This is a genomic window from Algoriphagus persicinus, from assembly GCF_035156415.1.
Lineage (GTDB): Bacteria > Bacteroidota > Bacteroidia > Cytophagales > Cyclobacteriaceae > Algoriphagus > Algoriphagus persicinus.
In genome coordinates this window covers 1-57,671 of sequence record NZ_JAYEEY010000027.1, presented here as the reverse complement: position 1 = coordinate 57,671, position 57,671 = coordinate 1, and the positions used below count along the sequence as shown (strand labels likewise).

Sequence of the window (57,671 nt, the reverse complement as noted above, 5' to 3'; positions counted from 1 at the left end):
TGTACTGGCACTTTAGCATTTTGAACCAGGCGAATCAGTTTGTATTCTTCTTTGAAATTCACAAAATCCTGGGTAATCTCCATATTAGGCCAACGTAGCTGAACCGTTCCCTTTGCAGGATGATAAACGGCTGTGTATAGTGTTCCAAAGCCTTCTTTAAACATCTTATTATAGAGTGGGGGTTGAAGGAAAGCATCTGCCATGGCATGGGCATCTTCTTCTCTTTCTTTCAGCATATTTCCTATAAACTCAGATCTTTCTAGAGTTTTGTTGAAAGCTGCATTTTCCGGCCAGTCGATCTTACCCTGATGATTGGTGGCATAAGTGGCATCTGTAACCAAAGGAGCTTTGTCCGGTGCTACCTGAACGGTTTTGTGTGCCCCGCTTCTGTCTATCGCCGTTACGTTATAAGACATGTGGGAAGGAATACGCTTCAAAGCGCTTACAGCCTCTTCTACATTACTACAAAACTCCAAGATGTAGCGCATTATAAAGGGAATTCCAAAACCCACTCCTACTTCTTTTCTTCCTCCAAAAGTTAAGGAAATGGCAAGTCCATCTTCATTCATTCCATCCAAAACTCCGATTAAGCAATCACTGGTGGCGATTACTTTTTTGCCATTCCATGATGTGAATAACTGTACTCCTTCCGTTAAGTCAGGATGAAAGTCGTAATTACGAACAAGCTTCAGTCCATCTCCAGGTAAAATAGCCTGAGAACATGCGCCTATGTAAGCAGGAGGTTGAAAGCCAGTGAGAAAACGAGCAGCAACATCATCTACTTTTGCCAGCTTGCAAAGACGCTTATAGGTAGGCCACATTTCGGGCATGTATTTTTTAAGCGCTGCTTGGGATGTTTTGAGGTCTGCAGCATTGCTTGTCCCTTTAGAAATAAACCAGGTGCGATAAGCCGCCCAATGTGTATTGAATAATTTTTGCCATTTGAGCCCGGGTGTTGAAGGCTCGGCGATTGTATTGAAGTGTAATTTCATTAATGATTTATAATTGAAAGTTTATACCAGCTTAAGAAAGCCAAAATGTAGGCCTTATTATGCTGGTATAATTTTGAAATTTTTTTTTATTTCGTGAGTGAGCCGCTGAGTTTTGGCTTTCTTTTATCCTCCACTAATTCGGACTTGTATTGAGATCTGATCGCCTTGATCCAATGCTTGGCGCGATGGTTTAGCTGAAAGTCATCCGTCATCATACGACCCCTCGTCACTAGGATTCCCATATCAGCGCCTTCATATAAATAGTCGCCTTTTCGGGTAATTCTCAGGAAAAATGCCTCTTTTTCATTTTCTACAGCTCTCCTGTGAGTATCCATTCGGTCAAATTGAATGTGACCTGTATCGTACATTTTCCAGATTCCAGATTTTGGAGCTTCTGTGACATATTCTACAGTATCTTCTGTATGCTTTACAATCAACTGACTCCAACCGTCAATATTATCCTGATGAGCCCATCTATTGTTTAATGCTTCTACATCCAGATCATATTCAATATCCATCCATTCCAGAATGTGAAAAACAAACAGAGGGGCATCTGCCAAAGCAAATACCGCATGATTGGTAATGGAACTTGCACCGGTTACCCTAGGATTCAATTCTCCCAGATAGATCTCGCCGTTATCCAGATCGATCAGAAAATCAAGTTCAAAATAACCTTTGTAGCCTTCTTTTCTTAGCTGATTACCAAATTTCTGAGTGTTTTCTATCGCCTTATTTCGAAGTTCAGGAGTAAATGCATCTGGATAGATTTCGTTTCCACACCATCCACCTTTGTAAGGGGTAAGCTCTTCAAACCCCACCAACTCTGTCATCAGTGGGGCAACAATAGTTCCGTGCCTGGTGACGCAAGCTTCAATAGCTGACCCTTTGCAGCGGATTCGCTTCATGATTTTCACCTCGTCTTCTTTGATTATTTCTTCTTCATGCTTTTGAAACTCTTCTTCATTTGAAATAAAGAAGGTGGTATGTCCTGAATCGCCGAAAGGAGTTTGGATTACTAGGTCGTTCCCCAGGTGTTTGGAAACTTTTCTAAGCTGCTCCCAATCCGTAACCTTTTTCAATACATAAGGAACACATGCTACTCCGGCTTTTTCAGCTATACGGTTGGTATTGACTTTGTTATCTAGGAAAGTTCGCATTTCTGCTTTGGGAAACATGATCTCGAGACCCAGCTTTTCCGCAAGCTTTTCTGTTTTCTCATCAAACATCAGGAACATGGCCTTCCCAGCTCTTCCGTCAACGGAACGGGTTTTTAGGTAATCTTGTACCTCCGGGTGCTGAAGAAGGTAATTATTGATATCCTCTATACCTTCAAAATCATCGTGTGGTATTTCAGTTTTCGGGGAAAAAACATTGGGATGAAGCCCATCAAAACATTCGATATAGCAGATGAATTTGAAACCCTTAATCCATTCATCAGCTCCCAATAGATTGAAATTGGTTGCACTGATAAAGTAAAGTGGCTCTTCATTTTTGTGAAAAGATCTTCTAATATCTGAAACGCCACTCAGCTCTACTTTTGATTTCCGAGCTGCTTTTTTTACAGGACTACTAGCTACAGGTTTTTTCACCGCGCTACTAGCCACGGACTTTTTTGTTTTTGCAGCTCCTGCAGTGGTTTTTGATGTTTTTTGATCGGTTTTTATGGGTGCACCAGGAACAGGAACTTTCATATCTAGTTCTGATTGATCATTTTTTTTGGTAGCCATAATCTTAATTTTTTAGGGTTTTGGTTGATAATTTCTTTGTTGTATTTGTTGATCCCATGGAGGTGACAGTTTTGTGTCTGTTCAGCACACTTTCTTTGAAAATGCGAAGTCCGAGATCTGCTCTGAAACCATGTATCTCTGATACATCCAAAGCATTTAGAAAATGAATGATTTCTTTACTCACTACCTGACCTGGAACAAGCACAGGAAAGCCAGGTGGATAAGGAATTATAAATGACGAAGCGACGAGTGTTCTGTTACTTTCCATGGAAGGCAAACAATCCTCCAATTGCATATATTCATAATTTTCCTCATCATACGCGAGAAAATAAGCTTCCCGTATGTTGCCACCAGGCACGCCTGGCACGGCCTGAAAAGAATGGTGAAAATAGCTGAAATCAGGAAGTGGGGGGAAATCTTTAACTAGTGACTGAATTTTATTTCGACGAATATTTGCTTCTTGATCATTGAGGGAACGGAATTCCAGATCCAGTTCATCAGCTATTTTCAAAAGCGCATTTGTGAGGTAAGCAACGCTGCCTTTGGTAGTACCAATATTCGTCATAAAAAGCACAGTATTTCTCGAGGTCTTATTGATCTGAATATTGAATTTATCCATCAAGTACTTATTTTTGAAAGTATCACCATCCACACCCGTGCGACCTACATGAAGCGTGATTTTTGTAGGATCCAAGACGAATTCGTCCTTCTCCCAGGCGGTTTCCATTCGGTTCCAGCCTGCTTTCTTATTGTAATATTCCGAGAGACCTGATTCTCTATATTTTTGAGGAATAAAATCACTGACTGTCAATACATCAAAATATTTACTCAGTCGGGGATGATCGTTGATTTTTGCGCGCAATACCATCGCCATCTCTACGCTTTTTTCTACAAGTTCATAGCCTTCAAACTGCACCTGTCTTCTTCCGGCATCGAGAGAAGCCAGCATCTGATAATTTGGTGAGGTCGATGTATGAGTCATGTATGCCTCAAGGAAGGTATTCTCAGTCTTTCTGAGGAAATCCTCATCCCAAATGTGAATCATTGAGCCTTGTCGGAAGCTACTTAATGTTTTATGGGTACTTTGTGTGGAATAAACTCGAATGCGAACTTTGTCAGGATCAGGTAAGGTAGGAAGCTCGTCGCTTTTTAAGTTTTTAATGTGATCTGTATATTCTTCTCGGTAGCTGCTTGTCTTATATTTTTCGTACAGCTTTTTAGCCACAAACATACCCGTCCGCTGCTTATAAGTGTAGGTAAATCCAGCAAAGGCAAACCAAGCTTCATCCCAGAGGAAAATAATATCTGGTTTTATCGCCAAAATTTCCTGCATTACTTTTTCGACGTTATAAACTAAACCGTCAAAAGTACAATTGGTCAACAAGAGCATTTTCACCAGATTCAGTCTTCCTGCTTTCTTGAGCTGAAGTAATTTTTCTTTTATCTGCTCCAGTGGTACTGCTCCATACATAGAGTATTCCTCAATGGGATACGAATCCAGATATACAGGATAAGCTCCGGCAAGGACCAATCCATAATGGTGTGACTTATGACAATCACGATCAATCATCACTACCTCACCTGGCTTAACGATTGCCTGTACCACAATTTTGTTAGCAGTTGAGGTACCATTGGTTACAAAAAAAGTCTGCTGTGAACCATAGGCATCGCTGGCCATTTTCTGCGCCTTTTTCAAAGAACCTGTAGGCTGGAGAAGCGAATCTAACCCGCCTGTAGTAGAGGAGGTTTCTGCCAGAAACATGTTCCTCCCGTAAAAACTCCCAAAATCATTGATCCATCTAGATTTGAAAACAGAGTTACCTCTCGAGATGGGCATAGCATGAAAAATACCGGTAGGTTTTTTACTATATTCTTTAAGAGCAGAAAAGAATGGTGTCTTATATCTTTCTCCTATTCCACTCAAAATAGTAAGATGGAGTTCCTGTAGATCTTCTACCCGATAAAATATTCGTCTGAAGCTTTTTAAGGTGCTGTCTTTTAAACTGCTGAGAGCTGTATCAGTCACATAATAAGTGTCAAGCTCTGGCCTGAATTTCTTGACAATTGTGCCTAGAAGAGGCCCTAACTCAACTTGGGGCGTTGATGAAAGGTTTAGATTGAGGACAGTCTGAATAAAAGGCGTGATCTGGGGAGTAATCTTTTTTGAGTGATAATTAGGGGCATAACGAATTACAACTGCCTGAATATTACAATTGAAATGGAGGGCAATCATCGCATCTTCAAATGAGCGCTCCACCACAATATTGTAACAAAACTGTTCACCTGAACCTTGAAGGTCTTTTAGATCACTTCTGAGCTTAGCTTCCTCTTGTGCCGATATGTCCTCGACGATGAGTACCTCAAAATAATTCTTGCGATTACTATCCTCAGAGCCAGAATTTTCCGATAAGTCAGTGCCATGGTCCTCCTCCTCAATATGATCAGGATTGCTTCTGCATCTGTCGCTTACTAGTTGTTTTGTTATCTCTGCGATTTTGTTAGCCAGGGCAGTATGTTCCTGGCGGTCTAGCATTTCATTAAGCATCTTTAGCCTTGAAATCCCCGGAAAAGCAAAATAGGACTCAATATGCTTCAGCTCATTCAACAACTTTCTAAGCTCCTGCTTGTGTTCTTTTTCATCTTCGGAGCCCCTGTTAGCAGCCTGTAGCTTATTGGATCCATTCTTCAGTTTATTCCAAGATTCAATCCGTAGCTGAGCAATATTATAGTGTCGAGTACTTGTTATTTTTTTTTCAGGCATAATTTAATTGTTTGAATGCAAGGCGAGCTTATTTCCTTCGGAATCGATGAAAATTGCAAAATATCCATGCTCCTCATCGATCAAGGTTTTGGGCATTACTATCCTTCCCCCTGCCTCTTCTATTCTTGAAAGAACTAGGTTCAGGTCTTTGCCTCCGTTTAAATAAATCAAAGCTCCGGTATCGCTGGGTGTGGAGCCAGGACCGGCAACAACTGCTCCTCCGATTCCATTTTTTGATGGAAAAAAAGCCATTGCATGGCTGCCATTGAAATTTTGCTCCATCTCTATATTGTAGATGTGATTATAAAAATCTACGGCCTGCTTGAAATTGACAGCAGGTATTTCAAACCAATTTATGAAGTTGGTGAACGTCTTATCTGTTTTTTGTTTATTTGCAGGTACTCCACCCATAGTTCTATTTTTTTAAGTTTATAATTCATCAAAACCCTTATACCCTGTTGGGGTCGAAGGGGGGGTGTATTCATTTTCTTTCCTTTTCAATCTCGCCAGGTCATCAAGTCTAGTGGGCTTAATCAGAGGGCCTAACGAATCCAGGTATGGTAATTTGGTACCCGGCTGATAAATGCTAAATTCTCCGATATGATCACGAAGACTTTTCAGAGGTTGACCAAGTCTTAATACACCTAATTCTCTACTTCGCTTTACGCGCTCTATGTTGAGCTCAATAGGAAATATTTCCTCATTTCCTTCGGCCTGATATATAATTCTTCCATCCGGCCCACATACTAATGATCTTCCATTACCGCCAGATTCAAGTCCGTTTACATCAATAAAATAACATTGATTGACTGCGGCCATTGCTCGAACAATTGAAAGTTCAATATCTCGATCAATTGTACCGGTCATAGTAGGGTGCAAAATCACCTCAGCTCCATTGACAGCTAGGGTTCTAATGGTTTCTGGAAACCACATGTCGTAGCAGATGGAAAGTCCAAATTTGGCAACACCCGGTACATCAAATACACAAAAATCAGATCCCGGAGTGACACCTACTTCGTAGGGATAAAAAGGAAACATCTTTCTATATCGTGTCACAATTTTACCCTCAGGATTTATAACTGTGGCGGTATTATAAATTCGATCCCCTTCTTTTTCAAAAATTGATCCTGGTAGTAACCAGATTTTATGCTTTTTGGCCATTTCCTGCATTTCATGTTCAAAACTTCCTGGGATAATCTGTGCAGTATGTGTGAGTGGACCGAAGGCACACAGCTCACTAAATACCACCATTTCAACCCATGGATAAAGGCTCATTGTTATATCCAGCTTTAGCTTCATCATTGCCACATTGGAGGCTACTGCTGAAACTTTCATTTGGATTCCTGCTATTGCGAATGGAGTCATTATAGTATTATAATTTTCAGTTGGTTTAAATTACCGCATTACTTTTCCCAGCGGATATAGGGTTAAAAAAATTGACGAATTAAATTGCCCTTTATAATTTACACATTTTTCCTGATATGCTTTTCTAGGATATTAAGACCTTTATGTAATTGCTCATCCGTAATTACAAGGGGTGAAAGTATTCTAATAACATTTTTAAAGGTTCCTGCACTCAGCATAATAAGCTTATCTTCAGCACAACCTTTGACAATTTTGTCACACAATTCAGCATGAGGTTTTCCCGGATCGTTATCCTTTACCAGTTCCATGGCGATCATAGCGCCAACACCGCGGACATCTCCTATTTCAGAAAATTCAGCTTTTAGCTTTTCAAGTCGATCTCTGACGATTTTACCCACCTCTAAGGCACGATCATTTAAGTTGATGTCTTTCATGTATTGAATAGTCGCCAGCGCTGCAGCACAACAAACTGGGCTTCCAATATAGGTCCCGCCTATAGTTCCAGGGCTAGCTGCATCCATTACTTCCGCACGGCCAAGAACTGCTGCAATTGGCAATCCTGATCCCATGGATTTTGCATAGGTACTGATATCCGGCTGCACATTATAGTGTTGCCAGCTAGCCCAATGCCCCGTCCGACAGAATCCACTCTGTATCTCATCCAAAATCAACATAATGCCATGTTCATCGCAGAATTCACGTAACCCTTCGAGATACTTTTGAGGCACTGCATTAAATCCACCTTCTCCTTGAATTGGCTCGATAATGATAGCAGCAACACTTTTGACATCTACCATGCTATGAGCGCTTTCCCGAAGCCGGTTGAGCTCTGTTTCCACAAAGTCATCCATATTCTGAGTTCTACCGAACTTATAAAAATTAGGGAAAGGTAATCTGTAAACTTCCGGAGCAAATGGACCGCTACCGGATTTGTAACTTATCTTGCTGGTTAGGCTCATGGCCATCATTGTTCGGCCGTGAAATGCTTCTGAAAAACATAGTATTGCAGGTCTTTTGGTTGCCTGTCGGGCAATTTTTATAGCATTTTCTACAGCCTCTGCTCCTGTGCTTACAAGCATAGCTTTCGTTTTTTCGCCATGAGGAAGAATTTCCGCCATGACTTCGCACAGCTTTATGTAGGGTTCGTAGGTTACAACATTAAAACTGGTGTGCAAGTACTTTCCGGCTTGCTCCCGAATAGCAGCAACAACAGGCTCAGGACAATGGCCGGCATTTACAACCCCTATTCCTCCGGCAAAATCTATGTACTCTTCGCCATCCACATCGGTGATAATTGCGCCTTTTGCGTCTTTTACTGTGGCTGTATTAAAAATTCCAACACCGTTGGCTACTATGTTTTTTCTCCTCTCCAGAATTTCCTGAGATTGAGTTTTCTCTTTTATCATGCTGATTCAGTTTTTTTTGAAATAAAGATTAAAAGGCAGATGAGTAAATTAGTTAAGGCAATGGGTGTCAGCAGTTTTAATTGAACTTAATTTAAAATGCTGGTAATTACCAGATCTCTAAAACAAAGTAAATTCCTTGTGAGATTTTGTTTTGCTTTTCGCTTCATCTGACGCTCGCAGTAGCTTCAATAATGTTTTTTGTTAAACTCTTAAGAAGATTTAATTGACCCTAAATTAATAGTTTTATTAAAGACAATTTTGCGATCTGGTCTAATATAGGAATAAAATTGGATATTAAAAAGTGAAATTATTATTAGCAGTAATTGGCCTAAAAACCATATTTCGTGTGTTTTTGGTCAGTATTGTCTGAATTCCAGGGCTTTACGCTAACAAGCGTATCTAGTTGAAAAGTATTATTTAAATTTTTTTAAATTAAAAATATGAAGTATTCTTTTAAACATGAGTTGAAAAATATTTATTTGAGTCACTTTCTTTAAAAAAAATATATAACCTAATATTTAGTATAATAAAATGTTTATATATGCTTTCTATTTGATTAAATTATATAAAATATAAGCAAGTGTAATACATGAAAAACCGGGAAATGAAATACTCATTTTCCGGTTATCATTTGATTTAATAAAGAGATTATTTGTTATATCTATCGTCTGTAGATCTTTTGAATTCCTGACGGTCATAAAATTTTTCATGCTCAATGTCATCATCTTCAGCCCTGTTTCCAGGTGAATAATGTCCGAGGACAGTCATCTCATATTTGCGGTTTATAGGAGCAGTTTTGCTAATTCTCTTTGTTTTGGCAAAAGTGCCGTAATTGATTACATCGGAGATTACCTTATTGTTTTCTTCATCCAACTTTACCAATCCAATGGGAATGATGAGATGATTCTCTCCTTCTTTATTTACAAATTCATGAGCACCTTCACTTGCTGATTTCTCATATACCTCATGACTGTCTTCTATTAAAGACCGATCAACTTCTACATCCAAGTAGACCACCCGTTCGGTTTCTTTGTTTGCTAGCAAACGATCGACTTTTCCTATCGTACGATTATCGGCATCTATTACTTCCCATCCTCTGACATCACTATCATCTGAGGCTACTTTATAATCGGAAAGTTCATCTAAATAATAAAGATTTTTATTGTTTTCTGACATGATTTTAGATTTCTGGTGAGTTAGTATTCATTTTTTCTAGCAAATTAGCAGCCTTTCTGAAGAAATTTTTGACATCTTCTTTTTGGTCTAAAGTAAGCACATCAGTTTCAATTTCTGCTGCCGCACTTTTCACTGCATTGGCTTCATTTGACAAACCTGAAAAAGCATTCTGCTGAATATTCTGTAGTGTTTGAGCCAAAATATCCGCTGCTTCTTTTATAGAATTAGCATGGGTAGTCTCGAAAGGATCAGTGGTGACCTTCTCTGATAGCGTTCTAACCAGGGTTATATCCTGTTGAGTATCGTACCCAGCTTCATTTGCCATAGCTTCGGTTGCATTAGTTAATTTTAATAGAGCTTCATTAGTATACTCATGATCAAGTCCCATCTGGTCTGGATCCTCTTCAATAAAACTCACAAATTCAACCACGGTGGAATTGTTTGGCGCAACCTGACGTGTATCAGCAGGTTCTTCTGTAGTAATTTCATTCATTTCATCATTTTCATCCCCATCACCATTGAAGGCAAAAAGGTAAATCAAAAGTGCAATGACCGCTAAGGCCACAAGTATCCAAGGCCATACAGGAGTAGTTTTCTTTTCTATTTTTATTTCTGCCATAATGAAATATTTTAAATTGTTTAGGCAGATTAATTCAAAAATTGCTCCGTTTGGATTATTTGAAAAATTTCATATTAATTATTGCCCCATACATCATTTTGACCAAATAAAACTCTGATTAATATCATAATGGAAGAACTATCAAAGTTGTGAGAATGACCCAATTTGCGTAAGCATTTTCTCAATTTAATACTCTATGATTTCAGGGTGTTCTTTTAACTTGCTATCAATCACTTGTCAATATTAATGATGGAGAGAAAGTTTAGAAGTGAAAATGGAATTCTCCACCGATTGTAATAGTGAAGTAGAATTTTCTGATCGAAGGGATGAAAAATTATTCTTAGTCAAGTCTCTAACTACGTGGCTTTACTCCAAATAAGGGTAATTTCTGGAGTTTGAAGGTTCGCCAGAGGTTAATTATAATTTCTTTAACAAGCCAATCCCAGACATAAAAAAGATAAGGCCCAAAATACCATACACAAGTAGTGAGCGAATTCCTGCTGTACCATTGACGTATAACACTGCGGCGTAGGATAATCCGGCAATTCCAATTACCGTGAGAATGGCGCCAAATATGCTTTTGAGTTTCATCGTCGAAAGGTATACATTTTGATAATAGAATTAAGACCAGAATTCCCTTAAATATTATTCAAGCATTTCAACAGTATTCCCCAAAAGATGGGGAGATTTTTCAATTATAATAAAGTAGCCATAGCCTGCTTGCTTCATCTGATCCTTACAGCCATATCTTCTAATTATCCAAATTCAGGATTTCTCAAAAAAAATCCCTTCGATTTTTTTTTGGTTTCATAGATTCATTGTAATATTGCAATGAATTAATATACTATGGGAGTTACCAAAAGCGATTTATTTACTCTGGAGCAAAATGAGCTGGCGCAAGTCGCCAAGGTATTTGCCCATCCTGCGCGGATTGCAATCATCCAGTACCTGCTCAAATCCAATACCTGTATCAACGGGGATCTGGTCCAGGAACTTGGGCTTGCTCAAGCTACCATCAGCCAACACCTCAGGGAACTCAAAGAGGTGGGAATTATTCAAGGAACCATAGAAGGTGTTTCGGTGAGCTATTGTATCAATCCTGCGAGATGGGCACATATTCAGCAGCTCTTCAAGGAAATATTTGAGCAGTACCAATCTCCGGATAGCACCTGTTGTTAATTAAGAAGTAAAAAAATTTGTATCTATTAATCGTTTTATCGCAATAAACAAATTAAGTTATGCAACTATCAGAAGTTAAAAAAGCACTAGTCCAATTGGATAACATAGCCTTTCAATTGCCTGACGGATCATTGGTGCCAACCCACTTCCACGTCACTGAAGTAGGTAAAATTTCCAAACACTTTATTGACTGCGGTGGAACAGTCAGAATAGAAAATGTGGCCAATTTCCAGCTTTGGAATGCGAATGATTACAACCATCGCCTACATCCTGAAAAACTGGTGAAAATCATTGAACTCTCCGAAAAAGTACTTGCCATGGAAGACCTAGAGGTGGAAGTAGAATATCAGGCAGAAACCATCGGAAAATTCGGGCTGGAGTTTGATGGGAAGAATTTTTTACTCACAAGCAAGCAGACCGACTGCCTGGCCAAAGAGAAGTGTGATATTCCACAGGAAAAGCAGAAATTAGGCCTAGCCGACATGTCCACAACTGCCAATTCCTGTGCACCCGGATCAGGATGTTGTTAAGTTAACCTATCACTGAAAAATGAATAATAACAGCGTAATTTTATTGCCCCGGCTTGCCGAAACTGTGGAGAAAGCGAGATCCCTTCCTATAACAGATGAAAGAAAAGCAGTTCTACAGTTCTTGATTGATTATATCCAGGAAAAACTAAGAGCTGGAGAAGAGCTTAACTTAAACTTTATCTGTACCCATAATTCTCGGAGGAGCCAGTTTTCCCAGATTTGGGCCCAGACGGCTGCGGATTATTTCGGGATTCCAGCTGACTGCTACTCCGGGGGTGTTGAAGTGACAGAATTTAACGAACGTGCTGTAGAATCCATCAAGCGGAGCGGCTTTAGAGTGACTAAAAAAGGTAGTGAGAATCCCATATATTTTATCTTTCACTCTGATGAGGCAGAACCGATTTCTGCCTTTTCCAAACTCTTCAATGATCCTATCAACAAGGCCCAAAGATTTGCAGCCGTGATGACCTGCGCACATGCGGATAAGAACTGTCCCTTTATCCCCGGCACAGAGAATAGGATACCGGTAAGATATGAAGATCCCAAAAAGTATGATGGCACCTCTGAGGAAGCAAGCCGCTATGACGAAAGGTCACTGCAGATAGCTTCGGAAATGTTCTATGTGTTTGGGCAAATTCATATAAAAGCATGATTCAATCTAAAAAGAAGCTTGGTTTTCTGGACAAGAATCTCACTTGGTGGATTTTTCTGGCGATGGCAATTGGTGTGGGGATAGGCTTTTTATTCCCCTCCAGTTCGGATTTTATCAATTCCTTTAGCTCGGGCAGTACCAACATTCCGATAGCCATTGGCCTGATCTTGATGATGTACCCTCCACTGGCCAAGGTTGATTATAAGCTTTTGCCGAAGATTTTCAAAAATGTACGGATTCTTAGTATTTCTCTGATTCTCAATTGGATCATAGGTCCTGTTTTGATGTTTGCGCTTGCGCTGATTTTCCTTCAGGATTATCCCGAGTACATGGTGGGGCTGATCCTGATCGGTTTGGCCCGCTGTATTGCGATGGTTTTGGTGTGGAATGACCTGGCCGAGGGCAGCAGTGAGTATGGAGCTGGTCTGGTCGCGCTGAACAGTATTTTTCAGGTATTTATGTATAGTTTTTATGCTTGGTTGTTTATTACGGTGCTTCCTCCGTATTTCGGTTTTGCAGGAGCAATTGTTGACATATCCGTTGGAACTATTGCTGAAAGTGTCGCCATTTACCTGGGGATACCTTTTCTAGCTGGAATCCTCAGCAGGTTGATTTTGGTCCGTACTAAAGGTGAAGATTGGTACATTAATGTGTTTATTCCAGCAATATCTCCTATTACCTTGATCGCATTGTTATTTACCATTGTGGTTATGTTTTCGCTAAAGGGCGAACTGATCGTAGCAATACCGATGGATGTGGTTCGGATTGCGATCCCACTCTTGGTGTATTTTACGCTGATGTTTATTCTCGGATTCTTCTTTAGTAAGACTATGGGTGTTAGCTACGATAAGAGTGCAGCGATTTCCTTTACCGCTGCGGGAAACAACTTTGAATTGGCTATTGCGGTTGCCATTGCCGTATTTGGTCTTGACTCTGGACAAGCTTTTGCCGGGGTGATCGGTCCTTTGGTAGAAGTTCCGGCGCTAATACTTTTGGTTAGGGTATCATTTTGGCTTAAAAATAAATATTACGGTACATCTCAACTCTCGAATTGATAAAAAAGGAGGTTGATTTGGTTATCATAGGAGGGGGGCAAAACCCTCTTGCCTGCGGCTATTTTCTGCGTCGGACGGGTCTGAATACCTTATCTGGATGATAAGGAAAGCTGTGGAGGTAGTTGGCCTCAGACATGGGCGCCACTCACGCTGTTTTCACCTTCCAAATTCAGTTCTCTTCCAGAATAAATGATGGCGGCTTGAAAAGGAGAGTATACTTCCTGGGCAGAGGTCATTTCTTACCCATGTGCCTATGAACAGCGTTATAATTTTCTGCTTGAGCGAGGCATTCGTGTCACGTAGGTTACCTGAGAGGCTGGGTTTTTTCTGATCCATACCGCAGGGAGAGGGGAGGTTAAGTCAAAAGCTGTGATTTCAGCCACGGAAACCTGGCAAATACCGTTCATTCCTGAATTATCGGGAAGGGAGTATTTTCAGGGAAAGCAGCTACATTCAGGGCAGTATCAGAATCCCAAAGCGTTTGATGTGGAAAAAACGCCTATTTCCAAAGCAAGAGTTTCTGCTTTGAAAGAAACTTCAGTAGTATAGAAAAATGGGGAAAGAGATGATATTGATGCCATTCTTTGGTGTACAGGTTTTGGTTTTAGTACTGATCATCTCTCCGATTTGGCCCTGAAGTATGCCAAGGGCAGAGTTTCTACCGATGAGACCCGTAGTCAAGAGGTGCACGGACTATGGTTGATAGGTTATTGAGCATGGACTGGATTTGCATCAGCTAGCTTGGTAGGTGTAGAGCGCACAGCCTGTAAAACAGTACACGAAGTAGTGGATTATCTAAAGGAGATCAAATGGTAAGTGTATTTTTAAAATGACTTGTGTCTCCGCTTTATATGTTTCATTGCAAGAAAGCTACTCATGATACTGCTATAATTTTTCTTTCAGGCATAGTCTTAAAACTCAAATTAAACCTTGTAAAAGTTTAAACTTTGTTAATTCCCATGTAGTCGGTTGTCATTGTTCTTTGCAAATTTCAGCAACTTCAGAGAGTTCATAGACAATTAATGTGAATAATGTCACATAGTCCAAATATGTAAAATCCAATTAATCAGGATATTCTGATCAATTAGAAAAAAGGTAGGGTTTCTGATACATTATAATTTTTCTTTCTGCGAAAAATTAAGAACCTTACCATTGAGTTTTGGGGATACGTGTCTTTTTTAAAGTAAAAGGAAATACGCCCGTTCATGTAAAAGCTTGCTTATTCCTGACATATAAGCCTGAATTTTCATAAAAATCTAAAAGAGTCGATTGTTTTTTGAATTTAAAAAATGATAACTTTAAAACTCGATTCTAGAGTAGAAACCATTTAACCTTTATCAAAAGTCTATTTAAAATCCACATTATGAGAAAGTTAATCGCTTTGTTCATGCTTGCAGGCATTCTATTTGCACCTGTTTTTGCTAACGCACAAGAGACAGAAGATTCTGCAGCACAAGAAGAAACAACCCCCGTAGCAGTTGAGCCTGCTGCATCTCCCACAATTGTAGATGATGAAATCGTCGCAGAGGAGCTAAGCTTCCACCAAGTTGTCAAGGAGAAATTCATCGAAGGTGATCCTCTTTACATGACTCCAGTATTGATCTGTTTGATCTTAGGTCTAGCGGTTGCGTTGGAAAGAATCATCACCCTGAACCTATCTACTACCAACACGAAGAAATTGTTGACTAAAGTAGAAGATGCGCTAGAATCAGGTGGAGTAGAAGCAGCTAAGGATGTTACTAAAAACACCAAAGGCCCTGTAGCTTCTATCTTTACCCAAGGTTTGATGAGATATTCTGAAGGTATCGAGATGGTAGAGAAATCCATTATCTCCTACGGTTCGGTAGAAATGGGTAGATTGGAAAAAGGTCTAATTTGGATTTCCCTATTTATCTCTTTAGCTCCAATGTTGGGTTTCATGGGTACTGTAATCGGTATGATCGGAGCATTTGATTCTATCGAAGCAGCCGGTGATATCTCCCCTTCCCTAGTAGCAGGTGGTATCAAAATCGCCCTTTTGACTACAGTTGCGGGTTTGATTGTTGCAATTATTCTTCAGTTGTTCTACAATTATTGTGTAGCAAAAATTGATTCTTTGGTTAATGACATGGAAGATGCTTCCATTACTTTGGTTGATATTTTGGTTAAGCACAAATTGACTGGTAAGTAAGCCGTCAATTTGTAGAGCCATTATATAAATATTAACCTCAAAGAAAACTACATTATGGATACTTATGACATCTTATTATACGGAAGTTATCTCCTAATCGCAATTGGTGCTGTAGTGGCCGTTTTAATGCCATTAATCAAGTCTTTGGACAATCCAAAAAGCTTGCTTAAAACTGCAATAGGAATTGTTGGTATAGTTGTATTGTTCTTCATCGCTTATTCAATTTCTAGCAATGAGGTACTTCCTAAATTTGAAGCTTCTCCTTTTAACTTGACTCCTTCGGGATCTCAGTTGGTAGGTGGAATGCTTATCACCACTTACATTCTTGCAATCTTTGCTCTTGGAAGTATCGTATTGACAGAAGTTACTAAAGCGATAAAGTAATATGGCCAGAAAGAAAAATAGAATGAGTACGGAGGTCAATGCAGGCTCTATGGCAGATATTGCTTTCCTGTTGCTGATCTTCTTTCTCGTCACCACTACGATCGCATCGGACAAGGGTATTTTAAATATTCTTCCTCCGAAGCTAGATCCCAATAATCCTCCTCCTGAGATCGATCTGAATGAACGTAACATATTCACTATTCTTCTTAATGCCAACGATCAGTTATTGGTTGAAGGAGAATTCAGAAACAATTCTGATGGTCTAGATGAAGAGGTAAAAGCATTTATCTTAAACTTCGGAGCACCTGATGAAGAAGGAGGTGCCTTGTATAATTCTCTACCAGCCTCATTGAAGGCTCTCGCTGCAAGAATTCCAGAATCGTCTGATGATCCAGGGGAAGCAGTTGTGTCTATCAAGACTGACCGCGGCACCAGTTATGAGAGATACCTTGAAGTATTTGATTTGACCAAAAAAGCTTATTTTGATATTTATGCTGCTAGAGTTAATCTTAGCACGGATGAATATAGAGCATTGACGGGCAAAAACGATGCGGAGGTTAGTCTTCAAGACAGAGGTAAAGAAGGGATACCAATGGCGATATCTATTGCTGAACCTAATAAAATAGGAGGAAATTAATATGGCAAAGTTTGGAAAGAAAACAAAATCAGAGGTAAGTATACCTACTTCAGCTTTACCTGATATTATCTTCATGTTACTCTTTTTCTTCATGGTAACTACTGTGTTGAGAGAACAGGAGATTTTGGTGGAGCAGAAGATTCCTCAAGCGACGCAGTTGCAGAAGCTGCAGAAGAAGACGCTTATATCTTATATTTTCATAGGAAAGCCTAAGAATACAGCGCTCTATGGTACAGAGCCTAGAGTGCAAGCAAATGATGCACTTATTATGACTCCAGATATTGTTCAGTGGGTAAACCAAGAAAGAGATTTACTTCCTGAGTCCGACCGGGGATTGATAACGATTTCTATGAAAGCGGATAGGGATGTGAAAATGGGTCCAATCTCTGATGTTCAGACAGAATTGAGAGAAGCTGATGCAAGAAGAATTCTTTATGCCTCAATTGGAAAAGCTCCACAAGATTAAAATATTCTAGTCGATATATTAAAGCTATCTCGGATAACGGGATAGCTTTTTTTTATAGTAGGTATGCTATCATCTCTTAAGAACACCATGAAGGTCCAAAATGCCTGGGCGATGTACGACTGGGCAAATTCAGTATATAGTCTGGTTATTACTTCTACTATTTTCCCTGTTTATTTCAATAGCGTCACCAAGGGACTTAATGTAGATGATGAGGTTAGCTTTTTTGGATTTGAGATCGTCAACACGGTTTTATATTCATACTCCATTTCTTTCTCTTTTTTAATAATAGCCTTGATATCTCCAATTCTCTCAGGTATTGCCGATGCAAGTGGCAAGAAGCTTCAGTTTATGAAATTCTTTGCTTATCTGGGTTCTATATCCTGTATAGCCTTATTCTTTTTTGACGGCAATAATCTTGAATGGGGTATCTGTTTTAGCATTTTAGCAAGTGTAGGGTATGCAGGAAGTATTGTATTCTACAACGCCTATTTGCCTGAAATCACTACTCCGGATAAGTATGATATGCTAAGTGCTAAAGGTTTTGCGCTTGGGTATATAGGCAGTGTGATTCTCTTAGTACTAAATTTGCTGATGATTCAGTTTCCGTCCTATTTTATGCTTCCTAATGATGGGATGGCTGCACGATTTTCATTTTTAATTACGGGGATCTGGTGGGCTGGTTTTTCTCAAATTACTTTCAGAGTTCTTCCTCACAATCCTTTTGGGAAGAATATTAAAAAGGAATTTTTACTAAAAGGTTATCAGGAAATCAGAAAAGTATGGAATGAAGTGAAGCAGATTAAGGTGATGAATCGTTTCTTGACCTCTTTCTTTTTTTACTCCATGGGGGTTCAGACGGTGATGTATTTGGCGGCCACCTTTGGTGATAAAGAACTTGGATTACCCGGTGATCAGTTGATAATGACTATTTTGATTATTCAGATAGTGGCAATTGCAGGTAGTTATTTTTTCGCGTTTATTTCAAAGAAATATGGGAATAAGCAAAGTCTGGTGATTATGGTGCTGATATGGGTTGGGATCTGTGCGGGGGCCTACTATGTCTATACCGTTTATGAGTTCTTTGCTTTGGCATTTGTGGTGGGTTTGGTGATGGGGGGGATTCAATCTTTGTCCAGATCAACTTTCTCCAAATTGATACCCAGGAGTACAACCGACCATGCGTCCTATTTTAGCTTCTATGATGTGACAGAAAAGTTAGCAATTGTTCTTGGGACATTCTCGTATGGTTTTATCGAGCAAATCACCGGAAGTATGAGAAACTCTGCGCTTTCCCTAGGTATATTTTTTCTTGTTGGCTTAGGTTTCCTACTTTTAGTATCTATTCCCAAAAAAGGGTTAGCTACTGAAGTGGTGTAAGCATGCAAAAAATTCTAGCTGGAGCTCAGGTCAAAGAGCTCGATGCACAACATTTGAAGCTGAGTAGTCAAAGCAGTCACGAGTTGATGGAAGCAGCTGCAACTGTTTTTGTGAAATGGTTTTTGGATCAGCAATTTTCTACTGAATCCCTTATTCAAATCGCTGTGGGTAGAGGGAATAACGGAGGTGATGGTTTGGCGATTGCCAGACTGTTGTCAGCTCATACTTTTTCGGTTTCTATACTGAAGTGTTTTGACTCAGTTGAGGGAATGAGTTCTGATGCCATTTTGAATTTTAAAAGGTTACCTAAATCAATTCCGATCGTAGAAGTTGATGATTGGGATTTTGCAATAAATGGAATTTTAATTGATGCTTTTTTAGGTGTAGGATTAAAAGGACAGCTTAGACCAGACGCCACTATAATCATCCAAAAGCTAAATGATTACCTAGGAACAGTTATAAGTGTAGATCTTCCATCTGGTTTGCCATCAGATGAAATTACCAAAGCGCAGGCCGTTCATGCTGATTTCACAGTCAGTTTTGAATTTCCTAAGCTCTCGCTGGTATTGCCAGAGCATGTCCGATTTGTTGGGGAAATGGTGGTGTTGAAAATTGGTCTAGGAGAACGTTCGTATGAAGGATTAGTCTCCTCCTTCTTTTATTTGGAAGGTCAGGATGTTCGGCCGATGCATAAGGTTTTCAATAGATTCAGCTACAAGGGAGATATGGGGAAAATCCTGCTTTTGGGAGGAAGTCCAGGGAAGATGGGGGCACTTATTCTTTGTGCAAAAAGCGCATTACGTACAGGGTCAGGCCTAGTAACTTGCCACATGGAGGACTCAGAGCGATTTATCATTCAAGCAGCCGTTCCAGAAGCGATGGCTTCCTGGGGGCTGATTCCTAATCCTGAGTTTTATGACGCAGTGGGTATTGGGCCAGGTTGGGGGATCGAGAACAGAGTTGGATTATTTAGGCAATTTTTGCAAGATTTCAAAAAACCTGTAGTAGTAGATGCAGATGGATTGAATCTGCTGGCAAGAAACCCTGATTTAATACCATTACTTCCAAAGAATTCAATTCTTACACCTCATATCGGTGAGTTTTCTAGATTAGTAGGTTTGGCCAAGGATCATCTAGAAAGGCTGAAGATGGCCAAAGAATTTGCGTTTGACAAGGGATTGATTTTGGTATTGAAGGGGGCAAATACAGTCATTAGTTTGCCGGATGGGAGACAGGTAGTCAATTCATCTGGAACCAAATATATGGCTACTGGAGGATCTGGAGATGTCCTTACAGGGATGATTACTTCCTATTTGGGAATGGGGTACAGTCCTGAAGCTGCTGTACTATGTGGAGTGTACCATCATGGATTGGCAGGAGAGATTGCATCAAAGTCCAAAAGAAGATCGATGATAGCTAGTGATATTATTGGTGCAATTCCAAAAACTTACCTTCACTTGGATATTTCATGATTCTTTGTTTCTAGGCAAACTTTTTAAGTATCCTTTGGGTTCTGCGCATATCCATTTTTAATATGAACAAAGAGAAGCTTCTGCTTTGGACTCTAGCGGCCATAAATTTTATACACATAGTAGATTTCATGATTTTGATGCCGTTGGGTCCGCATCTTATGAGGCTCTTTGCTATTTCACCCCGTGAATTTGGTCTTTTGGTGTCTTGCTATACCTTCAGCGCGGGGATTTCCAGCTTTTTCGGAGCCTTTGTCTTGGATAGGTTTGATCGTAAGAAAATACTGGTTTGGGTATATATAGGTTTTACCATTGCTACCTTGGGTTGTGCCTTATCCCCTAGCTACCCTGTTCTTTTAGCTGCCAGAGTGATTTCCGGCATTTTTGGGGGATTTACTTCTGCCTTGATCTTGGCAATCATTGGGGATGTAATTCCTGATTCCAGAAGGGGCAGAGCGATGGGGTTAGTGATGGGGGCATTCTCAGTGGCGTCAGTTCTGGGTGTTCCACTTGGGTTGTTTCTGGCAAGTTTGTCGGATTGGCACACACCATTTTTCATGCTTACAGGCTTATCTGTTTTGAGTCTCGGGATGATTATTAGGTTCATTCCTACGATCACAGCGCATCTCAAAAATGACAAGAAAAGGCCAAGTCCTCTGGTTGTGATTCGCAGGGTGACCAGTGATTCTAATCAAATGCGCGCGATTACACTATCCGTGATGATGATGTTTGGTCAGTTTATGATAATTCCATTTTTGAGCCCGTACACCGTGGCGAATATCGGTTTTACTGAACTTCAGCTCACCTATATTTATATGGCAGGTGGAGCCTTTACTATTTTTACATCTCCGTGGGTGGGTAAGCTTTCAGATAGATTTGGGAAACATAAGATCTTCATTATTTTTATGCTTCTTAATTTAATCCCAATAGCTATAATCACCCACCTTGGAGTGACTCCCATTCCATTTGTATTGATGGTTTCTACTATGTTTTTTGTGACCTCTAATGGTAGATATGTGCCGGCTGCGGCGATTATCACGGGTACGGCAAAGCCGGAAAATAGAGGGAGCTTTCTTAGCTTCAACTCGGCAGTGCAGCAATTGGCTACAGGAGTAGCTTCGTTACTTGCAGGAATTATAATTGGCGAAAATGCTGTGGGAGAATTAACCAATTACGATGTGGTGGGATATATTGCTATTGCCACCAGTTTATTGTGCATTCCGCTTGCCAGAAGGATCAAGGTGGTGAGTTAAAGTCGAGCAAGACGAAAGCGTCACACAGTGGGATGATTATCTTCCATGCGAGATTCCATCCCGTTTCCTCCGTCACGGGACAGGTTATGATCTTTGAAAAACAATTATAAACACATGAAAAAAGCCCGACATTTCTATCGGGCTTTATGTTAAAATTCAGCATTTCCGGGAGTTCGTGGGAAGGCGATCACATCCCTGATATTTCCCATTCCGGTGACAAAGAGCACCATTCGTTCAAACCCCAGCCCAAAGCCCGCATGAGGAGTACCACCAAATCTTCTGGTGTCCAAATACCACCACATTTCGTCTTGTGGGATATTCATTTCTTCCATTCTTTTAGTCAGCACATCCATGCGTTCTTCACGCTGAGAACCTCCGACTATTTCCCCTATGCCGGGGAAAAGAATATCCATAGCAGCCACAGTCTTTCCGTCATCATTTTGACGCATGTAGAATGATTTGATGTCTTTGGGATAGTCGGTCAGAATAACTGGCTTTTTGAAGTGCTTTTCTACTAAGAACCGTTCGTGCTCAGATTGCAAATCAGCCCCCCAAGCATCGATGAGGTAAGAGAATTTCTTTTTCTTGTTGGGATTTGAGTTTCTTAGAATTTCGATAGCCTCGGTGTAAGTGATTCTTACAAAGTCATTGTCCACCACAAATCTCAGCTTATCCATCAAAGTCATTTCGCTACGCTGGTCGGCAGGCTTTGATTTTTCGTCTTCCTGTAGCCTTAGATCAAGAAATGCTAGATCTTCAGTACAATGTTCTAGTGCGTATTGAATCACATATTTCAAGAAATCTTCAGCAAGGTCAGCATTGTCTTCCGCATCGTAGAAGGCCATTTCAGGTTCGATCATCCAGAACTCAGCCAGGTGGCGGGTTGTATTGGAATTTTCTGCACGGAAAGTTGGCCCAAAGGTATAGATATCCGCTAGCGCCATTGCTGCCAGTTCGCCTTCTAGTTGACCAGAAACAGTCAGGTTAGTTTCTCTTTCGAAAAAATCATGGGTGTAATCGATCGCACCATCCGCGGTTTTTGGAGGGTTTTTCAGGTCAAGTGTGGTGACTTTAAAAGTTTCTCCGGCTCCTTCTGCATCAGAGGCGGTGATGATAGGCGTGTGGATATAGAAAAACCCTTTGTCGTTGAAGTATTTATGTACGGCAAAGGCCAAGGCATGCCTCACTCTGAACACGGCGCTAAAGGTATTGGTGCGCATTCTGAGATGGGCATTTTCCCGTAGGAATTCCATGGAGTGCTTCTTGGGCTGTAGTGGATATTTTTCAGGGTCTGCTTCGCCTAGTACGTCTATTGCAGAAGCATTTAACTCGGAGCTTTGCCCGGAGCCTTGAGACTGGACTACATTTCCAGTCACTTTAATGCAAGCGCCAGTAGTGCATTTTTTAAGAACTTCCTCCAAAATCAAATTGGGGTCAGCCACCACTTGGTAATTGGTAATGATGGAGCCGTCGTTCAGTGCAATGAATGAAACATTTTTGTTTCCTCTCTTAGTACGAACCCAGCCCATGAGCGTCACTTCTGTTCCAATCGGATGTGTATCCAGGATGGTCTTGATTTTGATTCGTTTGTTAAATGCCATTTGGTGAATTGTTAATGCAGGATTTTATATTCCTCGAATTATTTAAAGGAATGCAAAAAAACGATTAAATAAGCTTTTTATCAAAAAATTGCTCGTTTTTCCTAACTTTGGCATGAGGGCTTTTTCAGGAGAAAAGGCCTTTTTTGAACCCAAACAGCAGGTTTTATCCAATACTGAATGCAAAAGTTAAATCTTAGCCAATCACTTTCCCAGAAGCTTTCACCGCAGCAAATACAATTTATCAAATTGCTACAGGTACCGACAGCCGAATTAGACACTCGAATCGAAGAGGAACTCGAGATTAATCCTGCGCTGGAAGAAGGCAAAACGGAAGAAAAAGAAAGTGAGGATGACAACTTTGAGGATAATTACGAAGAGGAGCCTCCGCAGGATGATCGTGACGTAAACATCGATGACTACCTTGATGACGAGTATGGCGGCTACAAAATGCAAGGAGACGGTAATTACAATGCGGATGAAGAAGATAGGGAAATGCCACTTTCCAGTCAGGCATCTCTGCATGAGCAGCTGGTCTCTCAGTTGAGTTTCCTCAGATTAGACGACAGAGAAAAGATCATTGGTGAGCAATTGATCGGAAGCATCGAGAATGATGGCTATATCCGCAGGGATTTGGAAGCGATTATCAATGATTTGGCATTTAGCCAAAACATAGAAACAGATATTGACGAGCTAGAGGAGATTTTAAGAAAGATCCAAAACTTCGACCCGGCAGGGATAGCCTCCAGGAATCTGCAGGAATGCCTTGTTATTCAGCTTGAGCGTAAAGAGCACCCTGATGATCCCACCGTGCAGAATGCGCTGAGGATAATGCAGGACTGTTTTGATGAATTCACTAAAAAACATTACGCAAAGATTCAGAAACGTTGTGATCTTTCTGATGAAGAGACAAAAGATGCAGTTAATTTAATCACTAAGCTTAATCCAAAACCAGGAGGTGTGGCAGATGGGTTAGTTCGGACACAATACATTATTCCGGATTTCATGCTCACCAATACGGCAGGAAAATATGAAATAAGCTTAAACTCCAAAAATGCGCCTGAGTTACGGATATCAAGATCTTATTCTGAGATGTTTGATGCCTATGATAAGAGTGATAAAAAAGATAAGAAGCTAAAGGATACAGTCACCTTTGTGAAGCAAAAACTGGATGCAGCCAAGTGGTTTATTGATGCGATCAAGCAGCGGCAAAACACGCTTTTAAGGACAATGGAGGCGATACTCCAATATCAGAAGGAGTTTTTCATAGATGGGGACGAGACGAATCTTCGCCCGATGATATTGAAGGACATTGCTGAGCGAATTGATATGGATATCTCTACGGTGTCCAGAGTCGCAAATAGCAAAGCGATCCAGACGGAGTTTGGTGTTTATCCATTGAAATATTTCTTTTCGGAGGGGATAGCTACCGATAGTGGAGAGGATGTAAGTAATCGTGAAGTGAAATCTGTGCTCCAAGGTATGGTAGATGCTGAGGATAAAAAGAAGCCACTCTCCGACGATAAACTAGTCAAAATGCTAAATAGCCTAGGGTATAACATCGCTCGAAGGACGGTAGCGAAGTATCGTGAACAGCTTCAAATCCCTGTGGCCAGATTAAGAAAAGAATTGTAGTGCGGAGGATTTTTTCTTTAATTATTTCAGTTGTTTTACAGCCATTAGTGATGCCAGGGTTAGTCTTTGGCTTGACGTTATTTGTAGTGCCTGAGGCTACGAGCATACCAGAGTCATTCAAAAACAGAATATTCTACCTTATTGCTTTGTCCACCTTAGTTATCCCGATGATTACAATTTTCGGATTGCGATTAAGTGGAACCCTCAGAAGCATTCATATGGCCAATCTGAGGGATCGAGCACTTCCTTTTACGGTAACCAGTATTTATTACATACTGACGGTATATCTTTTATATCAACAGAAACAATTTGACCCTTTGCTGTGGCAAGTCTTGGGGATAATTACTTTGGCTATTGTAGGATTGACGCTCATTACTTTTTTTTGGAAAATGTCCGCACATATGACAGGAATGGGTGGCCTGATAGCAGCCGTAGTTGTGCTAGGGGTAAAGTTTCCCACATTTCAGCCTCTTTATCCACTTCTAGCCTCTTTGGTGTTGACAGGATTGGTAGGTACTGTAAGGTTGTACTTAGAAGCCCATAAGCCTCTTGAGATTTATGTTGGTTTACTCTTTGGATTTATCCTTTGCTTTGTAGGGTTTAGCTGGATTTGGGCATAAAAAAACCGAGCTTTGGCTCGGTTTTAAAAGTTCTGTAAAAGAATTTCCTTAGAACACGTTCACAGCGATTCCAAAGCTGATTTGAGTCGCTTCGGTGCCATTTGGTCCCATGCCCTTTTGGAAGACTTGGTTTAACCCAAAATAGCTCCAAGCATAAAACCCAGGAGATCCAGCTTTTAATGATAAACCATACCTGAATTTCTCAAAGCCGTAATTCTGAGAATCTTTGATTTGTCTTTTGAGGTTATTAGAGTCCTCATATTTTATTTTGGTATGCGATTCGTATAAGTATCCAAATTTACCCCCAACACTCACCTTAAAACCTTTGGAATAATTCGTTTTATTAAAGTGGTAGGTGAAATCGAGTGGAATATCAAAGTAATTTGCAGCGACTACATTTTTCTTAATACTAACATTATCTCCGAGTACCGATGTGATCTCTTTTAGTTCACTTGACTCTGGACCTACTGCCGGATTATTATACAACGTTTTGTCGTCTTTGAATGCGTATTTATCAGTTCCAATTCCTACTCCAATATCCATGGTAAATCCAGAAGTTTCACCAAAAATCGAAATCGGATATTGATAATAAACATTGAATGTACGGGACCCAAAGAAATTTAAGCTTATGTCTTCTGCTCTGTTGTTGAGCTGATTAAACCCAAATTCAAACTTCAAATCACTCGGGATATTAGGTCTTCCCCCGATTGGAGTCTTTGGTTTTTTTGCCATTTGCAAGCTGTCCTGAGCGAATGCTCCTTGAATCAAAATAAAAGCGAGCAGGAAGGTGTATATTTTTTTCATCAAATTGGTTTACTTAAAATGCACTCAATGCGCGCAAAAATAGGAAATCCCAGAGGATTTACCCCTCTTTTAATCTTAATTATTCTTAAGGAGTATCGTAATTCAAGACAGAAAATTGTAAAATTCTTATGCAGCTGTATTTGGATAAAATTGAATTTTGGATACCTTTGCATTCCAAATCGGCTTCGTAGCTCAACTGAATAGAGCACCTGATTACGGCTCAGGAGGTTTCAAGTTTGAATCTTGACGAGGTCACAAAGCTCAACTTTTTAGTTGGGCTTTTTCTTTATAGTTTAATCATGAAAGTATCATTCTGTGCTGATTTAAAGGGCTTAAAGTCTGCTATCATCCGGTTGTTTTTGATTGTTCTTGTAGCCTTGCGCTGGTAAGTTGGGAAGCGGTCTGAATGGAGCATCCCGCACACATTCGGGAAGGTTTCAAGTTTGAATCTTGACGAGGTCACAAATCACATGCTTCATAGGGTTCTATGGTACTTTTTTGGGGATACTCCCGGATTCTTTTGAAACCACTTTCTTTTAGAATTAATTTTTACTCATTTTAGCCAAACTATTCAGTCTTTACCTTCATACCATGAAAAAGTGTCTTCCTTTTCTGATTCTGTTCTTTACGGGGTGCAGCCTTTTTGATGAAACTAAATTGGTGGATATTCGGGATATTGATGGCCCCTGCACCATATTGCTCACGGACGGGACTACTATTGTGAGCAATGGGGATATTGAACTAAGCAAACGAACCCAAGCGATCACTTACCGTGATGAGGATGGTAAGATATGGTCGCTGTTTAAAGATGATTATACAAGCTACTCTTGTGATTGATCAGAAGTATCTGATTTTCCTATTCATAAAAATGCCCCCAAAAAGTGTCTAGCTTCTTGGGGGCATATCTTTTAGGGATATTGATGAATTATCTTTTGCGAGTGGTATCGGCAGTTTTCATCGCATCTTCCAGTTTCTGTTGGAATTTCGATTTCTTTTTGTTCACGTTCTTAGCCTTGCTCTCATCCACTTTTGCTCGGATCTTTTCGTCATCTACAAATAGTTTGATCAACGCTTGCTGACCAAATGTCACCATGTTGGACACAAAATAGTAAAAGCTCAATCCAGCAGGATAGGAGTTCAAGATGAACATAAACATGACAGGCATGATATAACCCAAGTTTTTCATTGGTCCAGTTGCCGTGGTCAGTTGATTATTGAAATGCGTGTATATAATCTGAGATACCGTCATCAGCAATGTGAATAAACTCACATGAGATCCATAGAATGGAATGGTAAACGGTAGATTGAAAAAGGTATCGTAAGTGGAAAGATCCGTTGCCCATAGGAAAGATTCCTGGCGCAGCTCGATTGCATTTGGGAAGAAAAAGAACAATGCAAATAAGAATGGCATCTGAAGCACCATCGGTAAACAGCCAGATATAGGACTTACCCCCAGTTTAGAGAAGAGCTTCATCTGCTCCTGCTGCATCTTGGTAGCATCATCACCATATTTTTCTTTCAGCTCATCGATTTCTGGCTTGATCACACGCATTTTCGCCATTCCTATATATGATTTATAGGTAAGAGGGAAGAGTGCGAGTTTGATCAGAAATACAATGATGACGATGATGACACCGTAATTGGTGAAGAAATTCTCAAGAAAAGCGAAAAGATTAACGATGATGTACTTGTTGACCCAGCTGACAAAGAAGTAACCCATGTCCACATTATCCTCAAAACCTTCGGTTACCTTCTTAAGGGTTTTGTATTTGTCCGGACCGAAATAATAGGTGAAACCAGCTTTGCCCTCCTGAAGAGGAATAGATAGACTAGTAGCCATAGTGCGGACAATAGTACTATCAGTCTCCGGAGTACTTTGAGTGATGGACACATTCTGGAAGTCAGTGTCTGCAATCATCGCTGCTGTAAAGAACCGCTGGCTAAAACTTACCCACTTTACGGGTTCGGCTATAGTCTCCTGCTCCAAGTCATCACCAGCTCCCAGATTATCAAAGGATCCTGAAGTCGTATAATAATTCAGCCTAGCTTGTCTTCTAGATTCTGACAAGTTCATCTCCTGGGCTATTACTTGGTCTTCCCAGTTGAGCGATAACGCATCGCCAGTGATCACTCCTTGGTAGCGATCTACTTCGAAGGATTTCTGTACTTGATAGCTGCCATCAGCTAAGGTGAAAGATTGGATGATTTGCCCACTTTCTGTTCCTGCTTTCAGCGTCAGTGTTTGGATTTTTACACCTGCTTCGTTTTGGCTATTTTCTATAAAAGAAGTGTAATAAATGTCATTCAGATCTAATGGACCGTTTTTGCTCTCGATGATGAGGTCCATTTTCGAACTTTCTGCATTGAAAAGTTCCAACGGCTCCATCTTCCAGCTTTTGTATTCTTTGAGAATTACCGCTTTAACTTGGGCTCCTTTAGAGGAAATTTCTACCTGTATTAGATCGTTTTCTAGCGTAAGAGATTTTTCTTCCCCTACAGTCAAACTTGCTAATGCACCATATTTTGCAAGTCTTGCTGCATCTAGCGTACTATCGTTTTCAGAAATAGTGTCTGTGATTGCGGGCTGGCTTGGTACATTTGATTGAATCGATTCTGATTGAGGGCTTGTGGCTGTTTCCACTTCGGGTAGCTCCGGAGAGGCCGCAAAGAAAAGCGAATAGACTAGGATGACCGCTGCAAAAAGAATCAAACCAGTTGCTTGATTTCTGTCCATAAAGATTAATCGTAAACCCGATAATGAAGCTTCGGGGAGTTTTATTTAATTTTTTTTTCCACAGCCGCTTGGATGAATTTCACAAAGAGGGGCTGTGGGGTGAGTACTGTACTTTTATATTCCGGGTGGAACTGAACGCCAACAAACCAGGGATGATTTTTAATTTCCACGATTTCTACCAATCCTGTCTCCGGGTTTTTACCCGTAGCCATCATTCCGTTTTCTTCCATAATGGCTAGATATTCATTGTTAAACTCATATCTGTGGCGATGTCTCTCGTGGATTTTAGACTTTCCATAAGCATGGTAAGCTTTACTGCCTTTTTTGAGTTCGCAAGCATAGGAACCCAAACGCATAGTTCCGCCCATTTGGTCGATATTTTTTTGCTCTTCCATCAGTGCAATTACAGGAGTAGGGGTATTGGGATCCATTTCCGTGCTATTTGCATAGTTCAATTTGATTACGTTTCTGGCGTATTCTATTACGGCTACCTGCATGCCTAGACAGATTCCAAGGAAAGGAATGTTATTTTCACGAGCATATTTTACTGTTTCAATTTTCCCTTCAAAACCCCGCTCACCAAATCCTGGAGCTACCACAATCCCATCAAGGTCTGTGAGTTTTTGAACGATATTGTCAGGGTTGATCTCTTCTGATGAAATCAAGCGAAGGTTGACGTCACACTCAATGGAAGCACCCGCATGAGTGAATGATTCAATGATAGATTTATAGGAGTCGGGCAAGGAAACGTATTTTCCTACCAAGCCTATAGTCACTTCTTGGGTTGGATTTTTAAGCTTTCCGAGGAAATCTTTCCAGTTTTCCAGATCAGTGTTTTCTTTAGAGCTTAGTTTAAGCTTTGTCATTACGCGCTCATCCAGCTTTTCCTTTTTCATTAATAAGGGAACGTCATAGATAGAATCAGCATCCATGGCTTCTATCACATTATTAAGCTGAACGTTGCAGAATAGCGCGAGCTTCTTTTTCACGTCGGAAGGTAAGTGATATTCTGTGCGACACACAAGAATGTCTGGCTGGATTCCAGCTTCAAGCAATTGCTTGACCGAGTGCTGAGTCGGCTTGGTTTTTAATTCTTTGGCTGCTTTTAGGTAAGGAATCAAAGTCAGGTGAATGACTAAGAAATTATTTGGCCCCAGGTCCCATTTCGCCTGTCTCACTGCTTCAATGAATGGAAGGGACTCGATATCACCTACACATCCACCGATCTCGGTAATTACGACATCATATTTACCGTCCTCTCCCAGTTTATAAAAATTAGTTTTGATCTCGTCTGTAATGTGAGGAATGACCTGTACTGTCTTTCCTAAGAATTCGCCTTTGCGCTCCTTCGTGATCACATTATTATAGATCCTTCCTGTAGTTATATTATTGTCCTGTGAGGTAGGGATATTCAAAAAGCGCTCATAATGCCCTAAATCCAAATCGGTTTCTGCACCATCGTCAGTCACATAGCATTCACCATGCTCATAAGGATTTAGCGTTCCGGGATCAATGTTCAGATAAGGATCGAATTTTTGGATGGTTACTTTGAAGCCTCTGGCTTGGAGCAACTTTCCTAAGGAAGCTGCAATAATGCCTTTGCCAAGAGAGGAAGTAACTCCTCCGGTAATAAAGATGTATTTGGTGCTTAAAGCCATAAGAATGGGGGAGAATGGAAATTTGATTGGATTCTTATGGGGCTCAAAATTATGGAAAAAATCCCGATTAATGGCTTTTTGAAGATTAAATAGCTCAGTTTTCTCAAATTACTTTCGCTTCTGTTAAAAAGCATAATATGAGAATGCGTGTCAATTGATTTTATTTGAGTGTGTGTGAAGGTAGTCTTTTAGCGTATTAAAGTCCAGAATAATTATGACTTTCCTCCGGTATTCACTTACCCCAAGCACTTATCAAAATACAATATGTATTCTACCCAAAGAGCAATTATTCTAGTAAATCAACTAAATAGGGAACAAGGTGTCTAGAATAGAAAAGTGCAACTAAATGATAATAAGTGTTTTGTGTTGGATCCGGTATTGTTATTTAAATTAGCAGATTGGGCCTGCTTTAGAGATTACCGTGATGTGCTTTACTTTTTTTATTAAATGCTATTTGATGAGTTTGTGATTGCTCGCAAGAGGTTTTATGTTATTGGCCTAGTGATTAGGGTCTGAGGTAATGTTGTTAAACTAAGTAAATATTGTCAGTCTGATAAGTTAGGCTTTGATACAGTAGGCAGGAAGCGAAATTTTGTAAATGGTAATATAATTCTTCCTGAATTTAAAAGAATATGGAAATATTTCATCCTTCTTGTAGTTGATTCAGTATATGAAGACCTTAACTTGAATGAAGCGATAGCGGGAATAGCTACCTTTTCTACTAATGCATTAAAAAAGCAATAGTATTGGACTTTTGGTCAATATTTTAATGCATCTAAGCCAGTACAGCATTAGGTGGCTGATTACTCCCATACTTTAGAGAAGTATAGTTATTTGGTTTTTTTTTGTTAAAAAAGGATTTTTAAATGATTTAAAATTACCTCAAGTTTGATAATTGTATATATTGCACTTAGTTTATAATAAATAATTATCAACGTATAAAAATATGAGAGATTTAATCAAAGAAGCAATTGCTGATCTTAAAAAGGGTGATGGGTTTATTTATGTAACTGCAGATGGAAACAAGATCGATTTACATGAAGCAGCTACTAAAGGAATAGCAGTCACTCCTGTGAATCCTAAAGATCAAGTAATTAAGAAATTGGAAGCTGCAGGTCTTCATTTGAACGACGGCAGATTCTTAAATGAATTGAATGAATTGATTTCACTTGTTACAGGAAATAGTACAGGTAATAAAACTTCTAAAAGAAGATCATTTACTGATGCTGAGAAAAGCAAGATTGTAGAGGAGTGGAAGAAAGTAGAAGCTGCAGGTAAGAAAACTAAAGCAGCATTTGCCAGAGAAATTGGAGTTGGGTACCAAACATTCATCAACTGGTTGAGAGGATAACCCCAAAAGTCCAAAACAAAAAAAAGGCAGCTACTTTAGCTGCCTTTTTTGTTGCTAGCGTAAGCTAAGACATTCTCCATTTGTGAAAGGAAGTGATCACCGTCCCAAGCGCCAAAAGGATAAAGGCCACTAAGGATTCGATGACTATGTGTGGTAAATTTATGACAGGCAAAGATACTCTCGGAAATGGAATAACTACTTCAGGAATAGTTATGCCCGATAACTGATCAAATAAGGGTGTAGCATCACTTCCATTTGGTACAAATATCAAGACAGTGATGCATAATCCTGCTATAGCTCCTGCGATTATCTTCCATGCTAAAGCTGAAATCACTGGTTTGTAATCTGTTGCCGAAGGTGCATGATTAAGTGATGCTAATATAGATTTGTGGAAGCCTACTGGAGGCTCCTCAGTTCCTAACTCAACTATAAACTTTCGGATGTATTCGTCTTCTTTGCTTTGGTTACTCATAGCAGATCAATTAATTCATTATTTGTGATTTTTTGGAGTGATTCCAAAAGACTCTTTCTTCCTCTATGCAGCAGGATTTTGACATTTGAACTTGTCAAATCCATGATTTCTTCAATTTCTTTAATACTTTGTTCTTCTAGATAAAACAAGGTAAGTACAGCCGATTCCCTTGGCTTCATGGTATGCAGTCCTCTTTGTATGAGTTCTTTTCTCTCATTCAGCTGCAGCGATTTTAATCCATCCAAATAGTCAGCCGGGTCGCTTGACAGCTCTTCGACAGCATCCAATTGGAGCGTATAGGTTGCAGATTTCCTCAATCTCCCCAGTGCCTCATTATACACAATCTTGTATAACCAAGTTGTAAACTTAGATTTCCCTTCAAAGGTTTTTAAGGAATGGAAAGCTTTCATAAAGGCATCTTGAGAAGCTTCTTCAGCTTCCTCTCTGTTTTTAAGAATCCGCATGGCAAGGGTATACGCAAATTTTTCATGCTTTTGAATCAATTGTCCAAACGCACTCCTATTACCCCGTAGCGTTTTCTCTATATAATGGTGGTCTTCCTGGAATCGCATTTTCACATGGGATGCAAATACACTCAAAAAAGTTACAGATTTATCTACAGACTTGTAACCTTTTTTCCGGTAGGATACATCCAAGAAGAAAAAACACATAGAACATGGCAGAAACCATCTTAGTTACATTGATTATTTTCTCCTGTATTTTCGGAGTCGTCTTTATTTTCTTGACCACCCGAAATAAGGAAAGGCTAGCTCTCATAGAAAATGGGGCTGACGCCAAACTCTTCAACTCTGGCAAAAAGTACAGCTTTGGCCAATTTATTCTGAATCTTGCGCTGCTTGCGATCGGAGTTGGTGTAGGCGTATTAGTTGGCGCAATGTTAAATAATGCAGGTATGGAAGAAGGGGTTGCCTTTACTTCGTGCATTTTTATTTTCGGAGGAATAGGCTTATTGGTCAGTTTTTTCTTGAATAGAAAACTTGACAAAGAAGATAAATAAGCCAGTTTTGAATAAGTACCAAAAGCCTTCCTTTTTCGGGGAAGGTTTTTTTGGTTTTAGCTCTAAAAGAGTTTGCTCTCGAAATTCTGATTATTTTTGTTAAAAAATAATACGCATTGGATCACGCACAACTACTAGCTGCTTTTAGAGAAAAGGGCATTTTGCACCTGAAAGAGGGAAACGGGAAAGTAATAACTTTCATGAAACCAGCCCTTTGGAAAACTGAAATGGGTGACGACTGGACATTTTTACTTTTTGATTTATTTCAAATTCGTACGATTTGTGAACCTTTTTCGGAGGTTTCTCTGGATATAGTAGAATATGCCAACAAGCCGACTGTCTATCATAGTCCTGCGAATCGCATACTTAATAACGGCCCTATCGTGGATGGAGAGCTTAAATTCAGTTTAATACTTGAACCGAATTGGAATAAATTGCTCTTTCAAATATCTCAGCCTGTGCTAGTGAAAATAGACTCCCAGGAAACTACTGCCTATCAGACGCCAATCTTTTTTCCGCTCTTGAGTCCTAGTACAAAAGAAATGTTTTTGGGGCCTGAAGGAGAGGTCAAAATTATTAAAGGATGAATTTTAAATCACATCTTGATACATTCAAAGTCTTTGAAAAAGTAGCAAAAGCTGCTGCCAATTTAGGATTAGAAACCTATGTGGTGGGTGGCTATGTGAGAGATTTGATTCTGAAAAGGGAGTGCAAGGACATTGATTTCACTTGTGTCGGAAGCGGGATTGAATTGGCAAAGGAAGTAGCTAGGCAATTCGATGGGCATGTACCGCTCTCAGTTTTTAAGAATTTCGGTACAGCAATGCTGAAGCTGGATGAATGGGAACTAGAGTTTGTGGGAGCGAGGAAGGAGTCCTATCGATCCGAGTCACGAAATCCAATTGTAGAAACAGGCACGCTACAGGAAGATTTGGAGCGCAGGGACTTCACGATCAATGCCATGGCTATTTCTTTGAATGCGGCAAATTATGGGGATTTGTTTGACCCTTTTGATGGCCTAGCTGATATCAAAAAGAAATTGATTCGCACACCGCTCGAACCCAACATCACATTTTCTGATGACCCACTCCGCATGCTTCGTGCTGTACGATTTGCCGCTCAACTGGATTTTGACATTGATGCTGACACCTTCTTTGCATTAAGCGAAAATGCACATCGCCTGAAGATTATTTCGGGAGAGCGTATCGTAGTGGAGCTCAATAAAATCATTCAGGTGAAAAAACCTTCATATGGCTTCAAATTGCTGTTTGCGGGCAAATTACTGCATGAGTTTTTTCCTGAAATGGTAGCATTGCAGGGTGTGGATTCTGTGGATGATAAATCGCATAAGGATAATTTCTACCATACACTGCAAGTACTGGACAATGTCTGCCAAGTGAGTGATGATCTCTGGTTGCGCTGGGCGGCTATTCTGCATGATATTGCGAAACCTGCGACGAAACGCTTTAATAGTAAGGTTGGCTGGACATTTCATGGTCATGAGGACAAAGGAGCCCGTATGACTCCGGGGATTTTCCGCAGGCTAAAACTCCCCATGGATGAGCGCATGAAGTATGTGCAAAAGCTGGTCAAGCTACATCTTCGTCCTATCGCTTTGGTCAAAGATGAGGTGACAGATTCTGCGCTGAGAAGATTACTATTTGAAGCAGGAGATGATGTCGATGATTTGATGAAGCTTTGTCGTGCAGATGTTACATCTAAGAATAATAAAAAAGTAAAACGATATCTAGAAAATTTCGGTAATGTAGCACAGAAGCTTATCGAAGTAGAAGAGAAAGACCAAGTCAGAAACTTCCAGCCGCCAATTTCTGGGGAGGAGATCATGGAAATTTTTGGTTTGAAACCTTCAAAAATCATCGGAGACATCAAAGAAGAAATTAAAGAAGCTATATTGGAGGGTAAAATTCACAACAATCCTGATCAGGCACGTGAATTGATGTTGGAGATAGCCAAATCCAAAGGATTGTCTCCAGTGTTAGATCTCCCAAATTCATAAACTAAATCAAAAATCAATTCAAATGAAGCACGTATTATTCATGCTGCTTATGGCCTTTTGTGCCAGCACCACTTTAGCTCAGACTACCGATTCTCTATCCAGACTCGACCCAAAACTTAAGAAAAATATGAACGTGGCCGACCAAGCTGCCTACCAGCTGGCGTTACGGTACAATGACGTAGGCGCTGCAAAGAATTCTTTGTACCATTTGATCGTCAGAAATCCAGATGACATTCGTTACGTGGAAATGTTGGGGACGCTATATTATGAAGCTGGGCAGGCTATGTCTGCAGCACTTGTTTCCATGGATGTTTTGACGGTCAATGACAAGAGCATTACTTCTTTGGAAATAGCTGCTTATTCTTTGGAGCAAGTTGGCGCTCTTGAGAAAGCCCTGCCGTATTTTGAAAGCCTTTACTTGCTTAGTGGCGATAACTTTAGTCTTTACAAAACAGGTTTTATTCAATACAGCTTAAAGAAATACCCCGAGGCATTGAATTCTATGAATATGTTGGTAAAAAATGCCAAGCCTGAGGATAAAGTAGGCTTTCCTAAGTCACAGACTGAAACTCAAGAAGTCAGTATGAAAGCCGCCGCCCTGAACCTAAAAGGAATGATCTACTTGGATCAAGGTTCTAAGATCGAAGCAAAGACGGCGTTCGAAGAAGCAATATCACTAGATCCTTCATTTGATCTTGCAAAGGAAAACCTCGTAAAAACGAATTGATCAATTCGTTTTCTATTCCTGAAACAGGCAGTTTTGTCGGTTTTTTTTGGAAAAAATGCTAGGATGAACTAAGGCTTAGTAAATAATAGGACGAGATGGTAGTCCGATTTTACTGACTGGTTTTGAATGGACGTTTCAGTTTAAAAAAAATAAAAAAAAGGCTTCCAAAATCAATTGGAGGCCTTTTTTGACTTTAATAGATATAAACTCTTCTTAGCTAAGAAATAAGTAGTATGCGATGAAGGTTGTTAAAAATGAGATTCCAAAACTCAAAATAATTATTTTTGGATAATTGGTTACCCATTGTTTCTTTGTCGAATTATCTCCTATTACTACTTGACGTTGAGGACGTATTACTTCCTGTACCAATGCAAGAGAACCTAAGAAATAGATCATTAAAATCAGGACGAAACTTGCTGCAATTTCCATGGTTATTAAATTATTTTTCAATTTAGCAGCATTTTGACGGATATGGGGTCAGGATACGGAAACTTAACAATTTGGTAATGAGCAAAAAAAGGTGAGTCCGTTGACTCACCTTTTTTTGTCTTCAGCAAATTATTTGATAGCGATTATATCTGCGGTTCCATCAGGATCTCCGATAGCCGTACCACCATTTCCAGGTGTGCCCCATATCAATAATCCGCATACATGCGGCGATGCCATCGAGGTTCCACTATAGCTGGCATATCCTCCTGGTACTGTAGAAAGTACGCCAACTCCTGGTGCAGCAAAGTCTATTGGCGGATTGCCATAGTTCGAGAAAAAAGCAAATCTATCTGAACTGTCTATGGCAGATACAGTGTATATATTATCTCCATTTGCTCTAGCAGGAGATGAATTATTAGCATTTGCACCATCATTTCCAGCTGCCAGGGCAACTTTCACTTCGGCAATACCCAGTGCTTTTACTGCATTGTCTAATGCAGTGGATGCTGGGCCACCAAGACTCATATTTGCCACGTCACCTGGATCAGCATTTGCGGTCACATAGTCAACTCCTGCTATGACGCCTGAATAAGTCCCCGAACCCCTGGAATCCAGAACTTTTACAGGAACTACTATCACTCCAGCCGCTACACCTACGACACCGAATAAATTGTCGATAGCTCCAATAGTCCCAGAAACGTGTGTGCCATGGCCATTTCCATCACTTGAAAGATTTGAGTCTTTTCCTTTAGAGAAGGCATTAAATCCTAAATTGACATTCACATTCAGATCCGGATGGGAAGAGTCTATGCCTGAATCGATAATGTATGCTTTTTTCGTCCCTTCGTAGGTTGCTCCTCCTCCTACTCTCGTGATTCCATAAGGAGTTTGTTGGGCAGTCGATCCACCGCCACCGCTTCCTCCTGGTCCTTTACCAGGGGGAGGAGCTAGTGCAATTACGCGATCTGGTTCTATACCTATGACAGAAGGATCTTGGGAGAGGAGCTCAAACTGCTCATCAGTTAAATCAACGGCAAATCCCTCTATACCGCTTCCATATACAAAAGAGATGTTGTCTGGCGCTATTCTATATTTGACCAAAAGCTCAGATCCTGTTTTTCTCATCGTTGCCTGGGTAGCAATATATGTCATTTCCTTTCTGAAATTAATCCCGGAGGGTTGTAAAGTCACAATGTACTTTCCCGGTATGATATCGCCGGATTTATATTGGACGAATTCAATTGCATCCCCTGTGATCGGCGGATCTGACTCTTGCTGGCAAGAGAATGTGATAGCTCCAAGGAGAATACCTACTACAAGTAAGGGTTTTCTCCAATTTTGTTTTTGGTTGATCATAGTGCTAAGTGGTTAAAGATTGTTGACAGTTATTGTGCTGATACTTAGAGATCGAGCTATTTAATGTCAGCAAATTATCTCATTAAACCAAAATTATGACCTTGTGGATGCAAATAAAAAAACATGTACTTGAGTGATACAAATGGGTTTGAATGAAGCAAGTATCTGCCAAGGGTCAGTCCCGTTCTCAGGTATTTTTGCCCCACAGAAGAAATGCCTATCCTCGCAAACGCTTATTAAAAAAGCCTCCGTGAGTGTCAAACTCACGGAGGCTTTCAAGAGAGGGCTGATTATTTTCTGATCGGACTTTCTATCATTTTCCCTGTCCGAATTTTTCCTTCTAACGTATTAGCGATTTCTTCACGATCTAACTTCATGAATCTACCTGAGGAAGCCTCACCCGTGATTTGCTCAATTGCTGTCCTAAGCATGATCTCATTAATGTCTCCTAATACTTTTAGTCTCTCTGTGTTTTCATTGACAGCAATATTCGGGGTAAATCCGGTGCTGTAGTCAGATTGATCCAAACTATTGAAACTTTGGGTTACGATAGGTAATAAACCATAAGCATTTTCTGGATTTTTTTCATCTTCTATCGCTACTGAACCTACATTTTTACCATAAGTGACATCCCCTATTAAAAACACATCCATGTAAGGCTTGAGACCGTTGATGATTAATTCAGATGCTGAAGCTGTTCCGCCAGTGGTCAATACATAGAGACGGTTTCCGTCCAGGGTGTTGCCGAGATTCTGAGTCTTGTCCAAAAACGCTGTTTTTACACTACTTAATGCAGGTATTTCTGATGCTAGGAGGTTATTGTATTTTGTTCTTGAGAAAATATCAGCACTAGTTACTCCAGGCCCAATTAAACTAGCAAGGTTTACTGCAGAAGAGACATATCCACCTCCATTGTACCTTAGGTCTAATACTAAGTTGTTGATATTTTCAGCTTTCAATTTGGCAAATACCTCATCCATCTCCCTATCATACTTCTTATTATCACTCGCGGTACCGGGTGCGAAGAAGTTATAAACCACATATCCGATTTTTTGATTATTGATCGTATATATGGTGTCCAGAAAATTCGGGTCTTCAGACAATTCCACTGGAGTGAGCGAAATGTCCTGCATCGCCACATATGCTCCCTCTTCGTCGCTATACCTCAAAGGTTTGATGGTATGCGTTGTCTCTGTTTGATCCAGCAGGTCTCTGTAGTTGTTAATATCTATTTGTGTACCATTGATAGCTACAATTGCATCCCCACGCTTCAAATCCGTTAAGGATGCAGGGCTGTTTTTCTTCACGTAAATAACCTCAGCATATACATTTTCTGAGTCAGGGACTCGATATAATTTGAACTCATATCCTGCATCCAAGGAAATTCCACTCAGAGAATTGATCAATTCCTGATAATCCGGATAAATCACAGAAAAACGATCAGTAGGAGTGTAAAGTAGAGACTTGAAATAATTGGTTGGATCAGAAGTAGCCGCAATGGGCGTTCTCAGGTTAAGTCTCCAATAATAGACTTCATCCATCACTTCATAAATCCAGCTGTTGATTTCTTCTTCTAATGTAAGCTCAGGCTCGACAATAGGGTCCTTATCATCATCTTTATTACAACTCCAAAGTAATCCGCTCAGGATCACAAAGAAGAAAGCTCTCAAGAATTGGGTTGATTTCATATTTGGGTAGTTTGGATACTTACCAACGTTGCATTGTGCAAAAGCGTTTGAAATTTAATTTGAAATTTTAATAAGTAGAACCAAAAGACACGTCATGAGTTTGACTATCCTGAAGCTCTCCCTTTTCACATTTCAATACTCGGTATGGGTACTTACGAAGTAAATCATAATTATGGGTTGCCATCAATATCGCCGTCCCCTTTTTATTTATTTCTTGGAAAAGCTTGAAGATACCTTCCGCCACATCCGGGTCTAGATTTCCTGTTGGCTCATCTGCAAGTAAAATCGAAGGCTCATTGAGCAAAGCCCTCGCTATTACCACACGCTGCTGTTCGCCACCAGAAAGCTGATGAGGCATTTTACTTGAGGCGTTGTTCAGACCCACCAAGAGCAAGACTTCCGCCATGCGGGCATTTATTTTTGATTTATCCGTCCAGCCCGTTGCTCTCATGACAAATGCTAAATTTTCAGCTACTGAGCGATCATTGAAAAGTTGAAAATCCTGGAAAATAATCCCGATTTTTCTTCTCAGATAAGGAATCTCCTTGATCTTGATTTTTTCCAGATTAAATCCCGCCACTTCGGCACTCCCGCTTTTCAACTCTAAATCGGCGTAAAGTGTTTTTAATAAGGAGCTTTTCCCACTACCGGTCCTACCGATTAGAAACACAAATTCGTGCTGCTCCACGGAGAAGTTAACATTCGTTAGTATAGGATCAACGCCCTGAAAGATTGTCGCTTGGTTTACCTGAAGTACAGGCTGAGTACTAAAATCCATTCTTATAATTCTAATTTTTGCAATTTCCCAAAAGGAAGTTCTTTAATTAACTTGTCAAGTTCTTCTTCCTTTCCTTCCAGACCAAATTTCTCAATTTTCTTCAGTGGCCTATCTGCTCTGAAATAGGCTACTAATACAAAGTTCTCATCTCTGATCTGAATGTAGTCAGGGATTTTCGCTTTGCCTTTCACTTTGATAATATACATAGGGGAAATTAAAAAAGACCGACAAAAGCCGGCCTTTCACTAGTTATTTGCCAGCTGCTTTGGCATGATCTGCCAAAAACGTTGCCAAACCAGAATCTGTCAATGGATGATTAAGCAAACTCGTGATTACTTTCAATGGACAGGTGACCACATCTGCTCCGACTTCAGCACATTTCAACAGGTGCATGCTATGACGTACAGAGGCAGCAAGTACTTCTGTTTCATACCCGTAATTTCCGTAGATATGCACGATCTGGGCGATAAGCTCCATTCCATCAAAGGAAATATCATCTAATCTCCCAATGAAAGGAGAAACATAATTAGCTCCGGCTTTGGCTGCAAGAAGTGCTTGGCCCGCAGAGAAGATCAAGGTGCAATTAGTACGGATTCCTTCACTTTGGAAGTATTTAAGAGCCTTTAGTCCATCTTTGATCATTGGGATTTTCACTACGATCTTGTCATCGATTTTTGCAAGTTCTTTCCCTTCTTTGACCATGCCTTCATAATCCGTAGCGATTACTTCTGCACTTACTTTATCATCTACGATATCACAGATCGCTTTGTAGTGAGCTCTTACTTTTTCTTCTCCACTGATGCCTTCTTTGGCCATCAGGGAAGGGTTAGTAGTTACGCCATCTAAAACTCCTAGGTCATAAGCTTCGCGAATGTCAGCTAGATTGGCTGTGTCAATAAAGAATTTCATGTTTGAATTGTTTAATAGGATTGAAATCACTTTCCTTTGCTTTGAGACTCTTCTCTTACTTAAAAAAACAGTATAAAAGCCGTATAGAAGTACGATTCCAAATGGATTTGATTGTAAGAAACAAAGTTAGAAGATTAATCAAGATTTGGAACCTGATTGGACTTGCCTGAAAAAAAATAGGGCAAAAAAGAAGCGGCATCGCACCGCTCAACCACCTACCCTTGCTTCCTTCCGGACCTGGGGGATTCAGCAGGAGCTGGTCGTGCCGCCGGCGCAAAGGTAAGGAGAAAATATCCCCTTGCAATATTACTTATCCATTTTCAGCCTGAAATGAGTTTTTAGCCTGACTATGAGCTTCATTAATTTCAAATCTGAAATCTCAAATTTGAAATTAATTTGTTTTCGCCAGATGCATCTGAAATTCCAGTACGTTGCAATGAATAAATTCATCCTCTGCTAGGTCATCAAAAATCTCTTCGTCAAACTCCAGTTCAGTTTTTTCGATTTTGCCATCTGGATGTACTATGAGCTCAATCCCCGCGAACGTGTCAGGATCAACCTGCACCAAAACTTGGTAATCGTCAAAAACTCGCTTGAAATACTGTGGAAATGCTGCTGCCATAGTTAAATCTATTTATAATGAATATACTTTGAGTTGATTTGGTACTATATACCTTAATCTTCACCAAGGCATATTTCAAAATTTACAGAGTTTTTTGTATATAAATGAAACAGGAAACTTTCAAAAAATACCCTATATAAGGTGTTTTTTGAAGGCTTTTTTCTAATTATTTTTATATAAAAACACAACTATGGAAAAAAAATTGTTTTTAATTAAGGTAGTACTATTAGCGTTTGTAATCGTTGGTGGATTTAGCTGCAATGAAAATCTGGAAGATCATAATTTAAATCTATCCCAATCCAAGACTCTTCAAGTTTTGGATGGTACCCTTAAAATACCATCTTTCGACCTTTATGAAAATATCATTTCGGGGCAAGAAAGGATGGAGAAATTTTGAAAACATTGTAAATGCAAAAGGAAATTATCGAATTAACCAAGATGGATATAATGAGATAAGTTTATGGCAAGGTGATTCTCTTTTGGAAATCTTAGATGAGGATGGATTCGTCATTATTGGTGATTATTTGTTCTTTCTCGATTTTAACAATAGAATTGTTGTAGTTTCATCAGACTTTGAGTTGAAAAACAGTATAATGGAAGGTGTTTTCTCCAGTAACAACATTAGATTATTTTCTTTTGATGACGATGTAATCGGTTTAATTGAGGTGAACAGCCCATCAACTATTGCAAAATCTCTATACAATTCGCGTATTGCGTCTGTATATAATCCATCTGCCGTTACTGTAGCTGGGGGCTGTGGGTGGGATAAATGCGATAATTCACAAAATTATGGTGATATTTCCGGATTGGGATATTCAGGAGGAAATTTTAGGTATAGATTAGACGCTAAACATGTTTATGCAGCTGCTGGAATATCATTTAAATTGTTTTCAAAAGCTAAACATATGAGGAAACCAGATGATGGATCACTTTTTTGGACAGCTGAAGCGACCACCCAATACCTTTGGTTCGACTATGAATTTTTAAGTAAAAAGAATGGTAGTAGCTTGCAAAAGCAATCTGGAGAAAGGAGCCAATTTATTAATGATTTTGAGGTGAGATATTATTCTTCAAGTAGAGGGCTAGAGAGATTTTATTTAAAAACTCAATTTTACGCTGAAGCTGGTGGAAACCATGGTTATTCTCCTATAGGAACCTTTTGGCAGTTTAACTTAAGACAAATTGATAAGGGATATTAATATGAAAACTCTCCGAATACTTTTAATTTCAATTTTAGGATTTGTTTTAATTGAAAGTTCATATGCCCAAGGTAAATTGGCTTTAGAAGCTAAAATAGGGACTGGCTCAACACAAATAGATTACGTAGGAGATTCCCCAGAATTGGTCGTCTCCACTAGTGACCACGTGTTTTTTGGACTGGGATTGGTGAAAACGTTTGAAAATGGATGGTCCTATGGCCTTGAGAGCGAATACTACCGCCTTGATCTGTTTTTCTCCTATACACCCTTAGATGAGATCAAGAATAAAGGTGGTATGAGAAGTGATTATTGGGCTTTTGGGCCTAAAATTCAAAAAGATTTTCATGTACTACCGAAAATGGGGTTCAGCCTAGCCACTGGTTTACATCTAACTTACAACTCCACTGAAGATTATCAATTTCAAGGAGGAGAATTACAGTCTGTGAGGCAACCGGGGGGTGAGCCAAGGGTTCCTGTAAAGATTTATGGATTAAGATCCGTAGAAGAATTTACTTTTCTTGTAAAACCGGAAATTGGAGTCTTTTGCGATATCAATAAGCACTCAAGGATTATGCTTTCTGGCAAATGGGGCTTAGGCCTTAGAGAACCTTCCATCGTGATTGACCTTGACCGAATAGAATTTGAAGAACAAACCTATCAAAATAAGTATTCCTTCAGTGGAAATTATTTCTCTGCGCTTCTTGGGTATCGATATTCCTTTTAATTATTTATTGTTTTACTATCAAGACTGCAGATCGGCAGTCTTGATTTTTTGTAACTTTATTACAGTCATTCGAGTAAGTTTTTTACAGCTTAAAATAGTGGGTTTTATGGCTATTTAGTGTGATTTTTCCTTTTTTTCTTACCCCACCTTCCCTCCCTGTTCAATTCCGAACATATCCAATAGTACTATTTCCACATTTAGTTCTTTTTCAGTAAGGCAACTCGTTTTTAGTATGGTCTGAAAGCAGATAAAGGATATAAGGTTGGCTCTGGCCATGGACACTTACCGTAGTAAACAGGGTCACTGTGCTATAGTTGAACAGTTTACCCGGTTAGGGGAGACTTCTCCGTTGATGGGCAGGCTGAGGCAACTATCCGAAATCACCGCTCTATAATTCCATTTTAGTTATGTAGCCTGCGAGTACACATTTTATTGCGGCTTTGTTTTTTGGAGATATTTTTTTGTAAAAAAATATGATTCATGCTTTGTCCTTAACAATCCCTTTCTAAATTTGCGCTTATTCTTATGAAAACAATTGCAAATAAATACTGGTGGTGGCACGCTTACTTTTTCCAAAAAGAAGTTTAGATAGCCCCTGCATGTAACATTGCGTAATGACATAGTACAAAAGGCTTACTGGATTTCCGGTAAGCCTTTTTTCATGAAAAATCAACCACAAGATGACTCATATCAAGCTCCCCATTCTCACCACCTACAAAAAGCGTCTGGCTGACATTATCACTCCTGTGAGTATTTATCTGCAGATTCGAGACCGATTTGCTAATCCGATTCTTTTGGAAAGTTCTGATTATCACGGACAGGAAAACAGCTATTCATACATCTGCTTCAATCCCCTGGCTACCTTTAGTTTCAGTGCGGGAAAGGTAAAAGAAACACTTCCCTTTGGTCATTCGGTATCGTATGAAGTAAGCTCTGATCAAAAGCTGATGGAGAGCCTCAGAGCTTTTGGAAATAAGTTTGACACAAGTCAAGACACTTTTAAATTCAGTTCTAATGGGCTCTTTGGGTACATTCAGTACGATTCTGTCGCTTATTTTGAAGATATCAAACTCCAAAATACTCAACCTTCGGAAGTGCCGATGATGCAGTATTCAGTGTATCAGAATATTATCGTGGTGGATCATTACAAGAATGAACTCCACCTGCTGGAGCATCGCATAGCGGGAGCAGAGAATCCAGAATTGATGGATGAGATCGAACGCATACTCTCTAATAAAAACATTCCAAGCTATTCTTTTAAAAGAGTAGGAGAGGAAAGCTCTAACTATACGGATGAGGAATTCTTGAAGATTTTGAATCAAGGACGTGAGCACTGCTTCAAAGGCGATGTCTTCCAAATAGTACTTTCCAGAAGGTTTAGTACAGCATTCAAAGGCGACGAATTCAATGTGTATCGCGCCCTTCGATCTGTGAATCCTTCTCCCTATTTATTTTATTTCGATTACGGTTCTTTTAAAGTTTTTGGGAGTTCGCCAGAAGCTCAGATAGTAGTGAAAGATAAAAAAGCGACCATATACCCAATTGCAGGGACTTTCCGGAGAACAGGCAATGATCTGGAAGATGCTGCTTTGGCACGCAAGCTTTATGATGATCCCAAAGAGAACTCGGAACATGTGATGCTGGTAGATTTGGCGAGAAACGACCTAAGTCGGTCATCTGAAAAAGTATCGGTAGATGTATTCAAAGAGATTCAATACTATTCTCATGTTATTCACTTGGTGTCGAAAGTGACAGGAGAATTACCTGAAAACGCCAATCCACTTCAGCTCGTTGCAGATACATTTCCTGCAGGTACTCTTTCCGGTGCACCTAAATATAGAGCGATGCAATTGATCGATGAGCTTGAGAATATTTCACGTGAGTTTTACGGAGGAGCGATTGGCTATTTGGGATTCAATGGAGATTTCAATCATGCGATTTTGATCCGATCCTTTGTGTCTGAAAATAACCAGCTGAGATTCCAAGCTGGGGCAGGAGTAGTAGCAAAATCAACTATTCCCTCAGAGCTTCAAGAAGTGGCAAATAAACTGGAAGCGCTTAGAGTGGCACTCAGAGCCGCGGAAGGAATTTAAATTTTCCAGTTTTTCAACATTCCAATCTTTCAATTACTTAAAATGAAAATACTCGTCCTCGATAACTACGATTCCTTTACCTATAATCTTGTTTACATTGTCAGGCAACTGGGCTATGGAATTCAGATGGAGGTGTTCCGAAATGACAAAATCAGTTTGGAAGACGTAGCTCAATACGACAAAATTATTCTCTCACCAGGCCCGGGTGTCCCAGAAGATGCCGGAATCATGCCTGAGCTTTTGAAGAAATATGCTTCAACTAAGTCTATTTTAGGAGTATGTCTCGGGCATCAGGCAATTGGTCAAGCTTTTGGAGGTGATTTGATCAATTTGTCCGAAGTACTTCATGGGGTAGCTTCTATAGTAAAAGTGGAGGATGATTTGCTTTTCAAAGACGTTCCCGATACTTTTAGTATTGGCAGGTATCATTCCTGGGTTGTCAATGAAAACACCCTTTCGCCAGACTTGGAAGTGATCGCCCGTACACCGGATAATCAAATTATGGCTGTCAGGCACAAGCAGTTTGATGTACGAGGAGTTCAATTTCATCCCGAAAGTATTCTGACCGAAAATGGCATTCAAATCCTAAAGAATTGGTTGGAGAATTAAAACAGAATAATTTAATATCATCCCTGTTATGAAATCGAGCATACCTTAAGATTCACACACTGGGATGATTATAATGCATGCGAGATTCCATATGACCATTAAAAAACAATTATAAACAGATGAAAGAAATATTAAATCATCTAATAGAACACCGTACACTAACACGCGAAGATGCGCGCGAGGTGCTGAAAAACATTACTGCCGGAACGTATAATCAGAGTCAAATTGCGGCATTTATGACTGTATATATGATGCGGAGTATTACGGTGGAGGAGCTTTCAGGCTTTCGCGAGGCCATGCTTGAGCGATGCATTCCTGTGGAAATTGCCGAATATGATGCCATGGATCTTTGCGGTACAGGTGGTGACGGAAAAGATACCTTTAATATTTCCACTTTATCTTCTTTTGTGGTCGCTGCTGCAGGTCAGAATGTAGCAAAGCATGGCAACACCGGCGTATCTTCCATATGTGGATCGTCTAATCTGCTGGCTTATTTTGGCTATGAGTTCACCAGTGACTTGGACAAAATCCGTCAGAGTTTGGATGAAGTGGGCATTTGCTTTTTGCATGCACCTCTATTTCACCCAGCTATGAAGCATGTGGGGCCGATCAGAAAAGAACTTGGAGTAAAAACTTTCTTCAATATGCTTGGCCCAATGGTGAATCCAAGTTTTCCCAGAAAACAATTGGTGGGCGTATTTAGTCTGGAACTGGCAAGGCTTTATGGCTATCTATATCAGGAAATGCAGGGAAGATTCTCCATTCTTCATGCTTTGGATGGCTATGATGAGATTTCTTTGACAGGTGATTTTAAAATGATCTCCAATAACGGCGAAAAAGTATTGAAGCCTGAAAATATTGGTCTTCCTAGGTTAAATGCTGATTCAATTAAAGGTGGGAATACCATACAAGAATCCGCTAAAATCTTTGAATCCATCCTAAAAGGGAAGGGTACTAAAAGTCAAAATGCTGTGGTGCTGGCAAATTCTGCTGCCGCTTTAGTAACTGCTGATGAAGGACTTTCTTTCCCGGATGCTATCGCAAAAGCTGAAGAAGTGTTGCTTTCCAGAAAAGCATTGGCAGTATTTGATGGTCTTGTCAATCCTAAAACCTCAGTTTCCTTAGTTTAAATTCTCATGAATATTTTAGATAAAATTATTGCACAAAAGCACCTAGAAGTAGCTGAGAGAAGCAGTTTGGTGCCAGTGAAACTTTTGGAGAATAGTATCTTTTTCGAAGGAAAGGTGGTCTCTATGAAGAAGTATGTTACTGATTCTGAAAAATCAGGAATCATCTCAGAATTTAAAAGGAAGTCACCTTCCAAAGGGTTGATTAACGGCTCTGCTTCTGTAGAAGCCACAAGTATAGGCTATATGCAGGCTGGAGCGTCAGCCTTATCGATTTTGACGGATACTGATTTCTTCGGCGGCACAAATGCAGATCTGAAGGAAGCTCGGAAATTTAATTTCTGCCCGATACTTCGAAAGGATTTTGTGGTGGATGAATATCAGATTCTCGAATCTAAGTCTATTGGAGCGGATTGTATTCTACTCATTGCAGCGGCATTGGATCCTGAGCGATTGAAGGAATTGGCGGCTTTTGCCAAAAGCTTAGGACTAGAAGTTTTGATGGAAGTGCACGATGGGGAGGAGTTGGAAAGAAGCCTTTGCGAAGAACTAGATTTGGTGGGGGTAAACAACAGAAATCTAAAGACATTTGATGTGTCATTGCAGACTTCCTTGGACTTAGTGGATAAAATCCCTTCTGATTTTGTGAAGATTTCTGAAAGTGGCATTTCTGATCCTAGCACGCTAATCACCATGAGAAAGGCTGGGTTCGATGGATTCCTTATTGGGGAAAATTTCATGAAATCCAGCCGTCCGGAACAGGCTGCTTACACCTTCATTAAAGAATACAAAAGGCTTTTGTCCAAAGAACCAACGATAAGCTTAAGATGAAAATCAAAGTCTGTGGGATGCGGGATCCCGAGAATATCCAAAATCTGATTCAAGAAGTAAACCCTGATTGGATGGGATTGATTTTCTATTCCAAATCACCAAGATACGTTTCAGTCGATTTTGCTGCAGAAATCCAGGTAGCCGAAGTCCCGAAGGTAGGGGTATTTGTGAATGAATCCATTGAGTTTATCCTTTCGAAAATCGATGAATTCAAGTTGGCTGCTATTCAACTGCATGGAGATGAAAGCCCTGAATATGTCCGGGAGCTAAAATTGAAAACAGGTAAAAAGCTTTGGAAAGTCATCTCAGTGGGAGAAACTATTAATTGGGAAACCTTGAGGGATTATGTGGGGTTAGTTGAATACTTTCTATTTGATACGGCAGCTGCTGTGCATGGTGGTTCGGGTAGGAAATTCAATTGGCAGGTACTGGAAAACTATCCTTTCGAGAAGGGATTTATACTGAGTGGAGGGCTGGACGAAGAAAGTTCATCTGAAGTGATTTCTTTTGCAGAAAAAATGCCACAGCTAGTTGGGGTTGATTTGAATTCAAAATTTGAGGATGCTCCAGGATTGAAGAATATAGAGAAACTGAAAAGTTTTAAAAATAATATTAGTACATAATGGTCAGTCCATGTCTATGGACTAGTTACTATCAACTATAGAATTATGATCAAAGTAGATGAAAAGGGCTTTTACGGCAAGTTTGGAGGAGCTTACATCCCCGAAATGCTACATCCCAATGTGGAAGAACTGAAGGAGAATTATGAGTCAATTATGGCTTCTAAGGAGTTTCAGGATGAGTTCAGAGGTTTGCTTAAAGATTATGTTGGTCGTCCGACTCCACTCTATTTTGCTTCCCGTCTATCTGAAAAATATGGGACCAAAATCTACCTTAAGCGGGAGGACCTTTGTCACACCGGTGCTCATAAGGTGAACAATACTATTGGTCAAATCATTTTGGCGAAGAAATTAGGTAAGAAAAGAATAATTGCAGAAACCGGGGCTGGTCAACATGGTGTAGCTACAGCGACTGTTTGTGCTTTGATGGGCATGGAATGTACTGTCTATATGGGTGAAGTTGACATTGCACGCCAGCATCCCAATGTGGAACGGATGAAGATTTTAGGAGCAACCGTAGTTCCTGCAACTTCAGGCTCGAAAACACTGAAAGATGCCACCAATGAAGCCATGCGTGCCTGGATTAATAATCCTGTAGATACACATTACATTATTGGATCTGTAGTAGGGCCACATCCTTATCCAGAGATGGTTGCAAGGTTTCAATCCGTTATTTCGGAAGAGATCAAGTGGCAATTGAAGGAGAAGGAAGGAAGAGAAAACCCAGATATAGTAATTGCATGTGTGGGCGGAGGATCAAATGCTGCTGGTGCTTTTTTTCACTATTACAATAGTCCTGAGGTTCGTTTGGTGGCTGCTGAGGCAGCTGGCTTGGGGGTTTTATCCGGAAAATCAGCAGCAACAACTGTTCTTGGAACCCCTGGGGTTTTGCATGGATCTAAAACGATATTAATGCAAACAGAAGACGGACAAGTTGTGGAGCCGCATTCTATTTCAGCAGGGTTGGATTATCCAGGTATTGGACCCGTTCATGCACATCTTTTTGATGTAGGAAGAGGAGAGTTTGTGGCAGTAGAGGACAAGGATGCAATGGCAGCTGGTATCGAATTGAGTAAAATGGAGGGGATTATTCCAGCCATTGAATCTGCTCATGCGCTGCATGCCTTGAATATGATTGAATATTCCAAAGATGATGTGATCGTGATCAACTTATCAGGAAGAGGAGACAAGGATTTGGATACTTACATTAAGTGGGGAGGATATTGATTTACGAAGTACGATTTACGAGGTGATTTTGAACTCCAATCGTAATTTGGAATGGTTGACTTTTACAAGTGAAAAATGTTGAATGTCGAACATCGAATAATGAAGTGGGCATCCTAATACAAAGGAGGAAAAAATATAACCCTGAAAGGGTTTTACCATTAATAACCATGGGTGCAACCCATGGTCAACATGATAATTAAGTTCATGCAACCCTGTAGGGGTTGAACTATTGATTTTTGAATTTTTCAATAAAAAATAATGAATGTTGAAATTCGAATGCTGAATAATGAAGTTTTCAAATTTGAATAATCAAGTACTAAATCGTAGAGACAGAAAATGAATAGAATACATAAACTATTTGAAACCAAAAAGGAGCGTGTGCTCTCGATCTACTTTACAGCAGGTTTTCCAAAGTTGGAAGATACTATGCCGATCATGGAAGCTGCACAGGCTGGAGGAGCGGATATCATTGAGATAGGAGTGCCCTATTCTGATCCAGTAGCTGATGGTCCGACGATACAGGACAGCAATATGATAGCGCTGGAAAATGGGATTTCATTAAAAAAGATCTTTGAACAGCTGAGAGGCTTTCGTGCAAAAATCCATATCCCCGTAGTGGTGATGGGCTATCTAAACCCGATCATGCAATACGGGATGGAAGCCTTTTGCAAAAAATGTAAAGATGTGGGAGTTGATGGTCTGATTTTGCCCGATCTTCCTATGCAACAATACCAGGATGATTACAAAGAGCTTTTTGAGCAATATGGCTTGGTGAATACTTTCTTGATTTCACCCCAAACCAGTGAAAAGCGAATTAAAGAGATCGATGAGAATACCAATGGCTTCATCTACATGGTTTCCTCCCATAGCATCACAGGTGCCAAAACCGGGATAAGCGAAGAGCAGATTTCTTATTTCGAACGGGTAAAAGCGATGAATCTGAAAAATCCTAGATTGATTGGATTTGGGATATCTGATTCGGAAACCTTCACTACCGCTTCGAAATATAGCAATGGAGCTATCATAGGATCAGCTTTTATCAAGACAGTAAAAGATTCAAAAAACCTGAGTGAAGACATTCAGGGATATATTCAATCCGTAATCAATTAAGATTTCCCAATGATTAGCTTTTCCAAAGTTTCGAACTTTGGAAAAGTTTATACAAAATCAACAAAATCATGATCATCCAACTTCAACCTGATATTTCCGACAACCAGAAGGAAAATTTGATCCAAAAAGTCAATGGCATTGGCTATAAAACCACTGAGGTGAAAACCCAGCTGGGAGACTATCTGATCGGTATCGGAAAAAAAGAATTTGATATCCGTAAAATTGGCCAGATGGATGGGATAATTGATATTCACATTGTATCTGACGAATATAAATTGGTGTCCAAAAAATGGAAGGCCAAGCCAACTTCCGTTGATTTGGGAGATGGTGTATTCATCAAGGAAGGGGAAATGGCAGTGATCACTGGACCATGTTCCATTGAATCAGAGGAGCAAATTCGTGCTGTAGTCGCACATTGCGTAGAAAATGACATCAAGATGATGCGTGGCGGAGTGTTCAAGCCAAGGAGCAGCCCGTATGCGTTCCGTGGTTTGGGATTGGAAGGTTTGAAACTATGGCATACAATCGCAAGCGAAGCTGGAATCAAGATAGTGACCGAAGTGATGCAGACTTCTCAAATCGAAGAAATGTATCCCTACGTGGATGTCTATCAGGTGGGAGCCAGAAATTCCCAGAATTTCAACCTGCTTGATGAATTGGGGAAAGTGGATAAAGCTGTGATTATTAAGCGAGGGATATCAGGCACAATCGAGGAACTTTTGCAATCTGCAGAATATGTATTCTCGGGAGGAAATGAGAAGCTGATTCTCTGTGAAAGAGGGATTCGAACCTATGAGCGAGCTTCCAGAAATACGTTGGACTTAAATGCTATTCCGATTTTGAAGGCAAAATCCCACTTGCCTGTGATCGTGGATCCTTCGCACGGAATCGGCATTCGCGCTTATGTGCCTCAGATGGCTTTGGCTGGAGTAATGTCAGGAGCGGACGGCATAATATACGAATCACATGAGGTCCCTGAAAAAGCTTATTCTGACGGTCAGCAGACACTTGATTTTGCACAAAGTGCTAGACTTGCAGGCTGGATCCGAGATAGTTTTGCGATGAGAAAAGGATTTGATTTGTTGTAGAGGAATTGAAAAAGTCAGTGGGAGCTGGCTTTTATTTTTTTGATAGCTAAAAGAATGATTCCAGGAAGACAGCTCAACTATTACGTTGAAGCTCCTCCTGGAAATTAAAAAATTTGTTTGGTTTCTTTGGATAGATAAGATGAAGGCTTTTTAATACTTAGTTTCTGGCCTGCTTTGAATTATTAAATAGAGTTGGGGTTTTCTTCTTTAGTGTAAAATAAGATAGTGGCACCTTCGACATAGTCTGAGGTATATCCATACTATTCTCCATTGACATAGGTTCTGTAATTGAGTTTGATGGTTTCGAACTCTGAGATTGTTCTGCCAAATGCGTTTTGCTGGTGTATTTTATTGTCATCAGAATCAATCAACGGGTAAAATCATTTTTAATAGGGATGAAGTCTTAAAGTTTGGGGCTTCAATTAATTGTCTTTAATCCATGTAAGTTGGATTTCTTCAAGCAGTGTTAAAAATAGACAGGTATGAACATACCTTTTTACTGTCCCACATACAGGAAATATTTCCCAAAAGATATTTTAAATACATTATTTTGGTTTTCAAGTCAGTCAAATTGCTACATTTAGGAATGAAAAATATTTTTTTACTAGCTTTTTTTTTGATTTCTACCACTGGATTTGCGCAAATCGAAGTGGGAAATGGATTATTTCAATACAAAGAGGTCTTTGTAGAAACAGATAATTTTGGGTCTGAATACCTCGAAAAGTTGGAAAGTGCCGTACCTGAGATACAAAATGATTCAACTCTCAGATTGAAGGTCCTTAATGACCTCGGATATTACTACCACACCCGCAATCTGAACCTAGCACTTGAATATATTGAGCAGGGATTAGAAGAAGCTAGAGAAAGTGGGAATACGTATTGGGAAGGAAAACTAATGGTTTCCCAAGGAGCTATTTTGCTTAGAATGGAGGAGTTGGATTTGGCTGAGTATGTGCTCAAAGAAGCGCTCCTCAAAATCCCTGAAAACGAAGGCTGGTTATTGTTTACCAATTTGGGATATGTGTACGAACGAAAAGGAATGCTGGGAGAAGCCTTCGTCTATGCTGCCAAAACTTTGGAGATTGGGGAGAAATATGGCGACATCAAAGCCATCGCAATGGCTTATTCAGATATGAGTAACCTTTTTTGGAAGCAAGGGAAGTTTGATGCTGCGTTGAATTACGGGCTTAAATCGCTTAATATATTCGAGAAAAGAGGGATGAAGGATTTGGATTACGACTTTACGCTTCATTTGGTAGGGCAATTCTTGGTTGATTTGGATAGACCTAAGGAGGCGCTTGAATACTTCCAGCAGTCAGTGCAATTGGGGGAGCGCTATGGTTTTTATAATAATCTGAGCGATACATTTATTGCACTCTCCAATCTGCAATCCAAAATGGGTTTCTATTCGGAAGCACAAAAATCAGGATTGGAAGCGCTCCGATATGCTGAATTGCTCGAAAACGAATTTATGATCATGCGTTCTTACATGGCTTTAGGTAAAGTAAGCAATGCATCAGGAGATTTTTTACAGGCGTCTAAATACTTGGAAACTAGCATCACTGAAGTAAAGGAGAATTTTGGGGATAAGTTTTATTTGAGTTTGGTTTATGATGAGTTGAGTAAAGCTTATGAAGGCTCCGAATCTTTTGAAAATGCACTTGTGGCTTCCAGAAAATCTGATGAACTCCGCAAGGATGTTTTTACAGCAGAGGCAGAGGAGCAGATATCCATACTTCAGACTCAAATGGATGTCGCCCAAAAGGAAAATACCATTAAGCTTCAGGAGGCTGCATTGAGCAGACAGCGGATTCTGCTAGTTTTCTACCTTACTTTGGCTGGGATTTTAGTAATCTTTTTATTTCTGCTTTACCGGGTTTTCCTCCGGAAAAAGAGATACAGTACACTTTTGGAGAAAAAGAACCAGGAGAAAGAATTTCTGCTTAAAGAAATCCATCATCGGGTAAAAAATAATCTGGAAACAATCTCCAGCCTCTTGACACTTCAGATTGCAAAAATTGATGATCCAAAGTTCAAACAAGTCATGGAGGAGACCTATACCAGAGTTCAAAGCATGGGAATGATTCACCTTAGTCTGTATAAAGAAGGTAATCTGAAGCAGGTGGAGATGAAGGGGTTTTTTGCAGGCTTAGGAAAATTTATTCTGGATACTTATGATGCCTCAGGTAGGATTGATTTCTCTACTGAAATGAATTCCTTGGAATTGGACGTGGATGTAGCTATTCCAATTGGACTTATAGTAAATGAACTGATTTGTAATTCTCTCAAATACGCATTCCCTCGGCAAAAAGCGGGACAAATTTGCGTTCGATTGTACCAAAAGGAAGGGAATCTTTTCCTGAAAGTTTCTGACAATGGAATTGGAATCATGGAAACTTCCAAAACGAAGGGAACGGGCTTTGGCAGTGAGTTAATTAGCTTACTTACACGTCAATTGGACGGGCAGATGACCCTAGTTAATGAAACAGGCACTTCATTTTCTTTTGAATTTATACTAAACAAAGCAGCATGAGTATAACTCGAATTTTGATTGTAGAGGATGATATGATCATCGCTGCGAATATCAGCTTGCAGCTCAGTAAGCTGGGCTATGAAGTCACAGGAATAGAGACCAAAGCTGAAGAAGCAGTACATCATGCACTTGAGACCAAGCCGGATATTATCCTGATGGATATTCAGCTGAAAGGGGAGTCCAGTGGCATTACTGCTGCGCATGAAATCCATAAATATTTGGATATTCCATTGATCTTCCTAACAGCAAACGAGGATGATGCTACATTTCAAAAAGCAAAGGAGACTCATCCTTTTGCTTTTATTTCCAAACCTTTTACCAAACAAAATCTGGAAAGAACAATCGCATTGGTAGAGGAAAGAATTAAAGAAAACCCTTCAAATCTCTCCTCTATGGAAACTTTTGTGGATTCTCATGAGGACAGGATTTTTATCAGAAATCAAAATAGGTTGATCAAAGTAATGCTGGATGATATTCTTTGGGTGGAGGCTGAAAGGAATTATTGTAAAATCATCACGGTCCAACAGTCCTATTTGATAGTGAGTCCGCTGAATAAGCTTTGTGAGAAAATCGATCAAAAGCGTTTCATTCGAATTCATCGCTCATTTATGGTCAATTTTTCCAAACTCGATGCAGTCACAGATTCTAGTGTAGAGCTCAAAGGGAAGCTTATTCCTATAGGAAAGCAATACAAGGATGAACTGTACAAGTTGATGAATAAGGTATAGCGGGTTTGCCTTGTCAATAGCTCATAGCGTGAATTTGAATTATCGCTTCCTTTCTCCGTATTACATTCCTATTTCAGTCAATAGCTTCCAGTTGTCAGCATTGGTTTTCTATTATTTCCTTTCAAATAATTTATAGGAATTACTCATTTGTCAATATTTCCATACCTTTGCAGTCCGTTCGGGTGAATGGAGTGTGTTTGGCTTGCTTAACACATTGATTTACAACTAAAAACAATAGTCCGCTGACCCGATGACTATTGCTATTCAGGGTTTGTATTATTATGTCTAACAAAGAAGAATTTAACTGGGACAACTTCGAGACCAAAGGTTTTGGAGAAGGCTATTCCAAAGAAGAGCGTGAGCAAATGGCTGCAATGTACGAGGGTACATTAGGCGAGATCACTGAGAAAGAAGTAATCAAAGGTACCGTAGTAGGGGTGAATGACAAGGACGTCATCATCAACATCGGCTTTAAATCTGATGGGTTGGTTCCTCTTTCGGAATTTAGAGATCTTGAGTCTATCAAGCCAGGTGATACTGTAGAGGTGTTCATCGAAGAGCAAGAAAACGCGCTTGGTCAGTTGATCCTTTCCCGCAAGAAAGCTAAGATCGTACGTGCTTGGCAGGACATCGAAGATGCCCTTGAGCATGACAATGTGATCGAAGGATTGGTGAAAAGAAGAACTAAAGGTGGTTTGATCGTAGATATCTACGGGGTAGAAGCATTCTTGCCAGGTTCTCAGATCGACGTGAAGCCTATCAGAGATTTTGATATCTATGTAGGTAAGAAAATGGAAGTGAAAGTGGTGAAAATCAACCACGCAAATGATAACGTAGTAGTATCTCACAAAGTGTTGATCGAGAAGGATCTTGAGAAGCAAAAAGCGGAGATCTTGAACAACCTTGAGAAAGGCCAAGTATTAGAAGGTGTGATCAAGAACATGACTAATTTCGGTGTATTCATCGATCTTGGTGGTGTAGATGGTCTTCTTCACATTACAGATATCTCTTGGGGACGTATCAATCATCCAGAAGAAGTATTGCAACTTGATCAGAAAGTTCAGATTGTGGTTCTTGACTTTGATGATGATAAGAAGAGAATTTCTTTGGGTATGAAGCAGCTTACTGCTCATCCTTGGGATTCTTTGGCGTCTAGCCTTGAAATCGGATCTAGAATTAAGGGTAAGATCGTAAACGTAGCAGACTACGGTGCGTTCCTTGAGCTTGCTCCAGGTGTTGAAGGGTTGATCCACGTTTCTGAAATGAGCTGGTCTCAGCATTTGAGAAACCCAGCTGACTTCGTCAAAGTAAGTGACGAAATCGAAGCGGTGGTATTGACGCTTGACAAAGACGACAGAAAAATGTCCCTCGGTATCAAGCAATTGACTGAAGATCCATGGACTAAGAACGACATGGGTACTAAGTACTCTGTTGGCACCAAGCACACAGGTGTGGTAAGAAACTTGACAAACTTCGGCTTGTTCCTAGAATTGGAAGAAGGAATCGATGGGTTAGTTCACGTATCTGACCTTTCTTGGACTAAGAAAATCAAGCATCCATCGGAGTTTGTGAAAGTAGGAGATGAGCTAGCAGTAGCCGTTCTTGAGCTTGACGTCGACAACAGAAGACTTGCGCTTGGGCATAAGCAATTAGAAGAAAATCCTTGGGATACGTTCGAATCTGTATTCCCAATCGGATCAGTTCATAAGTGTACTGTAGTTTCTAAGAATGACAAAGGTGCAGTACTTGAATTGCCTTACGGTCTTGAAGGGTTTGCTACTGTGAAGAACTTGGAAAAAGAAGACGGATCTCAAGTAGAGGTAGGTGAGTCTTTGGATTTCAAAGTATCTGAATTCTCTAAAGATGATAAGAGAATCGTTCTTTCTCACACGGCAATGTTCAGAGAGGATACTTCCAAGCCTGCTAAGAAAGAAGCTAAGAAGAAACCTGAATCAGGTTCTACTCCTTCTTCTTCATCTTCAACTCCGGCTGAGAAGTCAACACTTGGGGACTTGGATGCATTGACTCAATTGAAAGAGCAAATGGAAGGGAAAAAGTAAGCAGCTAGATTCTAGAACTTAGAAGCAAGACTTATTACTTCATAAATTGAAAACGCCGACTGAGAAGTCGGCGTTTTTTTATTTAATA

General features: G+C 40.0%; 54 protein-coding genes, 1 tRNA gene and 1 other RNA gene (1 of these 56 running past the window's edge). 34 read left to right on the top strand and 22 right to left on the bottom strand.

What is annotated here, in order from left to right; all coding sequences use genetic code 11:
• The 9 genes from U3A58_RS18110 to U3A58_RS18070 form a co-directional block, all read right to left on the bottom strand.
• Positions 1–992 carry the 5' portion of a C45 family peptidase gene (locus U3A58_RS18110; protein ID WP_323825809.1) on the bottom strand. It extends 235 nt beyond the left edge of the window, so only the first 992 of its 1,227 coding nucleotides appear in the window; it begins with the start codon at positions 990–992; the stop codon falls past the left edge of the window.
• Positions 993–1,078: 86 nt separating this feature from the next.
• Positions 1,079–2,719, bottom strand: a complete 1,641-nt coding sequence (locus U3A58_RS18105) for a biotin carboxylase (protein ID WP_323825808.1) — start codon at positions 2,717–2,719, stop codon at positions 1,079–1,081.
• Between the two features lie 4 nt (positions 2,720–2,723).
• Positions 2,724–5,480 (bottom strand): aminotransferase class I/II-fold pyridoxal phosphate-dependent enzyme, encoded by a 2,757-nt coding sequence (locus U3A58_RS18100; RefSeq protein WP_323825807.1) that lies wholly within the window; start codon positions 5,478–5,480, stop codon positions 2,724–2,726.
• 3 nt (positions 5,481–5,483) lie between these two features.
• A complete protein-coding gene (locus U3A58_RS18095; RefSeq protein WP_323825806.1) occupies positions 5,484–5,891 on the bottom strand; it encodes a VOC family protein in 408 nt (135 codons plus the stop codon).
• Between the two features lie 18 nt (positions 5,892–5,909).
• A complete protein-coding gene (locus tag U3A58_RS18090) occupies positions 5,910–6,845 on the bottom strand; it encodes a carbon-nitrogen hydrolase family protein (protein WP_323825805.1) in 936 nt (311 codons plus the stop codon).
• A 98-nt stretch (positions 6,846–6,943) separates the two neighbouring features.
• Positions 6,944–8,251: an aspartate aminotransferase family protein gene (locus U3A58_RS18085; RefSeq protein ID WP_323825804.1), complete on the bottom strand. Its 1,308-nt coding sequence runs from the start codon at positions 8,249–8,251 to the stop codon at positions 6,944–6,946.
• A 648-nt stretch (positions 8,252–8,899) separates the two neighbouring features.
• A complete protein-coding gene (locus tag U3A58_RS18080; RefSeq protein ID WP_323825803.1) occupies positions 8,900–9,427 on the bottom strand; it encodes a PRC-barrel domain-containing protein in 528 nt (175 codons plus the stop codon).
• A 4-nt stretch (positions 9,428–9,431) separates the two neighbouring features.
• Complete coding sequence (locus U3A58_RS18075) at positions 9,432–10,046, bottom strand: hypothetical protein (protein ID WP_323825802.1); 615 nt, start codon at positions 10,044–10,046, stop codon at positions 9,432–9,434.
• A 417-nt stretch (positions 10,047–10,463) separates the two neighbouring features.
• Positions 10,464–10,637 carry a hypothetical protein gene (locus U3A58_RS18070; RefSeq protein WP_323825801.1) on the bottom strand — a complete coding sequence of 58 codons (174 nt, stop codon included), beginning with the start codon at positions 10,635–10,637 and terminating at the stop codon, positions 10,464–10,466.
• A gap of 255 nt (positions 10,638–10,892) precedes the next feature.
• Here U3A58_RS18070 and U3A58_RS18065 point away from each other — a divergent pair, with 255 nt between their 5' ends.
• The 12 genes from U3A58_RS18065 to U3A58_RS18010 all read left to right on the top strand — a co-directional run bounded on the left by U3A58_RS18065 (position 10,893) and on the right by U3A58_RS18010 (position 21,218).
• The gene (locus tag U3A58_RS18065) at positions 10,893–11,225 is read left to right on the top strand and encodes an ArsR/SmtB family transcription factor (protein ID WP_323825800.1); all 333 of its coding nucleotides are present in this window, start codon (positions 10,893–10,895) and stop codon (positions 11,223–11,225) included.
• 59 nt (positions 11,226–11,284) lie between these two features.
• Positions 11,285–11,755 carry a DUF6428 family protein gene (locus tag U3A58_RS18060; RefSeq protein ID WP_323825799.1) on the top strand — a complete coding sequence of 157 codons (471 nt, stop codon included), beginning with the start codon at positions 11,285–11,287 and terminating at the stop codon, positions 11,753–11,755.
• Positions 11,756–11,774: 19 nt separating this feature from the next.
• Complete coding sequence (locus tag U3A58_RS18055) at positions 11,775–12,407, top strand: low molecular weight phosphatase family protein (RefSeq protein WP_323825798.1); 633 nt, start codon at positions 11,775–11,777, stop codon at positions 12,405–12,407.
• A complete protein-coding gene (arsB, locus tag U3A58_RS18050) occupies positions 12,404–13,462 on the top strand; it encodes an ACR3 family arsenite efflux transporter (RefSeq protein ID WP_323825797.1) in 1,059 nt (352 codons plus the stop codon). Before U3A58_RS18055 ends, arsB begins: the two co-directional genes overlap by 4 nt.
• A gap of 369 nt (positions 13,463–13,831) precedes the next feature.
• Positions 13,832–14,011, top strand: coding sequence for a hypothetical protein (locus U3A58_RS18045; protein WP_323825796.1), 180 nt, complete (start codon positions 13,832–13,834; stop codon positions 14,009–14,011).
• Positions 14,012–14,825: 814 nt separating this feature from the next.
• Entirely contained in the window at positions 14,826–15,632 is an 807-nt protein-coding gene (locus U3A58_RS18040; protein ID WP_323825795.1) for a MotA/TolQ/ExbB proton channel family protein, read from the top strand.
• A gap of 54 nt (positions 15,633–15,686) precedes the next feature.
• A complete protein-coding gene (locus U3A58_RS18035; RefSeq protein WP_323825794.1) occupies positions 15,687–16,016 on the top strand; it encodes a hypothetical protein in 330 nt (109 codons plus the stop codon).
• Position 16,017: 1 nt separating this feature from the next.
• The gene (locus U3A58_RS18030) at positions 16,018–16,653 is read left to right on the top strand and encodes an ExbD/TolR family protein (RefSeq protein ID WP_323825793.1); all 636 of its coding nucleotides are present in this window, start codon (positions 16,018–16,020) and stop codon (positions 16,651–16,653) included.
• 1 nt (position 16,654) lies between these two features.
• Positions 16,655–17,119, top strand: coding sequence for an ExbD/TolR family protein (locus U3A58_RS18025; RefSeq protein ID WP_323825792.1), 465 nt, complete (start codon positions 16,655–16,657; stop codon positions 17,117–17,119).
• 87 nt (positions 17,120–17,206) lie between these two features.
• The gene (locus U3A58_RS18020; RefSeq protein ID WP_323825791.1) at positions 17,207–18,496 is read left to right on the top strand and encodes an MFS transporter; all 1,290 of its coding nucleotides are present in this window, start codon (positions 17,207–17,209) and stop codon (positions 18,494–18,496) included.
• Between the two features lie 2 nt (positions 18,497–18,498).
• A complete protein-coding gene (locus U3A58_RS18015; RefSeq protein WP_323825790.1) occupies positions 18,499–19,968 on the top strand; it encodes an NAD(P)H-hydrate dehydratase in 1,470 nt (489 codons plus the stop codon).
• 62 nt (positions 19,969–20,030) lie between these two features.
• Positions 20,031–21,218, top strand: coding sequence for an MFS transporter (locus tag U3A58_RS18010; RefSeq protein WP_323825789.1), 1,188 nt, complete (start codon positions 20,031–20,033; stop codon positions 21,216–21,218).
• Positions 21,219–21,367: 149 nt separating this feature from the next.
• Here the strand turns inward: U3A58_RS18010 and asnS are convergent, their stop codons facing one another.
• Positions 21,368–22,819 (bottom strand): asparagine--tRNA ligase, encoded by a 1,452-nt coding sequence (gene asnS, locus U3A58_RS18005; RefSeq protein ID WP_323825788.1) that lies wholly within the window; start codon positions 22,817–22,819, stop codon positions 21,368–21,370.
• A 177-nt stretch (positions 22,820–22,996) separates the two neighbouring features.
• On the opposite strand from asnS, the gene rpoN reads away from it, so the two are divergent.
• Both rpoN and U3A58_RS17995 read left to right on the top strand, forming a co-directional pair.
• A complete protein-coding gene (gene rpoN / locus U3A58_RS18000) occupies positions 22,997–24,451 on the top strand; it encodes an RNA polymerase factor sigma-54 (protein WP_323825787.1) in 1,455 nt (484 codons plus the stop codon).
• Positions 24,452–24,501: 50 nt separating this feature from the next.
• Positions 24,502–25,071, top strand: coding sequence for a PA-phosphatase (locus U3A58_RS17995; RefSeq protein WP_323825786.1), 570 nt, complete (start codon positions 24,502–24,504; stop codon positions 25,069–25,071).
• Between the two features lie 48 nt (positions 25,072–25,119).
• Here U3A58_RS17995 and U3A58_RS17990 read toward each other — a convergent pair whose 3' ends face one another.
• On the bottom strand, positions 25,120–25,875 hold the full coding sequence (locus tag U3A58_RS17990) for a porin family protein (RefSeq protein ID WP_323825785.1): 756 nt from the start codon (positions 25,873–25,875) through the stop codon (positions 25,120–25,122).
• A 181-nt stretch (positions 25,876–26,056) separates the two neighbouring features.
• Between U3A58_RS17990 and U3A58_RS17985 the strand changes: the two genes are divergently transcribed.
• Positions 26,057–26,130, top strand: a tRNA-Arg gene (locus U3A58_RS17985).
• 336 nt (positions 26,131–26,466) lie between these two features.
• Positions 26,467–26,712: a YgdI/YgdR family lipoprotein gene (locus tag U3A58_RS17980; protein ID WP_323825784.1), complete on the top strand. Its 246-nt coding sequence runs from the start codon at positions 26,467–26,469 to the stop codon at positions 26,710–26,712.
• An 88-nt stretch (positions 26,713–26,800) separates the two neighbouring features.
• Here the strand turns inward: U3A58_RS17980 and yidC are convergent, their stop codons facing one another.
• Positions 26,801–28,609, bottom strand: coding sequence for a membrane protein insertase YidC (gene yidC / locus U3A58_RS17975; protein ID WP_323825783.1), 1,809 nt, complete (start codon positions 28,607–28,609; stop codon positions 26,801–26,803).
• A gap of 41 nt (positions 28,610–28,650) precedes the next feature.
• Entirely contained in the window at positions 28,651–30,267 is a 1,617-nt protein-coding gene (locus U3A58_RS17970) for a CTP synthase (protein ID WP_323825782.1), read from the bottom strand.
• 946 nt (positions 30,268–31,213) lie between these two features.
• On the opposite strand from U3A58_RS17970, the gene U3A58_RS17965 reads away from it, so the two are divergent.
• Positions 31,214–31,618: a hypothetical protein gene (locus U3A58_RS17965; RefSeq protein ID WP_323825781.1), complete on the top strand. Its 405-nt coding sequence runs from the start codon at positions 31,214–31,216 to the stop codon at positions 31,616–31,618.
• Positions 31,619–31,682: 64 nt separating this feature from the next.
• Here U3A58_RS17965 and U3A58_RS17960 read toward each other — a convergent pair whose 3' ends face one another.
• Both U3A58_RS17960 and U3A58_RS17955 read right to left on the bottom strand, forming a co-directional pair.
• Positions 31,683–32,090, bottom strand: a complete 408-nt coding sequence (locus U3A58_RS17960) for a hypothetical protein (RefSeq protein WP_323825780.1) — start codon at positions 32,088–32,090, stop codon at positions 31,683–31,685.
• Positions 32,087–32,761, bottom strand: a complete 675-nt coding sequence (locus U3A58_RS17955; RefSeq protein ID WP_323825779.1) for an RNA polymerase sigma factor — start codon at positions 32,759–32,761, stop codon at positions 32,087–32,089. Before U3A58_RS17955 ends, U3A58_RS17960 begins: the two co-directional genes overlap by 4 nt.
• A gap of 5 nt (positions 32,762–32,766) precedes the next feature.
• Between U3A58_RS17955 and U3A58_RS17950 the strand changes: the two genes are divergently transcribed.
• From U3A58_RS17950 to U3A58_RS17935, 4 genes are all read left to right on the top strand, one after another.
• Complete coding sequence (locus U3A58_RS17950; RefSeq protein ID WP_323825778.1) at positions 32,767–33,108, top strand: DUF6249 domain-containing protein; 342 nt, start codon at positions 32,767–32,769, stop codon at positions 33,106–33,108.
• Between the two features lie 200 nt (positions 33,109–33,308).
• Complete coding sequence (locus U3A58_RS17945) at positions 33,309–33,695, top strand: hypothetical protein (protein WP_323825777.1); 387 nt, start codon at positions 33,309–33,311, stop codon at positions 33,693–33,695.
• Positions 33,692–35,125 carry a CCA tRNA nucleotidyltransferase gene (locus U3A58_RS17940; protein ID WP_323825776.1) on the top strand — a complete coding sequence of 478 codons (1,434 nt, stop codon included), beginning with the start codon at positions 33,692–33,694 and terminating at the stop codon, positions 35,123–35,125. The genes U3A58_RS17945 and U3A58_RS17940 overlap by 4 nt, the downstream gene beginning before the upstream one ends.
• A gap of 22 nt (positions 35,126–35,147) precedes the next feature.
• Positions 35,148–35,852 (top strand): tetratricopeptide repeat protein, encoded by a 705-nt coding sequence (locus tag U3A58_RS17935; RefSeq protein WP_323825775.1) that lies wholly within the window; start codon positions 35,148–35,150, stop codon positions 35,850–35,852.
• A gap of 558 nt (positions 35,853–36,410) precedes the next feature.
• Here the strand turns inward: U3A58_RS17935 and U3A58_RS17930 are convergent.
• From U3A58_RS17930 to U3A58_RS17900, 7 genes are all read right to left on the bottom strand, one after another.
• Positions 36,411–37,637 (bottom strand): S8 family serine peptidase, encoded by a 1,227-nt coding sequence (locus U3A58_RS17930; RefSeq protein WP_323825774.1) that lies wholly within the window; start codon positions 37,635–37,637, stop codon positions 36,411–36,413.
• Between the two features lie 290 nt (positions 37,638–37,927).
• Positions 37,928–39,325 (bottom strand): S41 family peptidase, encoded by a 1,398-nt coding sequence (locus U3A58_RS17925; protein WP_323825773.1) that lies wholly within the window; start codon positions 39,323–39,325, stop codon positions 37,928–37,930.
• Between the two features lie 67 nt (positions 39,326–39,392).
• Positions 39,393–40,103: a cell division ATP-binding protein FtsE gene (locus tag U3A58_RS17920; RefSeq protein WP_323825772.1), complete on the bottom strand. Its 711-nt coding sequence runs from the start codon at positions 40,101–40,103 to the stop codon at positions 39,393–39,395.
• Positions 40,104–40,105: 2 nt separating this feature from the next.
• Positions 40,106–40,309, bottom strand: a complete 204-nt coding sequence (locus U3A58_RS17915) for a fructose-6-phosphate aldolase (protein WP_323825771.1) — start codon at positions 40,307–40,309, stop codon at positions 40,106–40,108.
• A 43-nt stretch (positions 40,310–40,352) separates the two neighbouring features.
• Positions 40,353–41,012 carry a fructose-6-phosphate aldolase gene (fsa, locus tag U3A58_RS17910; RefSeq protein WP_323825770.1) on the bottom strand — a complete coding sequence of 220 codons (660 nt, stop codon included), beginning with the start codon at positions 41,010–41,012 and terminating at the stop codon, positions 40,353–40,355.
• A gap of 186 nt (positions 41,013–41,198) precedes the next feature.
• An RNA gene (gene ffs / locus U3A58_RS17905) (signal recognition particle sRNA small type) lies at positions 41,199–41,284 on the bottom strand.
• Positions 41,285–41,403: 119 nt separating this feature from the next.
• Complete coding sequence (locus U3A58_RS17900; RefSeq protein WP_323825769.1) at positions 41,404–41,634, bottom strand: hypothetical protein; 231 nt, start codon at positions 41,632–41,634, stop codon at positions 41,404–41,406.
• A gap of 353 nt (positions 41,635–41,987) precedes the next feature.
• On the opposite strand from U3A58_RS17900, the gene U3A58_RS17895 reads away from it, so the two are divergent.
• From U3A58_RS17895 to rpsA, 13 genes are all read left to right on the top strand, one after another.
• The gene (locus U3A58_RS17895; protein WP_323825768.1) at positions 41,988–42,833 is read left to right on the top strand and encodes a hypothetical protein; all 846 of its coding nucleotides are present in this window, start codon (positions 41,988–41,990) and stop codon (positions 42,831–42,833) included.
• Between the two features lies 1 nt (position 42,834).
• Positions 42,835–43,557 carry a hypothetical protein gene (locus U3A58_RS17890; RefSeq protein ID WP_323825767.1) on the top strand — a complete coding sequence of 241 codons (723 nt, stop codon included), beginning with the start codon at positions 42,835–42,837 and terminating at the stop codon, positions 43,555–43,557.
• A 680-nt stretch (positions 43,558–44,237) separates the two neighbouring features.
• Entirely contained in the window at positions 44,238–45,650 is a 1,413-nt protein-coding gene (locus U3A58_RS17885; protein WP_323825766.1) for an anthranilate synthase component I family protein, read from the top strand.
• A gap of 42 nt (positions 45,651–45,692) precedes the next feature.
• Complete coding sequence (locus U3A58_RS17880) at positions 45,693–46,259, top strand: anthranilate synthase component II (protein WP_323825765.1); 567 nt, start codon at positions 45,693–45,695, stop codon at positions 46,257–46,259.
• Between the two features lie 119 nt (positions 46,260–46,378).
• Entirely contained in the window at positions 46,379–47,389 is a 1,011-nt protein-coding gene (gene trpD, locus U3A58_RS17875) for an anthranilate phosphoribosyltransferase (protein ID WP_323825764.1), read from the top strand.
• Between the two features lie 6 nt (positions 47,390–47,395).
• On the top strand, positions 47,396–48,217 hold the full coding sequence (trpC, locus tag U3A58_RS17870; RefSeq protein ID WP_323825763.1) for an indole-3-glycerol phosphate synthase TrpC: 822 nt from the start codon (positions 47,396–47,398) through the stop codon (positions 48,215–48,217).
• Complete coding sequence (locus U3A58_RS17865; RefSeq protein WP_323825762.1) at positions 48,214–48,840, top strand: phosphoribosylanthranilate isomerase; 627 nt, start codon at positions 48,214–48,216, stop codon at positions 48,838–48,840. The genes trpC and U3A58_RS17865 overlap by 4 nt, the downstream gene beginning before the upstream one ends.
• 45 nt (positions 48,841–48,885) lie before the next feature.
• A complete protein-coding gene (trpB, locus tag U3A58_RS17860) occupies positions 48,886–50,064 on the top strand; it encodes a tryptophan synthase subunit beta (protein WP_323825761.1) in 1,179 nt (392 codons plus the stop codon).
• A gap of 336 nt (positions 50,065–50,400) precedes the next feature.
• The gene (gene trpA, locus U3A58_RS17855) at positions 50,401–51,174 is read left to right on the top strand and encodes a tryptophan synthase subunit alpha (protein ID WP_323825760.1); all 774 of its coding nucleotides are present in this window, start codon (positions 50,401–50,403) and stop codon (positions 51,172–51,174) included.
• Positions 51,175–51,242: 68 nt separating this feature from the next.
• Complete coding sequence (locus U3A58_RS17850) at positions 51,243–52,262, top strand: bifunctional 3-deoxy-7-phosphoheptulonate synthase/chorismate mutase (RefSeq protein ID WP_323825759.1); 1,020 nt, start codon at positions 51,243–51,245, stop codon at positions 52,260–52,262.
• Positions 52,263–52,848: 586 nt separating this feature from the next.
• Complete coding sequence (locus tag U3A58_RS17845; protein WP_323825758.1) at positions 52,849–54,795, top strand: tetratricopeptide repeat protein; 1,947 nt, start codon at positions 52,849–52,851, stop codon at positions 54,793–54,795.
• Positions 54,792–55,523 carry a LytR/AlgR family response regulator transcription factor gene (locus U3A58_RS17840; protein ID WP_323825757.1) on the top strand — a complete coding sequence of 244 codons (732 nt, stop codon included), beginning with the start codon at positions 54,792–54,794 and terminating at the stop codon, positions 55,521–55,523. Before U3A58_RS17845 ends, U3A58_RS17840 begins: the two co-directional genes overlap by 4 nt.
• Before the next feature lie 281 nt (positions 55,524–55,804).
• The gene (rpsA, locus tag U3A58_RS17835) at positions 55,805–57,583 is read left to right on the top strand and encodes a 30S ribosomal protein S1 (protein WP_323825756.1); all 1,779 of its coding nucleotides are present in this window, start codon (positions 55,805–55,807) and stop codon (positions 57,581–57,583) included.
• Positions 57,584–57,671: the final 88 nt, after the last annotated feature.

Excerpts from the sequence above, each read along its gene's own strand:
- U3A58_RS18105 (WP_323825808.1), bottom strand. The coding sequence starts at position 2,719 with ATGGCTACCAAAAAAAATGATCAATCAGAACTAGATATGAAAGTTCCT.
- U3A58_RS18100 (WP_323825807.1), bottom strand. The coding sequence starts at position 5,480 with ATGCCTGAAAAAAAAATAACAAGTACTCGACACTATAATATTGCTCAG.
- U3A58_RS18095 (WP_323825806.1), bottom strand. The coding sequence starts at position 5,891 with ATGGGTGGAGTACCTGCAAATAAACAAAAAACAGATAAGACGTTCACC.
- U3A58_RS18090 (WP_323825805.1), bottom strand. The coding sequence starts at position 6,845 with ATGACTCCATTCGCAATAGCAGGAATCCAAATGAAAGTTTCAGCAGTA.
- U3A58_RS18085 (WP_323825804.1), bottom strand. The coding sequence starts at position 8,251 with ATGATAAAAGAGAAAACTCAATCTCAGGAAATTCTGGAGAGGAGAAAA.
- U3A58_RS18080 (WP_323825803.1), bottom strand. The coding sequence starts at position 9,427 with ATGTCAGAAAACAATAAAAATCTTTATTATTTAGATGAACTTTCCGAT.
- U3A58_RS18075 (WP_323825802.1), bottom strand. The coding sequence starts at position 10,046 with ATGGCAGAAATAAAAATAGAAAAGAAAACTACTCCTGTATGGCCTTGG.
- U3A58_RS18070 (WP_323825801.1), bottom strand. The coding sequence starts at position 10,637 with ATGAAACTCAAAAGCATATTTGGCGCCATTCTCACGGTAATTGGAATT.
- U3A58_RS18065 (WP_323825800.1), top strand. The coding sequence starts at position 10,893 with ATGGGAGTTACCAAAAGCGATTTATTTACTCTGGAGCAAAATGAGCTG.
- U3A58_RS18060 (WP_323825799.1), top strand. The coding sequence starts at position 11,285 with ATGCAACTATCAGAAGTTAAAAAAGCACTAGTCCAATTGGATAACATA.
- U3A58_RS18055 (WP_323825798.1), top strand. The coding sequence starts at position 11,775 with ATGAATAATAACAGCGTAATTTTATTGCCCCGGCTTGCCGAAACTGTG.
- arsB (WP_323825797.1), top strand. The coding sequence starts at position 12,404 with ATGATTCAATCTAAAAAGAAGCTTGGTTTTCTGGACAAGAATCTCACT.
- U3A58_RS18040 (WP_323825795.1), top strand. The coding sequence starts at position 14,826 with ATGAGAAAGTTAATCGCTTTGTTCATGCTTGCAGGCATTCTATTTGCA.
- U3A58_RS18035 (WP_323825794.1), top strand. The coding sequence starts at position 15,687 with ATGGATACTTATGACATCTTATTATACGGAAGTTATCTCCTAATCGCA.
- U3A58_RS18030 (WP_323825793.1), top strand. The coding sequence starts at position 16,018 with ATGGCCAGAAAGAAAAATAGAATGAGTACGGAGGTCAATGCAGGCTCT.
- U3A58_RS18025 (WP_323825792.1), top strand. The coding sequence starts at position 16,655 with ATGGCAAAGTTTGGAAAGAAAACAAAATCAGAGGTAAGTATACCTACT.
- U3A58_RS18020 (WP_323825791.1), top strand. The coding sequence starts at position 17,207 with ATGAAGGTCCAAAATGCCTGGGCGATGTACGACTGGGCAAATTCAGTA.
- U3A58_RS18015 (WP_323825790.1), top strand. The coding sequence starts at position 18,499 with ATGCAAAAAATTCTAGCTGGAGCTCAGGTCAAAGAGCTCGATGCACAA.
- U3A58_RS18010 (WP_323825789.1), top strand. The coding sequence starts at position 20,031 with ATGAACAAAGAGAAGCTTCTGCTTTGGACTCTAGCGGCCATAAATTTT.
- asnS (WP_323825788.1), bottom strand. The coding sequence starts at position 22,819 with ATGGCATTTAACAAACGAATCAAAATCAAGACCATCCTGGATACACAT.
- rpoN (WP_323825787.1), top strand. The coding sequence starts at position 22,997 with ATGCAAAAGTTAAATCTTAGCCAATCACTTTCCCAGAAGCTTTCACCG.
- U3A58_RS17995 (WP_323825786.1), top strand. The coding sequence starts at position 24,502 with ATGCCAGGGTTAGTCTTTGGCTTGACGTTATTTGTAGTGCCTGAGGCT.
- U3A58_RS17990 (WP_323825785.1), bottom strand. The coding sequence starts at position 25,875 with ATGAAAAAAATATACACCTTCCTGCTCGCTTTTATTTTGATTCAAGGA.
- U3A58_RS17980 (WP_323825784.1), top strand. The coding sequence starts at position 26,467 with ATGAAAAAGTGTCTTCCTTTTCTGATTCTGTTCTTTACGGGGTGCAGC.
- yidC (WP_323825783.1), bottom strand. The coding sequence starts at position 28,609 with ATGGACAGAAATCAAGCAACTGGTTTGATTCTTTTTGCAGCGGTCATC.
- U3A58_RS17970 (WP_323825782.1), bottom strand. The coding sequence starts at position 30,267 with ATGGCTTTAAGCACCAAATACATCTTTATTACCGGAGGAGTTACTTCC.
- U3A58_RS17965 (WP_323825781.1), top strand. The coding sequence starts at position 31,214 with ATGAGAGATTTAATCAAAGAAGCAATTGCTGATCTTAAAAAGGGTGAT.
- U3A58_RS17960 (WP_323825780.1), bottom strand. The coding sequence starts at position 32,090 with ATGAGTAACCAAAGCAAAGAAGACGAATACATCCGAAAGTTTATAGTT.
- U3A58_RS17955 (WP_323825779.1), bottom strand. The coding sequence starts at position 32,761 with ATGTGTTTTTTCTTCTTGGATGTATCCTACCGGAAAAAAGGTTACAAG.
- U3A58_RS17950 (WP_323825778.1), top strand. The coding sequence starts at position 32,767 with ATGGCAGAAACCATCTTAGTTACATTGATTATTTTCTCCTGTATTTTC.
- U3A58_RS17945 (WP_323825777.1), top strand. The coding sequence starts at position 33,309 with ATGAAACCAGCCCTTTGGAAAACTGAAATGGGTGACGACTGGACATTT.
- U3A58_RS17940 (WP_323825776.1), top strand. The coding sequence starts at position 33,692 with ATGAATTTTAAATCACATCTTGATACATTCAAAGTCTTTGAAAAAGTA.
- U3A58_RS17935 (WP_323825775.1), top strand. The coding sequence starts at position 35,148 with ATGAAGCACGTATTATTCATGCTGCTTATGGCCTTTTGTGCCAGCACC.
- U3A58_RS17930 (WP_323825774.1), bottom strand. The coding sequence starts at position 37,637 with ATGATCAACCAAAAACAAAATTGGAGAAAACCCTTACTTGTAGTAGGT.
- U3A58_RS17925 (WP_323825773.1), bottom strand. The coding sequence starts at position 39,325 with ATGAAATCAACCCAATTCTTGAGAGCTTTCTTCTTTGTGATCCTGAGC.
- U3A58_RS17920 (WP_323825772.1), bottom strand. The coding sequence starts at position 40,103 with ATGGATTTTAGTACTCAGCCTGTACTTCAGGTAAACCAAGCGACAATC.
- U3A58_RS17915 (WP_323825771.1), bottom strand. The coding sequence starts at position 40,309 with ATGTATATTATCAAAGTGAAAGGCAAAGCGAAAATCCCTGACTACATT.
- fsa (WP_323825770.1), bottom strand. The coding sequence starts at position 41,012 with ATGAAATTCTTTATTGACACAGCCAATCTAGCTGACATTCGCGAAGCT.
- U3A58_RS17900 (WP_323825769.1), bottom strand. The coding sequence starts at position 41,634 with ATGGCAGCAGCATTTCCACAGTATTTCAAGCGAGTTTTTGACGATTAC.
- U3A58_RS17895 (WP_323825768.1), top strand. The coding sequence starts at position 41,988 with ATGAAAATATCATTTCGGGGCAAGAAAGGATGGAGAAATTTTGAAAAC.
- U3A58_RS17890 (WP_323825767.1), top strand. The coding sequence starts at position 42,835 with ATGAAAACTCTCCGAATACTTTTAATTTCAATTTTAGGATTTGTTTTA.
- U3A58_RS17885 (WP_323825766.1), top strand. The coding sequence starts at position 44,238 with ATGACTCATATCAAGCTCCCCATTCTCACCACCTACAAAAAGCGTCTG.
- U3A58_RS17880 (WP_323825765.1), top strand. The coding sequence starts at position 45,693 with ATGAAAATACTCGTCCTCGATAACTACGATTCCTTTACCTATAATCTT.
- trpD (WP_323825764.1), top strand. The coding sequence starts at position 46,379 with ATGAAAGAAATATTAAATCATCTAATAGAACACCGTACACTAACACGC.
- trpC (WP_323825763.1), top strand. The coding sequence starts at position 47,396 with ATGAATATTTTAGATAAAATTATTGCACAAAAGCACCTAGAAGTAGCT.
- U3A58_RS17865 (WP_323825762.1), top strand. The coding sequence starts at position 48,214 with ATGAAAATCAAAGTCTGTGGGATGCGGGATCCCGAGAATATCCAAAAT.
- trpB (WP_323825761.1), top strand. The coding sequence starts at position 48,886 with ATGATCAAAGTAGATGAAAAGGGCTTTTACGGCAAGTTTGGAGGAGCT.
- trpA (WP_323825760.1), top strand. The coding sequence starts at position 50,401 with ATGAATAGAATACATAAACTATTTGAAACCAAAAAGGAGCGTGTGCTC.
- U3A58_RS17850 (WP_323825759.1), top strand. The coding sequence starts at position 51,243 with ATGATCATCCAACTTCAACCTGATATTTCCGACAACCAGAAGGAAAAT.
- U3A58_RS17845 (WP_323825758.1), top strand. The coding sequence starts at position 52,849 with ATGAAAAATATTTTTTTACTAGCTTTTTTTTTGATTTCTACCACTGGA.
- U3A58_RS17840 (WP_323825757.1), top strand. The coding sequence starts at position 54,792 with ATGAGTATAACTCGAATTTTGATTGTAGAGGATGATATGATCATCGCT.
- rpsA (WP_323825756.1), top strand. The coding sequence starts at position 55,805 with ATGTCTAACAAAGAAGAATTTAACTGGGACAACTTCGAGACCAAAGGT.